A 57,671-nucleotide genomic window follows, 5' to 3' on the forward strand; every position below is an offset into this window, starting at 1 on the left:
ACCATGGCCGATAGCCGCAAGTCCATGGACAGGTCGCCCCCCATGCGGGGGCGTGGATTGAAACGCCGATTGATTCAAAATAACCAAAATCTTCCCAAGTCGCCCCCCATGCGGGGGCGTGGATTGAAACACAAAGGCCCTGGCCGCATTCCGGAAGCGGGCGCGTCGCCCCCCATGCGGGGGCGTGGATTGAAACTCACCCTTATCAGAAGAGATGTGGAAGGAACGGGTCGCCCCCCATGCGGGGGCGTGGATTGAAACTGGCCACTATATAAAAAGAAAAAAACATTTTTAATACCCCACCCGGAAATACAGAACATACATTATTGTAAACAGCCGCTTGATACTGTCAGAATAATCATCATAGAAAACTGCCAGACCCTTTTTTATACATTACCAGCCTGTTTTTTACGCGCTGCGCTTCAGGCCAGAATCCTCCTGCATCCCTCGTACAGCGGGTATATCCGCCCAGATCCATCTGTTTTCTGCCAGTACAATAAGATGTTTACGAACAAGGTCTTCCATGATGAAGGTGCAGAAGCCTTCTTCTTCCCCGGTCAAACGACTGATGGTCCTGCTTAAAAATGCAAGGGGATCTTCTTCCGAAGAAATACCGGCCTCTTCCAGCAGGTCTTTCGACAGAATGGCAAAGATCAGTTCCATGCGACGGTTGCCCAGCACCCGGAGCTTTTCCTCTTCCGTTCCTTCGCCCGCGGCAACCCTTTCCTGAATCACCTTCCATTCCGCATGAAGCGGGGCGTAACAGTCTTCCACAAAGGCCGTCATGCGTTCCGGAGAAACCCCCTCTGTGCGTACCACAGGGCTGTCCGCATCATAGAGACGCCAGTCGCTGGTAAGAATTTCCATGTCATATTCTTTAATATTTTCCCGAACCGTAGTGCCGGGAAAAGGGCAAAGGAAGTGATATCCGGATTCAATGCCAAGTTCATCCTGAAATTCTTGGGTACGCCTAAGGCTTTCCTCCGTTTCTCCGGGAAGCCCCACCATAAAGGAAGCGTGGGCGCGCATCCCGGTTTCCCGGCAGGCAGCCACGGCCTCACGGGCCTGATCCAGAGTGATGCCCTTTTTAACCCGTTTCAACATATCCGGACAGCCAGACTCAATACCAAAGCTGACGGACACACAGCCTGCTTCTTTCATGAGACGAAGAAGATGGGCGTTGATGGTATTGACCCGTGAAAAAACACTCCAGGAAAAGATAAGCCCCCGTTTCCGGATCTCCTCACAAAACACCTCCACCCGCCGGGCATTGGCAGTAAAAAGGTCGTCTGCAATATTAATATAGGAAAATCCCATGGCAAGAAGCCCCTCAATTTCATTTACCACAAGATCTGCGCTGCGATGCCGTACCTTTGCGCCCACCATCCTGCGGCCAAGGCAGAAAATACAACCATTGGGACAACCCCTGCTGGTGATGATGCTCACGGGAAAACCCAAAGCCTGATAGCGGGAAATGGGAAGAAGATGCCGGGAGGGCAGAGGCAGGGTATCAAGATCTTGGATCAGGGGGCGTTCGGGCGTAAAAACCACACCGTCCTTTCCCCGTAAGGCAAGACCGGCAATGTCCTGCCAGCATTCCGGATCTTGCAGTCGGGGTACCAGTTCCGCCAGGGTGGCCTCACCTTCACCAAGAACGATGAGATCCAGCTCCGGTGTATCGTTCAGGAGATTTTCTGCATCAAAGGTGGCGTGGGGACCCCCCATAAAACAGAGGGTATGGGGCCGGATTTTTCTGGCAACACGAATAATTTCAAGGGCTTCAGGGGCCGTCATGGTAACGGCGGTGATGCCGATGACATCCGGCGGAAAATCTTCAAACTCTTTGCGTAAAATTTCAGGACTCCAGGGAGACACGATAAAATCAAGAATTTTCACCTCCGCTTTTTGAGCAAGACAGGCAGCGGCCACGTAGCAAAGCCCCAGAGGGGGAGACGGGGCCTGCTGCAGGGGATAGGGGGGAGCAATCAGTATGATGCGCATGGAGTTCCTTATAGGGCGGCTACAGCTGAATGAAAAGTGGATGTGAGAATATCTGGCATTCTCATTGAAAACCCGCACCAGCGGTGCGAGCATACCGTTACCGTATCTGACGGGCCAGACGGATACATCTGTTTTAAAAAAACAAGAAAATTCCTGAAAAATCCCATCCGCAGCACCAGAATATCCACCGGTGCGTCACAGCCTGTTTCCATGGCCGTAATGTGGTTAATGGCAATTTTCCGCGGATCCTCAAAGACCATGGGTAAACCACCGGGACTTTCTTCCCCAAACATACGAACCAGAATCTTTTCGGTGAAGTCACCAACAGAGATGAAGCCAACCTGAGAGGTACTCATAAAAAACCCCTTTTTCTGCCAACGGCCATCACCGTGTTCCAACCGCCAAGCGGAAATTTTTCTGGTGGGGAGAAGAAACTGTCTGAAAAACTGTTCCGTATCTGTGTCCGCCAGGGTTCATTTGCGGTCAACCCTGCACTTTTTATACATTTTCATAGTATGTTTTTCATAAAAAACGTATAAAATTTAAAAATGGCCAAAACAATCAGGATCAACGGTTCTTCGTCCTTGCATGCAAGAACCGTATAGACAAGCATGTGGCTTTGAATGGAACAACAGGCTTTCTGTCTGTATAGCAAGGAAAGAAATCATAATGAAAACCGGTTTTTTACCATCGAATTTCCGATTGTCTGCATATCTGCTTGCCACCCTTTGGTTTGCCTTCATGGCCTGTACAGGTCCTGCTTCATCCGTTTCATCCCTCGACCCGTCAGCCGAAACCGCCCTGATCCGCCTGCAAGGAAAAACCGCAACCTTCGCTGGTGCACTAACAGAGGAAAACCTTAAAGCTTTTCTCAGGGCCGTTGACGGGAAAAACATTTCGAAACTGATTATTGCTTCGGCCGGGGGCGAGGTAAATGCAGGCATGACCATGGGTGAGTGGGTGTTTGTCAATCAGGTCGATGTTGCGGTTGAGCGCATGTGCATGTCCTCCTGCGCCAATTACATATTCACCGCCGGAGTCCAGAAAACCATACACAAGGATTCCATCGTAGGCTGGCATGGCAACGTTCATCAGACAATCAAAGAATCCGATACAAGCATACGCACGGCCATTATGGAAACCTATGAACAGCTTCCGAAAGAACAGAAGGACAGGATGGACATTACCCTGATAATCGAGCAGGAAATCCGACAGGCTCAGGAATACTTTACGCAGAGCCTCGAAAGGGAGAAGCGTTTTTTTACCAGCATCGGAGTCGATGAATATCTGTGCCGCATCGGAAACCAGGAGTACGGAGCCGAAGATTTCTTCCTGTTATCCATTCAGGACATGATGCGTTTCGGCGTAACCGGAGTCAAAGCCCCGGACGGTTATGAAACCACAGACCTTGCACCCTTTCGAAAGACCGGGAAAAGCGTTGAATTCATCCGGATTGATTAGCCAAAGGAAAACCTGAAACGAAAAAAGGATCTGACCCTTGCCGCAAGGCAAGAGTGAAACCAGACTGTAAAAAAATAATGACTGATTTTTCCGGTTTCGCCATAAAGTATCTTCATCATCCATATGCTCTCCGCCTTTCTCTTGCCCTTCTGCTGGCAAGCGGACTGGCAGGCTTAAGCCTTCCTTCCGGTCCTCTGATCTGGCTGCCCCTTGCAGCCCTTGTTCCCTTTTTTATGGCCCTTCGGGGATGTCAGCCTGCAAGAGGGTATGCTCTGGGATGGGCAGGCGGCAGCCTCTTCTGGCTGATTTCCACCTTCTGGATATATAGCGGTTGCCGTGAACTCATGGGCTGGTCTGTACCAGCCTCACTCACTGCCACCCTGCTCTTTGTTTTATATCAGGGCCTTCCCTACGGACTTGCGGGCCTTGTCTGCGGCATTGCCAACAGATATGGAAAAACAGCAGGCCCTTTTTTCACCGCAGGTATTTTCACCCTTTTCATTGCCATCTGGCCCGGACTCTGCCCCGGCAGTCCTGCCATAAGCCTTTATACATGGACCAGAATCATACAGATAGCAGACATCGGGGGAATGCATTTCGTACTCTTTTTCATGTTCCTCTCCAATGTCTTTCTGGCAGAAATCCTGAGTCCTTCCCCATTCAAAGAAAAAATACGATATTGCACGATTTTTATTCTTCTGCTTTGCCTTGTGCTGGGCTACGGCAGCCTTCGCCTTAATCAGCTAAAAACTTTGGCAACCTCCCATACTGAATCCCGCATAAGTGTCCGCACCATACAGCCCAATATCCCATTCAGGACAGACCCTTTAAACCAAAACCCGCTGAAAAGTAACCACCGGATCATGGGGCAGCTCACCGAAGAATCCTCTCAGCATCTGGCACCGCCGGATCTTATTCTCTGGCCGGAAGGCCCCGGTACTCCTGCCTGCGATAACCTGGATATGAAAGTCCTTGCCCGGTTAGAAAAAATCAGCGGCAGCCCCATTCTTTTTACCTGCACAGAATATATTTATCGTTTGAAAAAGCAGGAATCCCTAATAAACCCTGACGGATCGGAAAGGCTTCCGGTCATTCCCATGCGGGAACTCAAGGCCATGTATAACAGCATGGCCCTGCTGAAAAACGGACAGATCAAAGAATTTTATCGTAAAACAAGACTGGTTCCCTTTGGAGAAGCCACACCCTTTGGAGAACATTTGCCTATTTTAAGAAAGTTTATTGGAAAACCCTATGAATTCAATCGTGGACCCGGCCCGGCTCTCCTCTCTTTGCAAGATGATCTGCAAGTACAGCCCCTCATCTGCTTTGAAAGCGGTTTTCCGGACATCAGCCGCTCTGGGGCTGCTCTGGGGGCGGATGCCTTTGTCACGGTTGCCAATGACGGCTGGTTTGTGCATGAAAAAGCAGCAGAACTCCACCTTGGCCTGGCACTGTTCCGGGCTGTGGAGCAGCGCCGTCCCATGATCCGTGCCACCAACACGGGTATGGGCGCCCACATTGCTGCCACAGGCGAAATTATAGAAGGCACAAAAACTCCCATGGATCAGACTACTTTCCGTCAGGCCAGTCTCCATGTTCCAGATGTGCAGACACCTTATCAGCTCATGGGAAATATCTGGCTTTGGGTTTTAACACTCATTCTTATAATGACCCGATATTCATCCCTGAATAAAAAGACAGGATTCGTGTAACGAAATTTCACCGGGTAAACAGCCCGGTCCCCTCCTGTGCCACCCTACGGCAGGCATCAAGAAACTTTTCATTCACCTCATCACCATGCAGGGTCATACGAAGAAACCCCTGATTCTGAATACCTCTAAGACGATTCAGGTTAGCCGTAAGAAAGCCCTGCTCTGCCAGAAGGCCATGGAGGGCATCCGCTCCGAGATCTGTGTGACGGAACATAAACACAACAAACATACCAAGATGATTCCTACTTATCCATACGGGGCTTCAGGCCTGGAAGAATTAAACGTCACCTTGTTAACATCAACAAAACGGCCACATGCCAACAATCTTGCCATGGCAAGTTCTCCTGTTCCATCACAGCAGAATAAGAGGCAGGCCAATAAGCATGGCTGATTCAGGTCGTTTGTTTATCGTATATTCCTATGGCCTCGCTTGACCAGTTTTTATAATACGCCCTTGGAAAAATAATGATCACCAATGGCCATAAAAAATGAGCCCAACGGTAAGGCTGAGGCTGAAACGGGTACAGATCCAAAGTAGACTGGTTACTATAAGGAATTTTTAAACACAAAAAACCCGCTCCACTATGGGAACGGGCTTATATTACAAAAACAGGTTGCATTACAAAAAGGCAAAAATCACTGTCCGGCGCGAACAAGACGTACACGGAAGTTGTCGCTCTTGTGGCTGTTGCCAACAGCTCCGTATCTGAAATGGATGCCCAACGCATAGGTTCTGAGGCTGCCATTAGGCGTGGAAGACCAAAACTTATATGGACCAGGAAAAACATTCTGATCATAAGGTGCCAGAGTCTTCAACTCATCAATGTTCGGAACCCGAAATCCACCCGAAGCTGTCACTCTTACTGCATCATCCCAGGTTCCTTCCCAGGCTGTTCCGCTACAGCCTGAACCTGTCCAAGTCTGACCATAAGCACAGCGCTGCCATTCCAGGCCCGTACTCGTATCCCTGACTATGCCACCGTTGCTTCCAGCGACCTCTTGAAACCGGGAAGGATCGAACGGCTGCTGCGCTGCCTGTACAGCTCCTGTAACACCCCAAAGCACCATCATCCCCAAAAAAATTACCAGTTTTTTTCTGAAACGCCCCTTACTATGAACCTGTTTTTCTTTCATTGTTTTTTCCTTTTTAAAATGTTTCTTCAATACTTCACTTCGTCATCAAACCTTTTGATGCTGGCCTTTAAAGAAGAGTTTTATGAGCCATCAAGGCTGACCGAACAATTCATTTGTAATGGTAATTGCAACAAACATACCAAGATGATTCTTACTTGTCCATACGGGGCTGCTAGGCCTGGAAGAATTATAAACGACACCTCAGCCATTCGACATACTCCAGCGGATCTAATCCTCTGGCCTGAAGCCCCGGCATATCGGCCTGCGACTACCTGGATATCAAAGCCCGGTCCCCTCCTGTGCCACCCTGCGGCAGGCATCAAGAAACTTTTCATTCACCTCATCCCCATGCAGGGCCATACGAAGAAACCCTGATTCTGAATACCTCTAAGACGATTCAGGTTAGCCGTAAAAAAGCCCTGCTCTGCCAGAAAGCCATGGAGGGCATCCGCATGACCAAGGAAGCCATCAACGCCAACCTCGATGTGGGCGGACTGGAAACAGCCCTTCAGATGGAAGACCGCAACCAGATGATGATTGCCTATACCTACCGCATGACACCGCATCCTGAAAAGCTCCGGGGGTCCGCTTCTGCCATGGTTTAAGACGTATGAGCCATGACAGACCGGCTCTTTCTTCCCCTCCTCCATTCCGGTAAATTCACAAATCCGATTGCAGAGCACAAAACTGACGCCTCCTTCCAACGGGAAAGATCTGGAAAAAGAAGAAATTTTCATATAAGAAATCATTATTGTGGATCGGAAATATATGAATGCCGGATTCGGCACATCGCCATGGGGCAGGTCATGGAGTTCTGACAGTAAGGCAATCATTTTCAAGCAGGAAATATGACATGAAACCTGTCGGATATCTCGTTGGCGGCACAAGTCTTTTTTTTGCTGGCTTACATTTGCTCAGCTCTGGATTGTGCAGGATGACCGGACGGCGGTTCCTCTTGCATTTTGTCAAGTGGGTTGGCACCTATACCAAGGCAGGAATGGTGGGGTTTGTCACAGGCTTTTTGTCCCAGTCCATGTCCGCCCTGTCCTTCATTGTGAGCAGCCTTGTGGGCGCAGGGATGCTTCCTGTAAAACGGGACATGATGGTAATCTTTTGGGCCAACGCCGGTATTGGAATTATGATTCTTCTGGCCGTGCTGGACATCAAGGTCCTTGTTCTTTTCGTTCTGGGAGCTGCCGGAATCTGTTTCGCCTTTAAAAAACCACGGCATATGGAAAATATAGGCCAGACGCTGTTTGGCGGTGCCATGCTGCTTTACGGTCTGATCATGCTCCGCACCGGGGCAGAGCCCCTGGCCGCCATGCCCTGGTTTGAGGCTTTTCTTTTCTCCGGGGACAGTCATCCTATCTCATCTCATTTCTCATAGGGGTCCTGCTCACGGTTCTCTGCCAGTCTTCAACAGCGGTTTCCATTCTGGCCATTGCCCTGACCCAGGTGGTTCGCTTTTCCATGGAACAGACCATGATGATTATCTGCGGAACCAATATCGATTCAGGGGCCGTCAACTGAATACTTGCCACGACCATCCGGGGCGCCCAGAAACAACTGATCATGTCTCAGGTCTTTTTCAACATCGCCGCAGCACTGGTCTTCGTATCCCTGTTCTATCTGGAGATTATAACCGGTATCCCCCTTGTCATGGCTCTGGTACAAAGCTTCCCTACTCCCATGGAGCAGCAGGCAGCCCTTGTCTGTCTGATCTTCAACTGCGGGGGAGCCGTGGTTTTGTCAATGTTCCTGACCCCGTTTTACAAAATTGTCGCCCGTGGATGGTCAACCACAAGCCAAGAAGAATGGTCCAGAACCGCTTTTTTAGGCGACGAAATGGCGGATGCGCCGGAAGTCGCACGGACGCTCCTTACCAGAGAACAGGCCCGTTTGATGTGCTTTACTGTCCGCTACCCGGAGATTTTGCAAAAACCTATGGAAGATGAAGACGGCAAAGTCATGGAAGCCCTGCATGCTTCTTTTCAGACGGTTTCCAGAGAAATCGAATCGCACGCAGCAGAAATCATAAAACATCCCCTTGATCCCGAAGGGCTGGAAATTCTGCTCATCGCCCAGAACAAACAGAAACAGATGGAAAACCTGAATGATCTTCTGTACCAGTTCACACAGACATGCCCTAATCTGTCCGGCGGCTTGCAGGATATCTTTCAGCCGACCTTTCTTCAGGGGCTGGATTTTCTGCTGCAAACCGCCTGTGAGGCAGAAAACTCCCATGACCCTGCGGATTCGGAACATCTGTTACATCTGACCCACGACAAGGCAAAGGTTTTTCAATCCATCCGCAACTCGTATCTGCGCAGTGGAAATAAGCTGAGCTTGGAAGACCGCCGTGTCTTTCTGGACCTGACCGGCCTGTTCGAGCGCATCGGCTGGACCATGGACCGCATTGGCAAACTGCAGTATGCGCAAAAGCTTTTGGAACGTTCCGGAATTGCGGAGTGAACCTGTAAACCCCTTACTCTTCTTAAACATTCCGGAGAACCATCCATGTTTCTTTCCATTCTGCAAAGTGGTTTTGGCTTGCTGGCCTTTATGTTCATCGCCTGGCTTCTTTCCGAAAACCGAAAGGCCGTGAGCCCTCGACTGATCCTTTCCGGGCTTGGCCTGCAGTTTCTTCTGGCCCTGATTCTTCTGAAAGTTCCAGCTTTTGCAGATTTTTTCCTTTTTCTGAACAAGGCTGTGGAAGCCCTGGAAGCAGGAACAAGGGCGGGCACCACCTTTGTTTTCGGGTATCTGGGCGGTGGTCCCCTTCCCTTTGAAGAGCCATGGTCCGGTGCGGCTTACATCTTTGCCTTCCGGGCACTTCCCGTCATCGTCGTTACCGGTGCCCTCAGCACCCTTCTCTATCACTGGAAAATCATTCCTGTGCTGGTCCGGGGATTCTCCGCACTCCTCCAGCGGGTTATGGGCATTGGCGGTGCCTTGGGCGTGGGCTGTGCCGCCAACATTTTTGCCGGTATGGTGGAATCTCCTCTTTTTGTCAGACCCTATGTGAAATCCATGACACGCAGCGAACTCTTCACCCTCATGACCTGCGGCATGGCCACCATCGCAGGAACGGTTCTGGTGCTGTACGCAGGCATTATCGGCCAGATGGTTCCCGGTGCTCTGGGTCATATTCTGGCAGCATCCCTGATCAGCGCACCCGCATCCATTCTCATTGCAGGCATCATGATCCCGGAATCTTCACCGCCCACCCTTGGTGAAATCAGCCCTCCCGTTGAAAGCAGAAGCTCCATGGATGCCGTGGTCAAGGGCACCACCTTCGGCCTTCAGATGTATATACAGATCGTCGCCCTTCTGGTGGTGCTGGTCGCTCTGGTCAGCATGGTCAATCAGGCCCTGGGACTTCTGCCTGACATGGCAGGCGAAACCCTCACCCTCCAGAGTATTCTCGGGCAGATCATGCGGCCTCTGGTCTGGCTTGCTGGCATTCCATGGCATGAATCCCATGTGGCGGGCAGCCTCATGGGCACAAAGGTCATCCTCAACGAACTGCTGGCCTACCTCGACATGGCGGCCCTTCCTGAAGGCAGCCTTTCTCCCCGGAGCAGCCTCATCATGACCTATGCCCTCTGCGGTTTTGCCAACATCGGAAGCCTTGGAATTCTCGTCGGCGGGCTTTCCAGCATCGCACCGGAGAGGCTGGATGAAATTGTCACACTGGCCCCCCGATCCATTCTGGCAGGCGTACTGACCACACTGATGACAGGTGCCATGGTCAGCATATTCTACTGACTAAATAAAAATTTACTGAAAGGAAACCCATGCTGACCTTTGCCGAAGAAATCCTCCTTTTAGCTCTGGATGACCAGATGGAGGCCTTCATGCCCCTGCCTCCCCAGGTCCTGAAACTGGCCCTCTCCGGTGCCTTTCTTCTGGAACTGGCCATCTCCGGACATATTGATACGGATCTTGAAACCCTCAGGGTCATCCGCACCACACCCACTGGCAATCCGCTTCTGGATGAAGCACTGGTTCTTCTTCAGAAATCACAGGGTCTTCATTCCACAGGCTACTGGCTGAAAGAACTTGTCTGGAACATGCCACAGAAAAAGGAAAGGGTGCTGCAGGCCCTTGTGGAAAAGGGTGTCCTCAAGGTGGAAAACCATAAAATTCTGTGGGTTTTCACCATACGCCGGTATCCCATGATGGATGGCAAGGAGGTGCAGGAAGTGCGTTCACGGCTGCGGGATCTCATTACTGGTGATGCCATTCCCGATCCGAGGGACGCCGTTCTTGTGGGCCTTGTACATGCCTGCCATCTTTTTGAAAATCTTTTCACCAGAGAAGAGCGGCAACTCTATGCACCACGTATCGAGAATCTCGCCAGACTGGAACTCATCGGCAGGGAGGTGAATCGGGCCATTACAAATGCCTCCATCGCCTTTGCAGAATCCATGTCCGCATCCATTTCAGGAATGGTCTGAACAACTCAGCAGCCATCGTCTAAAAACGGTGGCTGCTGAGTTGTATGTTGGCATGATAATTTTCTACACATAAGAAAAGGTCAGCAGAGCCAAAAAGCCACCCGGCGAAACGACATGTTCAAGCTCCTGCATGCCCGATCATTGACATTGCCAGCTATGAACAAGGGTCACTTTATCGAAGATACCAAAAAATTCAGGTTCTTATGGTGTGAGAGTCGGGTTGACCTCACGGCTTCCTCACGGCTTCCTCACGGCTTCCTCATGGGTTGCTTATCCTTCTTGTTCTTATCCTTCTGCTCCTTCTGCGTTACCTTTTGTTTCTGCTCTTTGTTTTTATCCTTTTTTCCGCCTTTGTCTCCCACTGTGTGCTCCTTTCATTTACTTTATCGTTTCGCTGTAAGTAGTATCGCACCAAGCCACTTCTGCAATAAAAACGATCCTTACGGAGAATGCCAACGCCGTATTCCACAGGAAACTACGGCTGCCCAGCAAGCCTTAAAGCCACACAAGATTTGAAAACTATTTGACTTATATTAAAGAGGCATGTTTTTTATAATGACGCATTACTCATTCATAATCTTTATAAGCCTTTCATCCAGACAGGTGCGTAGAAAGGTATTCATCGGTTTCTGATTAGCAGTCCCATAAAAATCGAGCATCAATTAATTAAACTCCTGCTGCCTCTTTGCAGGAAGATTAATCGCAGGGTATCCGCAATTCAGCAAAAGCCCGTTCATAATAAAACGGCCCATACGCCTGTTCACATCATAAAAAAACTGGCACCGGGCCATTGTAAGAAAAAAATGGATAGCACGATCATAAATATCTGGTATATCATATGAATCAGAAACCATCTTTTCAAAAAGGGCAGGTAAGGAATCCGCCGGAGGCGGCATATACTCTGTCCCTGCGATGGTAACCCCACCAGACCTGAACTTCCCTCACTCCAATGCCTCGTCCTTACCCGCTATCAGATGCAGGGCACAAACTTGTTCACGGGTGATTTCAAACTGATTTTTCTCAATCAAAACAAACAAAGTACGCCAGGCATCAATTTGGTTCAGTGCTATTTGCTGGTCAGACAATCTATGTCCTCCAACCGTAATTCCATCCATTAATGTCTGAATTTCAGGTATGGTTAAGTTAATCCCTTCCAGATTTACTGCATCGCACACCAACTCAGCCAATTGGCGCTTAGCAAGCATTATTGCCTTTGCTTTGTCTGGTTTCATGCCCCACTGAGTTTCATTCATCTCATTCACCAGCTACATTAGTAAAAAGTTCAGAACCTGCTCAACATAATGTATATTGCTCATTATGAAAAAACAAGAACGTAGAAAACCCGCATATAAGATGCGGAACTGACCGGGGCTGGTCCAGGCTTAATCCATCAGGCCATACCGCAGGAACTGCGTCCGTTAATGCGGCAGATCAGCCGGGCCACCAGAGGCCCCGTCAGAACAACGGCAAAAAGCCGAAGGCTCTGGAGAGAAAGCACAAAAGCAAGATCACAGCCGCTGTCTGCGGCGATGATGGCCACGGAATCCAGACCGCCGGGACTGGTGGCGAGATAAGCCGTCAGCGGATCGACACCCGCCCAGACGGTCAGCATCCAGGCAGCCATACAGCAAAGTACCATCAAGGCAACAACAGCCAGAAGCAACTGAGGTAAAACCCGCAGGGTGTGCCGCAGGGTTTCCGGCGTGAACCTCAGGCCGATGTACCAGCCAAGACTTGCATAGGCAGCCCAGAGCAGCCATGGTGGCAGGGTAATATGTATAAAGCCAAGGCAATTGAGTACAGCCCCAAAGATCATGGGCATAAGAAGAGCTCCTGCGGGAATGCGGCCCATACGGCCTACAAGAACACCCACAGCCACCAGAGCGAGGGTCTGTATCAGGGGAATGAGGGGCGCATCAAAACCGGGCGACCATGTGCGAACGGGAAGATCCGCAGCAGGCCCTCCCAACAGCAGGCTGGATACGCCCGATGCGGTAAGAACCACCACAAATATCCGCAGATACTGCATAAAAGCCACCATGCGGATATCCGCGCCAAAGGATTCGGCCATGGCCACCATGGCAACGGCCCCTCCCGGCGAGGTTCCCCATGCCGCTGTGTTTCCCGGCAGTGACCCAAAGCGCATCAGCCCATGCCCCACCAGCGCTCCGAAAAGAATGACCAGGGCTATGGCAAAAAGAATGGCAGGCCAGCTTTGGAACAGTGTACTCAGGATGGCCGGACTCATGGTAAGGGCAACCATGCAGCCCACCACGGACTGCGCCCCGGTAAAGGCCCAGCGGGGTACAGTAAGTTTCACACCGCAGAAGGCAAAGACCATACCGGCCAGCATGGGCCCGAGCAGGGTGGCAGCCGGGAGTGAGACCCCTTGCCATACCACAGTCAAAAAAGCGGATACGAGGATAAGGGTGGCCAAGATAATAACCTTATGAATATACAGCATATTTATCTTCGGCAACCGGGGCCTACCTCTTTTCAGAAAGAATGATTTTACCAGATGAATATGCCAGTAAAGACTCTCTGCGCCGCTGATTCATTCTGCCAGCCAGCCTCATTTTCAAAAATAATCGTTTTGAACGATGAAGATTTAGGCAAAGCCCCTTCTGCGCCGCAGGTTCATCATGATTTTTCAAGGCCGGAGCTAAAAAAGCACCCCGAATGAATCGTAAGGACCTGCTGCAAAGGCAGCGGATTGGGTGCCCTTTTTCTGATCAATCTGGCTTAATGTTACAAGCCCCTTCCTTCAGGGATGGGTAAATGACGACGCCAGACAGTTTCCTTTCTCCTTACCAGCCATAGGTATGGAAGATCTCTTCCAGCCCTGCATGGATGGTTTTTCCATAGAACCGGAGAAGCACATCGGGCCTGTTGGTAAACATGCCATCCACTCCGTTTGCATTTGCTCTGACCATATCCACTGTTTCATCAAGGGTATAGGCATGGACCAGCATACCCATGTCATGGGCCACCCCATTAAACCATGGATCGATAAGGTCCATGTAGCTCTGATCTCCCTTTTCCGGATCATTGTATCCGGCCAGCCGGGTTCCGGGACCTACCGCTGAAGCACCGTTATCCTTTGCCCATTGCAGCCACATCCTGTAATTTTCTTTGGAAAGGATTTCCCATTTTGCACTGAACTGCGCATAGGTTTCCCCTTCTGCCTGATTCAGGGGTTCATCCTTTCTTAAAGGACCATAGGTTTTGGCAAGGTTAGCATCAGACGCAAACTGATCCACCTTCTCACTTCCCCAGTCCATGGCTTCCTGTTTTGTGTACAGCCAGAGCAGAAAGCACGTAGGAGTTTCCGGCATGTATTTGTTGAGCAGCGGCAGACTTTCCGGCTCAAAGGTCTGGAGGATGGTTCTGCCTCTGGTGAACTGGACGCCAACATTTTTGGCAGGGTCAAATCCGGCGGGAGCTTTTTTTTCGGAAGTGGCCAGCCAGCCCCTTTTTTTAAGAAGCTCATAAAGATCCTTTTCTATGCCGGGAAAAAAGGTGGAAACCTTTGTTTCGATGTAAAGTCCGGGCCTGTTACCATTATCATTGGGGTCCGGCTGACCATTGGCAAGCTTTCCCTCCGCTATGTTAATGACTTCCTCCAGGGTGGAAATTCTTGCGTTCACAAAGGAGCTTCTGGCTCTGTCAGGAAACTTGCCATTGAACCATGATCCTGCGTCCAGACTCTTCAGTTCTTCAAGGGTAAAATCGCTCATCCGGTTTTTGGCTCTATAGGGAAAGACCCTAGAAATATTAGATTTCTCAGAAAGATCATTGCAATGGGAAGCAATCAGAACGCCATCTTTCGTTCTCTGGAGATCAATCTCAAGATATTCGGCCCCCATCTGCCGTGCAAGAATATAGGCCTGTTCCGTAGATTCCGGAGCGTAATACGAAGCGCCTCTGTGGGCGATGACGGCCTTGTGCGGCACACCGGCATTGCTGCTGAGAAGCTCTCCCCTGCCTGCCTTTACCGTATTCTGAAATGTCTTTATGCCAGCGGCTTCCCTGCTTCCCACGCAGCCCGTCATCAAAACCGCTGCGGTGATAAAAAAGGACACGACCTGTGACAATCCCTTCATGGATAAACGCCTCCTTTTTTAATGGAATCAAACAGTTCACGAATGGGAAGAACGGAGTATTCTTCTCATCTCCTTCAGCGCAACAACCATGACAGCCAGCGCAAGCACCATCAGCAGGATATCGGTTACAATGAGGGGCATTTTTCCAGCTGGAATGTATTTGTCAAACAGCATCACCCACAAAGCCCATACCGTAGTGACCAGCATCAGGATGGCAGGAATAAGGGTAAAGAGTGTCGGCTTTTTCCGCCTGGCAAGCCAGACCGATACAGCAATCAGTCCAAGGGCTGCCAGAAGCTGATTTGCGGCTCCAAATATGGGCCAGATCAGTGTAAAGGCATTGGTCCAGCTCAGCCAGAGCATCAGGCCAGCCGATAGCGCTGCATTGAAAATATAAGAGCGAAGAATGGCCGGAACTTTTTTGAACAAAACCGACCATAGTTCTTCAAAGAGATAGCGGTTGAGCCGAACGGCGGTATCCAGCGTGGTCACCACAAAACCTTCGACCATGAGAATCCCGAAAATAGTTCCAAAAGCCACGGGGAATCCAAAGGCCATATGGAGAAGGGATCCCATGCTCAGGGCAAAGGCAAGTATGGGGTTGGACGCTCCCGATTCCGGCCAGACAATCTGCAGGTAGGTGTCAAAGGAAAGACCGGCAGCAAGGGTTAACAGGACGGCCATTGCAAAAACGCCCTCTAAAACCATTCCGCCGTACCCGATCTTTCGGGCATCCGATTCAAGACGGATCTGCTTGGAGACTGTCCCACCGGCCACCAGGGAATGAAAGCCAGAGATGGCACCACAGGCGACGGTAATGAAGAGAAAGGGCCAGATCATCCCGAGTTTCAGGTTGCCCTGAGCCACATTAAAGGCCGGAGCCTGAGTAACGGCTCCTTTCAGACCAGCCACAACAATACCAGCCAGCAACAAAAGAATACCAGCAAAGAGAATAAATGAATTCATGAAATCACGGGGCTGCAGGAGGGTCCAGACCGGAGCACCGCAGGCTATCACCACATACACCGTGAGAATAATCATCCAGGTATGCATGCCAACGGATACGGGAAAGAAGATGCCAAAAATTACGGACAGGGTCACGATGGTAACCGCAACAGGCGTGACAATGGCAGAACGAATATTTCTGCGATACAGCATCCAGCCGATCAGGGGGGCAAACAGCGTCAGAATAATCACGGATGTGGATGCAATGCCACCGATTTTAGCCCTCTCAATGCCATCGGCACCCACGATGGTCTGAAGAAAACCGGAGCCGCTTATCTTCATCTCAGCAACAGGAACCAGAGAGGTCAGGGCCGTTGCGCTGAGGCCCAGAAAGGCGGATGTGACGAGAAGGATCATCACCGTTGTAAAGGCAATGAAAAGAAAAAAACCGGCCTTTCCCAAAGTCGAGCGGGAGACTTCGGCCATGGAACGGCCTTTTTCCCGGACACTGGCAAAGAGACAGGTATAATCGTGGACGGCTCCAAAGAAAACCGTTCCCAGAAGAAGCCAGAGCCAGACAGGGATGATACCAAACAGCATGGCCACCGTGGGACCGACAATGGGTCCGGCACCGGCAATGGAAGCAAAATGGTGAGAAAATGCAATTCCTGTCCGGGCCGGAACATAATCCCGTCCGTCCTCCATGGCGATTGCCGGAGTGGGATTCTGGTCATTCTCATCAAAAATACGGGCAATCATCCTGCCGTAAAACAGATAGCCTGCACCCAGAAATACCAGACCAGCCAAAAGAAGCACAAGAATATTCACAGGTACCGCCTTTAACTAAAAAGAATCATTGATCCTAGCAACGGTCCACCCCGTAATGACCCGCGCCCCCTCGTCCAACAACACTGGCATGGCTAATGCAACAGCAATGCCAGAATAAAACCCCATCCTTACCGGAAAAAACATCAAAAACAGCCCTGCCAACCGCCAACAAAATTGGCCTGTGCCCATAAAGTGCTCCATGGCTGCACAAATAGAATCACAAAGTAAATATAGGTATATCCGGAGATATGGATCTGCGCCACATCCTTTGCCATTCTGGAAAAAATCAGAAGACCAACCCGATCCAGCTCCGCTTCCGTGGCATTGATGCCCGTAAAGGGACGCATACCCTGATCAGTCTCATGCACGGTTTCACCGATACTCACCTCCACAAAAAAACCTTCCCCCCAGAACCGGACAGAGAAACGACACTTCATGTCCGATGACCCGGCATATTCGACGAGGTGGAAAAACGTCTCTTCACAGCTAAGCATCAGGTACAGAAAAGTATTATCCCCCATCCGGAAACCGGCTTCCAGCTTCTTCAGCCTTTCGAAAAGTGTGTCCATGGCGTCGGATGTGGGATTACGGTGCAGGGCCATGCCCGGTTTCGGGAAAATAACAGACCATGAGAAAATCCCTCTTCATGGTCAGCAGCCAGCCCCATCGTCCTGACAAAACGGATAGGGCAAAGCAACAGGCACCTCCCTCTCCGCACGTTTTTCCAGCACTATCCCCATTTTTTTCATCCGGCTTCTCAGGGTGGATGGATGGATGGCAAGGAGCCGTGCAGCACCCTTAGGTCCGTCAATTCTCCCTCCACAGGCCTCCAGAGCGCTGAGAATATGACGGCCCATGGCTTCTTCCAGCGTCGAAAAACCTTTGCCTGCACCGGATATGGCCCCGTGCGCCGTATTGTCATGCCCCTCTCCTTCCGGCCTTCCCAGAATCTTTGACGCCTCACCTCCCAGATGGGAAAAGGAAAGCACCCTTCCCCTGCCCAGAATCAGCGCCCGTTCAATAATATTCTCAAGCTCCCGTATATTACCCGGCCAGGCATAGCGCAGCAGGGTTTTCAAGTTCTCCGCAGAAAGTTCCGGCGGCGGGTCAAAATTCATCTCCCTCGATTTTTTACGGATGAAATGAAGGGCCAGAGCCTCCATATCCTGAAGTCTCTCCCTGAGGGGCGGAATGCGGATGGGAAAGACATTCAGCCGGAACCAGAGATCCTCCCGGAAACGGCCCGCCTCCACCATGGCATACAGATCTCTGTGCGTGGCGGCAATGACCCGGGTATCCACAGCAATGGGCCGCTGACCGCCCACCCGGAAAAACTCCAGATCCTGCAGAACACGCAGAAGCTTCACCTGGGCGGCAAGGGGCAGCTCCCCGATCTCATCCAGAAAAAGGGTGCCGCCGTCGGCCTGCTCAAAATAGCCCCTTTTTCTCTCAACGGCTCCGGTAAAAGCTCCCTTTTCATGGCCAAACAGCTCCGAGTCCAGAAGGGTTTCCGCAATGGCACCACAATTGACCCGGATCATGGGGCCATCGGCCCTGCCCGAAGCCCTGTGAATGGCCGAAGCGGCCACCTCCTTGCCCGTACCCGTTTCCCCGAAAAGCAGCACCGGCACCCGCAAAGACGCCACCTGACGAATCATGGCCTGCACGGCCTGAAGAGCCGGAGAATGGCCCACCATGCCGCCGGGGTAGCCCAGCCTGTCCTGAAGCTGCTGCTTTTCAACGGCCAGACGCTCATTGTGGCAAACCACATCCCTGTGACGAAAAAGGTTCATAAGACCGGAAAGAAGGGGCTTTCGGATCTCTCCCAAAAGCACTTCATGGCCTTCGGAATAACTGTTCTTCCCACGGGCCACCATGCCAAAGGCCCCGATGAGCTCCCCGCCCATGCCGAACCCCAGCACCAGCACGGAATAATTGTTCCCCTTACGGATTTCAGGCCCCGCCACATGGCTGCGAAAACGCTGATACACCTCTTCCAGAAGCGGGCTTTCGCTGCGGTTCATCCGCCAGATAGGCGCATCCACACGCCTGCGGATATCTGCCATAGCTCTCTGGGAGACCTGCACCTTCTCATCCAGAAGAATACCCCGATTTTCCGTAGCTTCGGCCAGATAGCGGAGGGTATCACAGGTCAGATCCAGAGTGAGCAAGTGGATAAGATCCAGTGGAAAATACCGGGCAAGACAGGCAAAGGTACGGTGCAGGGCCGTTTCCATGTCAAGACTGCTGAAAAGATGGCCCGTGAGTTCGGTGATCAGCGCTGCGGCATCCTTCTCCATCAAAAACGCTCCCATAAAAATCTTGCTATTTCGTGGAATCTTATTTTTTCACGGATTTTTCTACGCCATTTCACGGTTTTTGGCGAGGCTTTTTAAAGCCATTTTATTTATTCTTATTAAAACAAGTGTTTTCATCAAAAATCCACTCTGGCCCGGAACGTGAAAAGACTTATGACCAGAAACTGTTCATCCCACACCCAAAGGAGGTTCCATGGCCGAACGATTTATCCATATGCAGCATCTCCGCTTTCTGCTCCGGGAAGTCTTTGCTGAAGAGAGTAAAAATCTGTTTTCCGAAAAAGATATGAAAAGCTGGGATCTGGTACTCAACGCCGCCTATGATTTCGCTAAAACAGCCCTTCATCCTCTTTTTTCAGAAATGGACAGGGAAACACCCCATCTTGAAAATGGAACCGTGAGGGTTCATCCGGCCATCGGCCCTTTGCTCCGGCAGATGGGAAAGGACGGATGGATCTCCGCAGGCCTTCCTCAGAAACAGGGTGGAGAAGGGCTTCCCTCCATGCTGCTCCATGCCTGCACGGCCATTTTCGCATCCGCCAATTACTCCGCCAGCGTCTACTCTGCCCTGTCCATGGGAGCCGCACGCCTCATCGCCACCTATGGCTGCGAAGCCCTGAAAGACTTCTATCTGCCGCCACTTCTTGCGGGCAGATGGCAGGGCACCATGGCCCTCACCGAGGCGGAAGCGGGCAGTTCCTTAGGCGACCTTTCCTGCGAGGCCATTCCAGCGGGCGAAGGGGTATACCGCATCCGGGGACGCAAGGTCTTCATCTCGGCAGCGGACCATGATGGCGTGGAAAATGTGGTGCATCTTATGCTGGCACGGATTGACGGAGCCCCTCCGGGAGTGAAGGGAATTTCCCTCTTTGTGGTTCCTAAGTTCAGACCGGAGCTGGGCGGCCTCAGGGATAACGACATCACCGTCACCCAGATTTTCCATAAAATGGGCTACAGGGGTGCTCCCATTGCCGAGCTTTCCATGGGCGAAAAAAACGATTGTCTGGGCTATCTTATCGGAATGGAAAACCGGGGCCTTTCCGCCATGTTCCAGATGATGAACGGTGCGCGCCTCGAGGTGGGTATGGGCGCTGCCGCCATCGCCACGGCGGCCTATCAGGCAGCTCTGGAATATACAAAATCCCGGAAACAGGGCCGCAGAATGGGGGCCTCTTCCATATCCGAACCTGTGGCCATCATTGAACATGCGGATGTGAAACGCATGCTGCTCGACCAGCGGGCCATCGCCGAAGGGGCCATGGCCCTGGTGCTGCAATGCGGACTCTACGAAGACGCTCTTCATACTTTGACAGGCGAGGCTGCCAGAGAACGCCACCTTCTTCTGGATCTCCTCACGCCCGTGGCCAAAAGCTATGCTGCAGAACAGGGAATTTTCAGTGTCAGCCAGAGCATACAGTGCTTTGGCGGATACGGCTACTGCGAGGATTTTCCCGTGGAACAGCATTTCCGGGATATGCGCATCCACGCCATCCATGAAGGCACCACAGGTATTCAGGCCATGGATCTTCTGGGCCGCAAAGTGATGATGGAAAAGGGCCTGCCCCTGCGTCTTCTGGCGAAAGAAATCCGAACAACTTTGCAAAAGGCGGAACAGGATGAAGCCCTTGCACCCATGGCAAAAAACCTGGAACAGGCCCTTCATACACTGGAAAAAACCACCGGAATCCTTGGGCTCTGGGCTCTGGAGGCGGGAGCGGAAGCCTTTCTTGCCGACGCAACCCTCTATCTGGAAGCTTTCGGACTTGTCACCGTAGGCTGGCAATGGCTGAAACAGGCCATTTTTGCCCGCAAAAACAGTGGGACAGCCAGGGGAGCGGCAGCTTCTTTCTATGAAGGAAAAACTAACGTATGCCGGTATTATTTTGCTTATCACCTTCCTAAACACGCTGCTTTGTGCCATCGTCTCATGACAAAAGAAGCACTCACCCTCAGCATCCAGACAGAACACTTCTCATAAAGGAGGAAATCTATGCCGGGAAGCCCTCAGGATCTCTTGTTCCATCCCCTCACCCTGCCCTGCGGCCGGGTGATAAAAAACCGTTTTTTCAAATCCGCCATGAGCGAAATTCTCGGAACCAAAGACAACCGCCCCAGTCAGGCACTGGTTCGCCTTTATGAAGGCTGGGGCAAAGGCGGGGCCGGGATTCTTGTGACGGGCAATGTCATGGTGGACAGAAATGCTCTGGGGGAACCCCGCAATGTGGTCATGGACTCCGAAGAAGATCTTCCCCTTCTCACCTCCTGGGCCGAGGCCGGTAAAAAACAAGGTTCTGAAATATGGGTACAACTGAATCATCCGGGAAAACAGAGCCCCAAAAACCTCTCGCCAAAGCCCGTGGCCCCTTCGGCCATCCCCCTTCATCCGGGTCTTCAGCGTTTTTTCGCCACGCCAATAGCCCTTGAAGAAGGAGACATCCATGGCATCATAGCCTCTTTTGGCCGATCCGCAGGGATAGCGAAAAAAGCGGGCTTCACCGGCGTGCAGATCCATGCGGCCCACGGCTACCTCGTTTCCCAGTTTCTTTCTCCTTTGCACAATCAGCGCAAAGATGCCTGGGGCGGCAACCTTGAAAACCGCATGCGTTTTCTCATGGAGGTGTACCGGGCCATACGCAAAGAAGTGGGACCGGATTTTCCCGTTGGAGCCAAACTCAATTCCGGGGATTTCCGCAAGGAAGGTTATCATCCGGAAGAGGCGGCCGAAGTGGCCGCCTCTCTGGCCGCAGAAGGTCTGGATCTGCTGGAAATCTCCGGCGGCAGCTATGAAAAGCCCGTCATGATGGCGGGTATGCCCGGCGGCAGTGAGGGCTATTTCCTGGAGTATGCCCGTAAGGTGCGCCAGACAACAGCCATCCCCCTTGTGGTAACCGGCGGATTCCGCACGGCTTCCGGCATGGTGGCAGCACTGGCTTCAAAAGACACGGACATGGTGGGACTGGGTCGTCCCATGGTTCTGGACCCCAGCCTGCCTCTGAACATTGCCGGGGACAATGGCATGGCATACAAAAGCCTTGTCACGCCGAAATCCACTGGGATAGCTGCTGTGGACAACATCGCCATGCTGGAGATCACATGGTATGAACGGCAGATGGGCTATCTTGCCAGAGGCCTGCAGCCAAGGCCCCATGAAAACGTCTGGACATCCATCATCAAGATGCTTCTGGTAGACGGAATTACCCGGTTCAGAAGGCGTCGGTCATAGGCCGGATACCATAGATATGCGGCAAAGGACGAAACGATTGTTCCATTATTATCGATACGGTATGACGCAGGATGGGCAAACCAAACTACTTGCGATCACCCTGCATAAATCAGCTGTTAAAAGGAGGCAGACATGAACACAATCACCTATCGTCAGGCAGGCCGCATCGGCTACCTCACCCTGAACCGGCCCGACAAATACAATGCCTTTGATCTGGAAATGGTGGATGAACTGGAAGCTTTTCTCCACGCACGGCGCTACGACAGTGAAACGGGTGTCATCATTCTCGATGGCGGAGATTCGAAGGGCTTTTGCGCAGGCCTTGATGTGGCAAGCTATGCGCCCGCCATCATGGCCATGAGTCCTGTGGATGCCTACAACGCCCAGGCCCGCATGAGCCGCCTGTTTCTCGCCATGCGCCGTATTCCCCAGCCTGTCATCTCCTGCGTACACGGCGCTGCGGCAGGTATCGGCTTTTCCCTTGCCATGGCTTCCGATATCCGCATCCTTGCCGATAACGCCAAATTCTCCGCCGCCTACATCAACATCGGCCTTGGCGGTGCCGACATGTCCTCCAGCTATTTCCTGCCCCGGCTCATCGGCACAGGCCGGGCCTATGAGTATCTTCTTACGGGCAACTGGATGGATGCGGACACAGCCATGGCTCTGGGCTTCGCCAGCCGGAAGGTGAGCCGTGAGGCCATGATCGAGACCGCCGAAGGCCTTGCCAAAACCATGATGGAAAAAAATCCCATGGGCATCCGCATGACCAAAGAAGCCATCAACGCCAACCTTGATGTGGGCGGACTGGAAGCAGCCCTTCAGATGGAAGACCGCAACCAGATGATGATTGCCTACACTTACCGCATGACACCCGCATCCTAAAGACTTTGGGAGTCTGGTTCTGCCATGGCTTAAGACGTATGAGCCATGGCAGACCGGCTCTTTCTTCCCCTCCCCGTTCCGGTAAAAATTCAAAAAACGCCACTTCTGATAGCCGATAAAACGGGTAATCTGACCTCCCCGTCTGACCTCCCATGACAACCCCGCCACCATGGCCAAGGCAACAAAAATGCAGTAACGGCATTTTTGTAAAACGCCATTTGACAAACCCCTCTCGTCTTTGTATTTTTGCAAAAATAATATTACAGCATATTGAAGGTGACGGAATGAAGATGACAATAAAACAACTGGCAAGCGTGCAGATGGGGTACTCCTTCCGATCCCGTCTCGAAGCCTCGGAAAACGGTATAGTTGCCGTTATCCAGATGAAGGATCTTCTGGATGACAACACAGTCAGCTGCGGTGATCTGGTAAAAATTGATATGGATGTCGTGAAAACGCATCACCTCGCACGGAAAGGGGATCTGATATTCAGGTCTCGCGGTCTTGTAACCACTTCAGCAATACTTCTTGAAGATCCGGACAAGGCCGTTGTTGCCGCTCCTTTATTAAGGATAAGGGTAAACAGACCGGAGAAGGTGCTGCCCGAATATCTGAACTGGTACATCAGCCAGCGGGATGCGCAGATTTTTCTGACCAGCAGGGCCAAGGGCACGGTTCAGAAAATGATCAGCAAGCAGGCCATTGAAGATCTGGAGGTGGCACTGCCAACTCTGGAAAAACAAAAAAACATTGTAGAGCTGGCCTGTCTCCTGGCAAGGGAACAAACCCTGCTTCACAGGCTGGCAGAAAAGCGTGAACAATACATTTCAAGATTATTAATGCAGTTTGCAAAAGCGCCCACAGAAAGACCAAATTAATGAAACCACAGAACACACTGAATACACAGAAAGATTTTTTATTCAAGAACGAGAGCTACCTAATTCGAGGGGCTGCTTTTGAAGTGTACCGTGCTCAGTTACACAACTATCTGAAAACAACCGGATTGCAGTTAGGATTTATCATCAACTTTGGCCATTATCCAAAAGCCACAATTGAGCGAATAGTCAAATGACCAATTCCATGTCTGTGTATTCTGTGTATTCTGTGGTTTAAATCAAGGAGAAATATCATGAATAAAATAGAACAGAAAGATATCAACAATGCAGCATGGGCGGCCTGTGACACCTTCCGGGGCGTTGTTGATCCGGCGCAGTACAAAGACTACATCCTTGTGATGCTGTTTTTGAAATACATCTCCGATGTATGGCAGGATCACTACGAAGAATACCGGAAACAGTATGGGGATGATGAGGTTCGTATCCAGCGGAAACTGGAGCGCGACCGTTTTGTTCTCCCCATGGTAAAACTCACCGAAAAAAATACGGAAACCGGCATAGAGACGGTTCTGGATGAATTTCCCGCCACCTATTACAGCCTCTATGATCGCCGGTCCGCCGCCAACATCGGTGAGCTGATCAATATTGTGCTCGACCATATTGAAGAGAACAACAAGAGCAAGCTCGAAGGGGTGTTCCGCAATATCGACTTTAACAGCGAGGCCAACCTCGGGCGGACAAAGGATCGCAATAAACGCCTGAAAACCCTGCTGGAAGATTTTAACAAGCCCCAGCTCAGCATGAAGCCCAGCCTCGTGTCCGAGGATGTGATCGGTAATACCTATATCTATCTGATTGAGCGCTTCGCCTCCGATTCCGGAAAAAAGGCAGGAGAGTTCTTTACCCCGCTGAAGGTGACCGAGCTGGTGGCCAGACTGGCAGGCCCCAAACCGGGCGACCGCATCTGTGACCCGGCCTGTGGATCGGGCGGCCTTCTGATTCAGGCGGCCAAAGAGGTGGCCCGTAATGCGGACAGCTCTCAGGAAAAACGCAACTTTGCCCTCTTCGGACAGGAGTCCAACGGCAGCACATGGGCGCTCTGCCGGATGAACATGTTCCTGCACAGCTTTGACAGTGCCCGGGTGGAATGGTGCGACACCCTGAACAGTCCGCTCTTAGTGGAAAATGACCGGCTCATGAAGTTCAACTGCGTGGTGGCCAATCCTCCGTTCTCACTGGACAAATGGGGTGCCGAAAATGCCGAGAGCGACCAGTACAACCGCTTCTGGCGTGGTGTTCCGCCCAAAAGCAAAGGTGACTGGGCCTTTATCAGCCACATGGTGGAAACCGCCCTTGAAAAGCAGGGCCGGGTTGCCGTGGTGGTTCCCCATGGCGTGCTGTTCCGGGGCGCAGCCGAAGGCCGTATCCGCCAGAAAATGATCGAGGAAAACCTGCTGGATGCCGTGATCGGCCTGCCGGGCAACCTCTTCCCCACCACCAACATTCCGGTGGCCATTCTGGTCTTTGACCGCTCCCGCGAAAAAGGCGGCGTTCGTGAACATTGTAAAAACGTCTTCTTTGTTGATGCCAGCCGGGAATTTGTTTCCGGGAAAAACATGAACACCCTCTCGGAAGCGCATATCGGCAAGATCATGGAGACCTACGCCGCCCGGGCCGAAGAAGAAAAATATGCCCATGTGGCCGAGTTTGCCGAGATCAAGGAAAACGACTTCAACCTCAATATCCCCCGGTACGTGGACACCTTTGAAGAGGAAGAGGAGATCGACATCGATGTGGTGCAGAAGGAAATTGATGATCTGGAAAAAGAGCTGGCAGCGGTGCGGGTAAAGATGGCTGAGAAGCTCAAGGAGATTCAGCGATGAAGCTACCTGTATCGTGGCAAATAAAGCGCCTTGAAAAACTGGTGCAATTTAGTTCTGGGGGAACGCCTTCAAAAGCAAAACCAGAGTATTGGCAGGGTGATATTCCATGGATTAGCGCTGCAACAATGCACCAACAAGAAATAGTAACATCCGAATTGCATATTTCAGAAGATGGCTTGAAGGCTGGCTCGAAACTGGCAAAAGAAAATGATCTACTTCTGCTTGTTAGAGGCAGCATGCTTTGGAAAAAGGTGCCTATCTGTATTTGCAAGCGTGACGTTGCCTTTAATCAAGATGTCAAAGCTTTGAGTATTAATGGGAAAATTACACCAACTTATCTGCTTTACTGGTTTTTGGCCCACCAACGATTTCTGCTGAACAAAGTTGTTGGCACTGGCATTGGCGCGGGAAAATTTGATTTAGATGAGTTGAAAGCTTTGGACATTCCGCTTCCCCCGCTGCCAGAGCAAAAAGCGATTGCCGATCTGTTGTCCACCTGGGATGAGGCCATCGAGAAAACCGAACGGCTGATTCAGGCAAAGGAAAAGGGGTTTAAGCGGCTGTTAAATGATCTAATCCATCAGGGACGTAGCAACCATACTTGGAAAGGTTACAACCTTAGTGACCTTTGCAGCTTGGTTTCTCGCAAGAATGGGGAAAACAATACCAATGTACTGACATCCTCTGCTCAGAACGGATTAGTCAGTCAGCTTGAGTATTACAATAAAAGCGTGTCGGCCGAAAATGTGACAGGTTACTACCTTCTGAACAAGGGTGAATTTGCTTACAATCGAAGTTCCGCCAAGGGATACCCCTATGGTGCTACAAAGCGTTTGGACAGATATGAAAAAGGCGTATTGTCGACCTTGTATCTCTGTTTTGCATTGAAACCGAATGCCCCTTGTGAATCCGATTTTCTTCTTCACCTCTTCGAGTCTGGTGCGGCAAACCGGGAATTGCGTGCAGTCTGTCAAGAGGGTGCGAGAAGTCACGGACTCTTGAACATTACGAAGTCTGATTTTTTCGGAATCAAACTCTTTCTTCCGGCCCAAGACCAACAGAAAAAGATTCAGTCTGCTCTGAATACCGCTCAAGAAGAAATCGACCTGCTAAAACAGCTCGCAAATAAATACAAAACCCAGAAGCGCGGCCTGATGCAGAAGATGCTCACCGGGGAATGGCGGGTAAAACCGGAAATCGTTAACCAATACATGGAGGCGTAATCATGGCTAAAGGTAAAAATCAACACGTTGTAAAACATCCCGATGGCTGGGCGGTTAAAGGCGAAGGTAACAGCAAGGCGACCAAAGTTACCCGCACACAGGCGCAGGCCATTGATATTGAACGAGAGCTGTAGACACAGGCCGCCGAGTTTCCAGAAATTAAAGAAAACGACTTCAACCTCAATATCCCCCGGTACGTGGACACCTTTGAAGAGGAAATCGACATCGATGCGGTGCAGAAGGAAATTGATACGCTGGAAAAAAAGCTGGTAGAAGTCCGAAAGATAATGGCGGAAAAGCTTCAACAAATTCAGAGATAACCACGAATCAAGTATGAAGAGAGAAGTTTGAAGGATGAAATGAAGAGCGTTTTGCTCGAAATGGTCGTTGAGGGAGGAAGTTATGCCAGGTAACAACAACGTACCGCCCAAGGGCGAGCTTTTGGTGTATCAGGGACAGGGGCTGGACAGCCCGGTTCAGGTGCGGTTGGAAGGGGAAAGCGTCTGGTTGAGTCAAAAGTTAATGGCAGAGCTGTACGGAGTTGCCATTCCAACCATAAATGAACATATAGCAAATATTTACGAGGACGAGGAGCTTCAGCCAGAGGCAACTATTCGGAAATTCCGAATAGTTCAAACGGAAGGAAACCGGCAGGTGGGACGCCTGATAGATCATTATAATCTGGAAATGATCATTGCTGTCGGCTTTCGTGTGCGATCCAGACGGGGAAGTCAGTTCCGAAAATGGGCCAATGAGCGGATTTCAGAATATTTGGTCAAGGGCTTCACCATGGATGACGAACGCCTCAAAGGGAACGCCGGAATCGTTGACTATTTTGACGAACTTCTGGCCCGCATCCGGGAAATCCGTGCCAGCGAAGCCCGTGTTTATCTGATGATCAAAAATATCTTTGCACTGGCCAGCGACTATCAGGAAGGCGAAAAACAAACCCAGCTCTTTTTTGCCACCATGCAAAATAAGATGCACTATGCCGCTACCGGTTTGACCGCAGCCGAAATTGTCAAACAACGCGCCAATGCCGAATTACCCAATATGGGACTCACCAGCTGGAAAGGCTCTCGGGTGCTGAAAACCGATATCGGCACCGCCAAAAATTATCTGGATAAAGAAGAGATTGACACCCTGAATCGAATCACGGTCATGTTTCTGGATCAGGCCGAATTCCGTGCAAAAAGACGACAGACTATCCAGATGGCAGACTGGGAAAACTTCCTCGATAAATTCCTTGCCGATGTCGAACTGCCAGTCCTTGAAAATGCCGGAAGTGTCAGCCGGGAAACTGCATTAGGCTTTGCTAATTTTCAATACGATCAATTTGCCGAAAAACGCAGGCAGGAAATACAACAAAAGGCAGATCAGCACTATATCGACGACCTGACTCAATCCGCCAAGACCTTAAAGCACGACAGACAAAAAATAAGAGGAAACCACGAATGAATACGGATTTACACCAATATTTTTTAGAACTACGAAAAGCACTAAAGGCACGAAAACTGTTTTTCATTTCGTGTAGTTCGTGTCTTTCGTGGTTAAAAAACAACTCAACACCGAGCAATCATAATTCAGAACTCGCCGCAGACGTAGAATCCAACCTTGATTTTGCCATCTTTCAAAACCATGGCTACAAGGGACTTTACGGCGGACTGGACGCCAAGGGCATCCATGCCCGCAAAGGACTGAAAAAAAATCAACAGATTCTCGACAACATGGGCAGCACCGAGCTGGCTGCCAACCTCTTCCGTGCCACACAGACCGAAGATAAGCTCCGCAGGGAAAATATTCAGGGCAAAACCAAAGCCAATGCAACCCATTTTGAAGTTGGAAAGAAAGTACGCCAGACCATCGAAGAGCTGGGCGGCACCATGCCGGAAGACCTTCCAACACCCATATCGTGATGATATCCGGCAAAGATGCGGTATGGGGAAGTAAATTTCTGGAACACCTTGCTTCTGACTTGAAAAAAGAATTTCCAGATATGCAGGGTTTTTCTGTTACCAATCTGAAGTACTGCCGCGTTTTTTTTGAGTATATCGAGATTCGTCCCCAGATCGGGGACGAAAACAAAGGCCGAATTATTCCCCAGATTACAAATCAATTGGCACCAAGTTCAAAGTCTGGCTTATCGTGGATAAAAGCAGGAGACCTGTAAAATGATACAGTTCAATAAATTAGACAAATTAAAACAAAAACTGGATGCCTTCCGGCCATTGCCCCCGGAGATTGTTTCCAATCTCCACGAAGATCTGGTGCTCCGCTGGACCTACCATTCCAATGCCATGGAAGGCAACACGCTGACGCTGAAAGAAACCAAGGTTGCTCTGGAAGGAATCACCATTGGCGGAAAAACCATGCGGGAGCATTTTGAAGTGATCAACCACAGGGAAGCCATTTTTTTTGTGGAAGATCTGGTCAGAAAAAATGAGACATTATCTGAATGGCAGATTACCTCCATTCACCAGCTGATCCTGAAAAATATCGATGACAGAAATGCGGGTACCTACCGAAAAACCAATGTCATCATTTCCGGTGCCGATCATATACCGCCAGATGCCGTACAGGTTCAAAGCGAAATGCAAGACTTCATTCACTGGTATCAGACCGGGGCCAAATCTCTTCATCCGGTAGAACGGGCCGCCCGTGTTCATGCTGATTTTGTAAAAATTCATCCCTTTGTGGACGGCAATGGCAGAACATCACGGCTGCTGATGAATCTGGAATTGATGAAAAGCGGATTCCCGCCGGTGATTCTTCCTGTGGAAAAACGTCTGGAATATTATGAGGCACTGGATACAGCCCACACGAAAAATAATTACGATCCGTTTTTGATCCTTATTGGAGATATTATGGAATCAGGATTCAGACCCTACTGGCACGCATTGGGAGTAAACCCATGAATACCTTTCCGATCAATGAAAAGCATCTTTCCCAAATCCCGGCTTTGCAGCTTTTGATCAGCCTTGGCTTTGAATTTTTGACACCGGCTGAAGCACTGCAGGAAAGACAAAACCGAACATCCAATGTTTTACTGGAAAATATTCTGCGCAGTCAGCTCAAGGCAATCAACCGTATTCGTTACAAAGGAGACGAGTACCTCTTCAGCGAAGAGAATGTGCAGTCGGCCATCCAGAAGCTGAAAAACATCAAATACGACGGACTGTTAAAGACCAACGAGGCCATTTACGACCTGATTACCCTCGGGACGGCCATGGAGCAGACCCTTGAGGGGGATTCGAAAAGCTTTAATATAAACTATATCGACTGGCCCAAATCTGGAAGTGGCCCCGGTCGTAACAGGTTTCATGTAACGGTGGAATACCGTGTTGAACGAACGCGTTCAACGGAAACCGTCCGTCCGGATATCGTTCTTTTTGTCAATGGCATTCCCTTTTGCGTGATTGAATGCAAGGCCCCCCATATTGAAGTGGAACAGGCCGTTTCCCAGTCCATCAGAAATCAGAATGATGAGCATATTCCCAAACTCTTCACCTACACCCAAATGGTGCTGGCTCTGAATAAAAACAACGCCATGTACGCCACAACGGGAACTGCTGCAAAATTCTGGGGAATATGGAAAGAGCCGGGCTTAACCACTAAAGATATAACCACAGAATACACAGAACACACGGAATCAGAAAAAGAGCACTTCAGAACAAAAAATATTGCGTACAAAAAGTTACATGAGCTTGTTCAGGATTCTCTTCGGCACGAAATAGATCCCAATAATTTTTCTGTGTATTCCGTGTGTTCCGTGGTTCCCAAAAATAGAATGGTGACGGAACAGGATATTGCGCTGTATGCCCTTTGCCGCCCGGAAAGGCTTCTGGAACTGGCGTGGAAGTTCACGGTATTTGACGGAGGCATCAAAAAAATTGCCCGGTATCAGCAGTATTTTGTCATCAAATCCACCCTGAACCGGGTAAAACACTTTGACAGCGCAGGTTCACGCAAAGGGGGGGTGATCTGGCACACGCAAGGGTCAGGAAAATCCCTGACCATGGTGATGCTGGCCCGGAACCTGGCCCTTGATCCCGAAATTTTGAACCCCCGCATTGTTCTTGTGACAGACCGTGATGACCTCGACAAACAGCTTGGAAACACCTTTGTCGCCTGTGGCCTTAATGCAAACCGGGCAACATCAGGCAGAAACCTGCTGGAACTGGTTGCTGAAAAAAAATCAGGAATTATCACAACCCTCATTCACAAATTCGACAAGGCGTATGCGGTAAAAAAATATCAGGATGCATCCCCCGACATTTTCATTCTGGTGGATGAAAGCCACCGTACCCAGTTCGGTTCCTTTTCTGCCCGGATGAGACAGATGTTTCCCCATGCCTGTTATTTAGGCTTTACAGGCACGCCGCTTTTGAAAAAAGAGAAGAACAACTTCATAAAGTTTGGTGAGCTTGTCGAACCCCATTATTCCATCACACAGGCCGTTGAAGACGGTGCTGTGGTTCCGCTTCTGTATGAGGGGCGGCATGTGGAGATGACCCAGAATAAAAAAGCTGTTGATCTGTGGTTTGAGCGGCACACGCAAGGGCTTTCCAAAGAACAGCAGGCGGATCTGAAACGCAAATATGCACGGGCGGAAATGCTGAACAAGGCCGATCAGGTCATTTACATGAGAGCCTTTGACATCAGCGAGCACTTTCGCTCCAACTGGCAGGGAACAGGATTCAAGGCACAGCTGGTGGCACCGAACAAAATATCCGCACTCAGGTACAACGCCTGCCTGAATGAAATTGGCATGGTCAGTTCCGAAGTTGTTATCTCACCGCCGGATATGCGTGAAGGCTATGAAGAGACCGATGATGAAACAAAGGATGAGGTCGTCAAATTCTGGCAAAAGATGATGAAACGCTATGGCAGTGAAGAAGAATACACCAAGCAGCTCATTAACCAGTTCAAACACGGCAGCGATCCTGAAATCCTCATTGTTGTTGATAAGCTGCTCACGGGTTTTGATGCCCCCAGAAACGCAGTCCTCTATTTATGCAGGATGCTGAGGGAGCACACACTGCTTCAGGCCATTGCCCGTGTCAACCGGCTGCATGAAAGCAAAGAATTTGGTTTTATCATAGACTATGCAAGCGTACTGGGTGAACTGGATAAGGCCCTTACCATGTACAGCGCATTTGAAGGCTTCGATGAATCCGATCTGGCTGGCACCCTGACATCCATTCACAGCGAGGCCGAAAAACTGCCCGGCCGGTATTCTGATCTTTGGGATCTGTTCAAACCGGTGAAGCATTCCTGTGATGAAGAGGCCTATGAAGTGCTTCTTGGTGATGAGAGCATAAGGGAAGAGTTTTACGGTCGCCTTTCAGAGTTCGGTAAAACACTGGCCATCGCACTCTCTTCCGAAAAATTTCTGACCCAAATCGACGATAAAACCTTATCCCGATACAAGGCAGACCTTCGGAAATTCCAGTCACTCAAGGCATCCGTCAAGCTCCGCTATGCAGAGGCCATTGATTACCGGGATTATGAGCCAAAAATCAAAAAACTGCTGGACACCCACATTCAGGCCAATGAGGTGGTTCAGCTGAATGAGCCGGTTAATATTTTTGATGATGCCGCCTTCATGATGGTAAAAGAAGAGCAGGAAGTCTTCGGCTCTAAAAAAACAACGGGCTCAAAAGCAGACACCATTGCCCATGCCACAAAGAAGGTCATTACGGAAAAGATGAATGAAGACCCTGCCTTTTATGAAAAATTCTCAAAACTGATCCAGCAGGCCATTGAAGATTTCAGGGCTAAAAGAATATCGGATCTGGATTACCTGAACAAAGTCGTGGATATCCGTAACAAGGTTGTCTTCAAGGTGCATGATGACGTCCCGGATAAGCTTTCCGGAAATGAAGATGCCATGGCTTATTTCGGTGTGCTGATACCATTTCTGGCGAGTGATGAATGCTCAGTGATAAAGGATGAATTGAAAAACAACTCAGAACAGAGCACTCCGAATTCAGCATTTGCTGAAGAGGCGGCAGCGGATGCGGCGTTAACTATTCAGGCCATACTGGAAAAACACAACAAAGTTCACTTCTGGGAGGATGAAGACGCCCAGAAACAGGTGATCAACGAAATTGATGATTATCTCTATGATGAGCTGAAAACAGAAAAGAGCATCGAATTGTCGCTGGATCAGATGGATGAGCTCATCGAGAAAGTTTTGCAGGTGGCAAAGCACAGGAATAATTGAGAATGGATAATTGACAATGGAGAATGGGAAGCAGGTCTCAGACAAAAAAATGCTGTCAGGGACAAATCATTTTTGTTTGCATTGCGGATTGTGAAATTATGCCGTTATCGTTAACACGGAAAAGAAAGAATTTGTATTAAGCAAGCAACTGCTTCGCTCTGGAACTGCGATTGGGGCTTTAGTGAGGGAAACTGAACAGGCGGAGAGTCAAGCCGATTTTATACACAAAATGGCTATTGCTCTGAAAGAAGCAAATGAAACGGACTACTGGATAGATCTGCTGCATGAGGCAGAAATTATTAATCATACAGAATTTAAATCCATTAATCCTGATATAACTGAATTACTGAAACTTTTAACAAGTATAATCAAATCCTCCAGATCAAAGACGGTACGTTGATGCAAAAAAGCAATCATTCTCCATTATCCATTATCCATTCTCAAATAAGATATGGGCAAAAGATCATATTTTACAGCCTGCTGTACTGTGACAGAAAAACCATGGAAATAGCCGTGCATCCTGATGGCACGGTTATGGTCAAAGCGCCGGTAGAGTCCGATATCACAGTGATAGAAAGGAAAATAATAAAACGGGCTCGCTGGATTCTTAAGACACTGAATTATTTTAAGCAGTTTAATCCAAAGACACCTGAGCGCTGCTACGTGACCGGAGAGACCCACCTGTATCTTGGAAAGCAATACCGACTGAAAGTGACCCAAGGACAGGAAAACTCCGTAAAACTGACCCGTGGTTTTTTTCATATCACCTGCCGGAACGAGCCAACTCCAGATACTGCAAGGAAACTTTTAAATCAGTGGTATTCAGAAAAGGCACAGCTCCAGTTTGCAGAAAGTATGCATCGCTGCTGGCAGAAGTTCCGTAGTCCGGGCATTGAGAAGCCAACGTTATCCATTAAGCGAATGCAAAAAAGATGGGGCAGCCTTTCGGACAAGGGCACAGTAACCCTCAATACAGATCTCATCAAAGCGTCTAAAGAATGCATAGACTATGTTGTTACCCATGAGCTGTGCCACCTGAAATGTCATGATCATGGACCTGAATTTTATAAGCTCCTCGACTCTCTCATTCCGGGCTGGGAAAAGATCAAACACAAACTCGAACGGAGTATGCTGTGACCATAAAATCCCATAAAATGACAAACCGCTCTATGATCGGTCAAGACCGCCATCTTTGAAGGGCACTGAAAAAAAACTCCGCGCCAAACAGATCACCGGGCATATGATGCAAAGTAATTCCTGATCAGGCAATGGGAACATGCCGCAACCTCTACCCCTTCCCATTCCTGTTCCCAATCAGGCCCATAACGGGCTTATCACTCTCATGGCACAGCCGGTCGTCGACCACGCTGCAATAAACATTCATCATCAGGTTACGGGTTGCTTTCTTTCCATGTTTTTTTGTGCTCTTCGTGCGTCCACAGGCCCTAACTCTTGGCAGGTATTCAAGAATAAAACAGGTCCAGTGCCATAGAAGACTGGTGATAAATCTGAAGCTTATGAGCAATGGCTTCCCTCTGGTTCTTCTTACTCTGTAAAAACTCTGCACGGTACGAGGCCTTGAGGGTCAAAATAATGCCACCGGCTACCCAGACCCTTGCTGCAAGCCCCATACAAAGAAGAGGAAAGGATATCACATGAAAAACCCGTCGCCAGCACTCTTGCCCTTTCTGGAGCAGATCCGTATGACCGCGGAGACCTTCCGAAAAAACGGCAGCCAGCCCACCTTTGCCAATGCAAGGGAGGGGCTTTCCACCCTTACCCGGACCTTTGTCACAAAACCCTGCCCTGTGGCCGCAGTGATGGATGCCCTCATTCCCGGCCCGAAATGGGAAGTACCCGTTCGTATCTATCACCCGGATCCGGAACAGACCCTGCCCCTCCTTCTGTTTATCCACGGAGGCGGTCACATGGCAGGCAGTATCCATGTGTACGACGGCATAGCACGGCGGCTTGCCCGGACATCCGGGCACATAACCATTTCCGTGGAATACCGCAGAGCACCGGAATGTCCCTATCCTGTTGGATTTACGGATGTGATCCATGCTGCCAGAGGCCTTTTTCCTCTCCTGGAAAAATTGAAGATCGCCCATACGGGAAGGCTTTCTGCTGCAGGAGACAGCGGTGGTGGCGCTCTCTGCGCCAGCCTCAGTCACAGAGCCTCCCATGAACCGGAAATCCGGCTCCACAGGCAGGTTCTCATTTATCCCAGCCTGGACTATACCCTCTCCTTCCCTTCGGTAAGCGAGAACGGGAAGGGCTTTTTTCTGGAAAAAGAAAAAATCCTCTGGTACTTTGCCAACTATTTTCAGCAGGGAGAAAACAGAAAAGAGGCATCTCCCCTCTTTATGAATGCGGAGGCTCCTTTTCCGGAAACCCTTGTGGTTACTGCCGGTTTTTGTCCCCTGCGGGATGAGGGAGCCGCCTATGCCAAACAACTTCGTGAACAGGGCATGATCGTCCGCCATCACGATTTCAGCGATATGATCCATGCCTTTTTAAATCTGGAGGATCTGGTACCCGATGCATGCCAGTCCTTCTATGCCATGACCGCCAATTTCCTGAACAGGTAAGAACTGACCGGGAGAACCGTTCTCCCGGGATCAGGGGCTTTGTTCATGGCTCCTCCAGAGCTTCGTAGACTTCGGGACGGAAACGGGGAGTACAGACAACCAGAAAAATCAAATCCTCCGTCGTTATATTGCAGATGCGCTGGGAGCATCCCGGAGGAACCAGCACCACATCATCTGGCCCCACTTCCACAGCTGGCTGAACCCCGAGCTCCATCCGCGCCCTGCCAGAAAGAATCAGATAACGTTCAGCCGTACCTTTCAGCCTGTGAAGCTCCGTGGTAACACCGGCAGCAACCCGGATGCGGGCAATGGAAAGCTCCGGATCCGACGCAGAATTGGAAAGCTCTTCCACCCAACAATGTTCTCTTGTATAAAAAGGATTCGTTTTTTTACCTGCTATCACTTTTTCTTCCATCTTATCAGTATCTTCTTTCCATAATAGGGATTAACATATATAGAGATTCCGCACCTGAAATACCACAAAGGACATCATGACGATTGAATACGGAACGTATATCGTTTATGTACTCTTCAGGGTCTTCTCACCAATCATGCTCACAGGAAATTCCCATCAATGAAAAAGAATCTCATCTCCTTCATTCTGCCGTGCTGTTTTCTTTTTCTTTTCACCCAGGCCGTTCCGGCCAAAGAAACAGGAACTGTGGTCAAGGAGCTGGCCCGAACCCAGCACAGCTGGGACGGAGCTTTGCTGCCTCCCTATCCCGAAGGACAGCCCGAAATCCGTATTCTCAGCATTACCATTCCTCCAGGCCAGAAACTGGCCGTTCACAAACATCCTGTCATCAATGCCGGTGTGCTCCTTTCCGGTCAGCTTCGGGTTCAGACCACTGACGGGCAGGTGCTGAATCTTGATGCCGGTGAAGCCATTGTGGAAGTCGTACAAACCTGGCACTGGGGTGAAAGCATCGGGAAAGACCCTGCCCACATCATCGTGTTTTATGCCGGGGAAGAAGACATTCCCGTAACCATCACCCAGCAGCCTTAAAAATCAGGGGTGGGACGCCGGATTCTGCACTATTATTCCGGTTTTCATATTCCATACCCCTTACCCTACCATTTCTGACAAAGGATTGTTCCATGGAAATCACCAGCATCAAAAAAGAGGGAGCTGTCATTGTTTCTGTTCAGGGAAGAATGGACGCCGTCACCTCCCCTGCCTATGAAAACGCCATGAAAGAACTGATTGAAAAAGAATCCCTTTTTATTCTTGACTGCAACGGTCTGGACTATATCAGCAGTGCCGGTCTCCGTGTTATTCTGGCAACAGCCAAGACCCTCAAGGGTAAATCCGGTAAAATTGTCATGGCCAATGTCAATGGAACGGTTCGGGAAGTATTCGACATCTCTGGCTTTGGTTCCATTTTTACCATGTACGACTCAACTGATGCTGCTCTTGCCGACTTGAAGTGAGGCCAGGACATGAAAACACTCCGGGTTATCGCCAGTCTTGACCATCTGGATGCCGTTGTGCAGTTCACGGAGCATCAGGCCGAAGAGCTTGGCCTTGACCCTGGAAAAGCCTCAAGGATTTCCCTTGTCCTTGAGGAAGCCTTCGTCAACATATGCTCCTATGCCTATCCGGGAAATACAGGTCATGCGGATATACGGTGCGGCAGAGATAACAACTTCTTCATGCTGGAAATCGGGGATGAAGGAGCTCCCTTCAATGTCCTCTCCCTGCCGGAGCCCGACACAACCCTGGGCATCGAAGAAAGGGAAATCGGTGGCCTGGGCGTCCATTTCATACGGAAACTGCCGGACAGAGTGGATTATCGCAGGGAAAACAACTGCAATCTCCTTCGCATGTTTTTTGCCCTTTGACATCCCAGTTCATCAGCAATAGATCCCAGAAAGAAATCCTTCATGAATCCGGTTTCAAAGGCCCCTTAACCGGTCAGGGTATTCCGAGGAAAAGGTGGTATGGTAATCAACTCCTTAAAAACCAAAATCTGTATTCTCGTTGTACTTACCCTGACCCTTGTGGCGGTGCCTGTTCTCTACTTCACCCACAAAGACGGCGTCCGTGCCATGTCTGAAGCGGAGCAGAGAAGCATCCACAACATTCTTGAACTTACGGAAATGAACATACGAAGCGGTTACCGCAACCTGCTTTACAGCCGTGTGGATGCGGTAATGGCCCATCGCAGGACCCTTGAAGGCATGGTACTGGTAGCCCGGATGGGACTGGATGAAATATTCAGCTCCGGCGATAATGCCGTAACCCGACAGCGGGCCCTCAACTGGGTGAGTCAGCTGGCCTCTGTCAACGGTACGGAATTTCTTGTTTTCGATGCCAGGGGGCACATGATGGCCCATCCGGACTCCGGTATCAGGGGAAAAAACGTGAACCTGATCAAAGACATCAAAGGCATTCCCCTCGGGGAGGCAATCCACGGAGAAGCCAAACGACTGGGACAGGCAAGCACAACATTTTTCTGGGCCTTTGATGAACAGAGTGAACCTTTAAAAAAATATGGATGGTTTGTACATTATCCGGCAATGGACTGGATTCTGGGTGCCACCGCCGACATCGGAGCACTGGAACTGGAAGGGAAAAGAAAGCAAACAGAACTGCTGAACAATCTCGAAGCCAACTTCAGAAACATCCATATAGGACAATCCGGTTCTGTCTTCCTCTTTGACAGGCAAGGTGATCTCCTCATCCCGCCGGCAAGGGAAAATCCGGATTTTTTGCACACAGCTCTTCAGGAACGGGACGCCACTCTTTTTCAAACACTGAAGGATCTGGCTTCATCCGGCAGGGGCGCTTCCCTCACCCTTGTATTACCCGATGAGAATCAGAGCCCTGGGAAACGGGAAATCCTGTGTACCTACTTTCCCGCCCTCGGCTGGTATCTTGCCGTTATGGCCCATACGGATGAAACCCATGCCCCTGCAAAAGCGCTTGTCACACGCCTGACCCTGATTATTGCCAGTCTTTTTTGCATCAGCCTATTTGTGGGCCTCTGGCTTTCCATACGCATGACCCGACCCCTCAACACTCTGGCATCCTTTGCCAAAGCCTTGCCGGATACGGATTTCACATCCAGTGAAACAGCCTGTGCGGTCATTGCCCACCTCCCTGACTGCCACAAGGATGAAGTGGGACGCCTGGCCCGAGCCATTATCTTTATGGAAAGCTCCCTGCGGGAAAATATCCGTTCCCTTGTGGCAACCACAGCCATCAATGAACGGATGGAAGGAGAACTCGGTGTGGCAAGGGAAATTCAGCTGGGACTTCTTCCCAAAACCTTTCCCCCCTTCCCCAATCATAGGGAATTTGATCTGCATGCCAGCCTGGAACCGGCACGGGAAGTGGGAGGCGATCTCTATGATTTTTTCTTTATGGATGACAGCCATTTCTGCTTTGCTGTGGGGGATGTGTCCGGTAAAGGGGTGCCTGCTTCGCTTTTCATGGCCATCACCCGAACCCTGCTCCGGGCAGCGGCCGCACGGGAAAAAGATCCTGCCAGAATGCTGGCTTCCATGAACAACGACCTCGCCTCCAGCAACCCGAACTCCATGTTCGTCACACTTTTCATCGGTATCCTCAATCTGGAAACCGGCCACCTTCTCTATGCCAATGGCGGGCACAACCCTCCGGTTCTGATGACTCCGGACGACAAAGCCATTTTCCTGACAGGACGCAGCGGTCCCCTGGTAGGAGCCATGGAAGATATGCCCTACCATGTTCTCGAAACAGCGCTTCATCCCGGAGATACCCTTTTTCTCTACACGGATGGCATAACAGAAGCCATGGATACGGAACAGAGGCTCTATACGGATCCCAGACTTCTCAACCTGCTTGATCGCCTGCAGGGTTTTTCTCCTGAAGCCATTCTGAAAGAAATAGATGCGGATGTGGCTCTGCATGTGGGGGAAGCCGAACCATCCGACGATATTACCATGCTCTGCCTGCGCTATACGGGACCTGTCTCCTGATCCTCCGTGCCTGATCTTTTTCAGTCCCTTTCCTTTGCGGGAAGCCATACACGGAGAGTTTCCGCAAGATCCTGCAGGGAAAGGGGTTTGATGAGCCTTGCGTTCATTCCTGCCTTAAGGCAACGGACATGATCTTCTCTGCTGGCACAGGCTGTCATGGCAATAATGGGAATATCCGCCGAAATCCCATTCAGAATACCACTGCGGATCATTCGGGTTGTTTCCACACCATCCATCTCCGGCATCTGTACATCCATGAGAACAAGATCCCAGCCGCCAGCATCCAGAAGATTCAGAGCCTTTTTCCCATTTCCCGCAAGATCAGCCCTCAGCCCCAGTCTGTTAAGAAACCCCAGCATCACCTGCTGGCTGGTTACATCATCTTCCACCACAAGAATTCGCGCCTTTTTCTGATCCGCCTGTAACATGGTTTCTGGCAGACTTACTTCTTTCCACGGTATCTCACTGCCATCCGGGCATTCCGGTTTCTGCAGGGTTACGGTGAACCAGAACTCAGCCCCTTCATCTTTTCTGCTTTCTACCCCCATGCCTCCCCCCATTTTTTCCGCAAGCTGCCTTGAAAGGGCCAGCCCCAGCCCCGTACCACCGTAGGTACGGGAAATGGACGGATCTGCCTGGAAAAAAGGCTTGAATAAAAAGGGTATGGTTTCCTTTTCAATGCCAATTCCCGTATCTTTTACAACAAAATACAGAATCAGCTCGCTGCCTTCCTCCCGGATCACGGAAACACGAATCCTCACACTGCCCGAATGGGTAAACTTCAGGGCATTCCCCGTGAGATTGCTCAGAATACGCAGGAGTTTGTCCGGATCACCCACCAGCTCCTCGGGCACATGGCGGTCCGTTTCCCAGGAAAAAACAAGCCCTTTTTCCCGGGCCATCAACTCCATGGGTAGAAAAAAATCTTCCAGAAGTTCCCGGATTTGAAATGTCACATTGTCCAGACAAAGCTGGCCTGCCTCAATTTTAGCCAGGTCCAGCAGGCTGTTCACAATTGTCAGAAGGGAAAGACAGCTGTTCTGAACGATACGTACATAATGATTTTGTTCATGATCCAGACCGGTCTGCATGAGAATGTCTGCCATGCCTAAAATACCATTCATGGGCGTGCGCAACTCATGACTCATGTGGGTAAGAAAAGCACTTTTGGCTTCACTGGCCGCCTCTGCCTTTTCTTTGGCCCGGGCCAGCTCAACCTGCATCTTCTTATGCAGATTCAGGGAAGCCTTCAGTTGTTTTTCCGTTACCTTTCGTTCCATGGCCCTGCCCGCAAAGGCCGCCGCCTGCATCATGATATCCAGAATCTGGGGGTCTTTTTCATCCGGCAAAACAGAAAAGAAAAAAGCGGTGGCCATTATATGAGGTCTGTCGGAAACCGGCAGAATGCACACCCGCCGAACAGATGCATGGGAACCCCAGCGAAAAAACATCTCCGCTCCATCAGGTGCACCGGCTGGGGCAAAGGACAAGGCTTTGTCTGCAAAAGAAAATTGTTCCAGATTACTTTGCAAGCAAAGAGCCTGAATCCAGCTCTCCCAGGCATTGTCCGGTGTATGTTTATAATAGCGGACCTCTCGTCTGCCATCGCCGTCCTCCTGCTGAATCCGGAAAAACCCCGCCTCCCATCCGGCATAATCACAACTCCTCTCCAGAAAAACCCGCGAAATGCCTTCAAGGTCATCGGCCTCCTGCGTAGCAATGGCAATTTCTCTCATAAGCTGAGTCAGTTCCGCTCTGGCACGAAAACGTACAGCCCGTTTTTCCATCTCCTTCTGCCTGGCAAGCTGCCTTTGAAGAATGAGGATCATAATTCCAAGGGACATGGCAGCAACAACAAAAAGTAGCAGTACAAGGCGCATCTCCCTGTGCCAGTTATCAAGGACCTTTTCCTTATTCAGAACAACACCCATGTGAAAAGGAAAGTCCGGCAACTGGCAGGTGGCTACCAGAAACTGCCTGTTCTCAAAGGAACGCATGCCCCCCGCCGTAAGTGCATCCAGCAAAAATCCTCGAAAATATGCAACATCCATTAAATCAAGCGCAGTCCTCCCATCATTCATACTCCCCAATGCCGGCCAGCCGGTCAGAATACGGCCATCGGAATTATACAGAACAATGGCATCCAGCCCTCCGGGTTCATATTCCCGGTAGCGCTCCCGAAAATAATCAAAATCCACCAGGCCCACCACAACACCCTGAAAATCTCCGAGGGAATTTTCCATTCTGCGGCTGAACCGGATATCAAGCCCTCCCGTCTCTTCCCTTTCCGCAACGCTGATATCAAAATCCATCATGGCATCCCTGTGGGTACGGAGAAAATAGTCCGTATCTGTACCATCATCTGCAGTGAAATCTCCCACGGGATAACGGAAAACAATGCCTCCATCCACACCCAGGATAAAAACCTTATTCATCTGATGCAGAAAAAGAATGTGCCTGCGGATCAGGTGTTCGGTTTCGGAATTCTGGGGGCCGGGCATCTCTTCAAGGGAGGTGAGGATAGACAAAAGGGAAATATCAATGGCACGAAAAAGGCCGGAGGCATGTTCTGCAAGGATACGTGCCTGAGTACGGGACTGAAGGGCTGCCACCTCAAGAAGAGTTGTCCGGCTTTCCAGTCTTGAAAAAAGCACAAACAACAGAAAACAGAGCAACAGCAGCAACATGGTTACGGCAAAGAGAAAGGAAGGCCTGGTAAGAAAGCGATACACTGAAAAGGGATAAGGCTTCATAGGGCTCCTCTTCATGCGGCAGTTCAGGCGAGAAAATTTATCCCTACGGGAAAAGGCCATCAGGGCGGACTTTCTGTAAGAAAAGACTCCCCATCCTGCCCCTCAAGCAGCCTGAGGGTGTCCGCATACAACTCAGGGTCCACATCCAATAGCGTAACCATAGCCTCCTGCCCCAGCATCAGCAGCTGCCTGTACCGTATCAAAAGAGCTTCTGAAGGACGGTGAATCCGCATGCCATGCTCCATAAGGAGTTTACGCGCCTCTTCCTGAGCAATGCCAGCTTCTTTCCGGGACATCTCCACATGACTCTCCCAGGTATCTTTCACCAGACGGCGCAGATCATCAGGAAGTCTTCTCCAGAAATTACGGCGGATTACTGGAATATACTGCGGAAAATACTGTCTGTCTTCAAAGGCATACAGCAAACCGAACTCCCAGAGCCTTGCACTTCTCATGGTTTCATGGGTGGTCAGAACCCCCTCGATATCTCCCTGCTGCAAACGGGCGGGCAGATCGGGCCACGGAACCACCAGCGGCCTTGCACCCATGGCCTCCAGCCGGATGGAGTTGGCAAGGCCTCCGGCAACACGTATTGTCAGACCGTCCATATCTTCCCTTGAAGTCACGGGACGGACCGCGTATATATGGGCGTGGCCGAGATCCAGCCACCTTCCCGGTACAACCACGGACAAACGTTCTTCAATCTTTCCGGTAACCCTTCTGCCCGTTTCGCCATCCACAATGGCATGCATGGCCTCCGCACTTCTCCCATAAAAAGACGGCAGCAGAAAGATCCCCACAGAAGGCTCATACCGATCAAAATGCCAGGTGCCGGGAACGGCCATTTCTACCCTGTCCGCCGCAAGGGCACCCAGAACCTGGCTGTCCCGATACAGCCGGGCACTGTCGTACAATTCCACCCGAAGACGACCGCGGGTACGGTCTGCAAGATCTTCTGCAAAACGACGAACCGCCCGTGTCTGGGTATGGGTAGCCGTATTTTCAATGGAAATCCGCATCACAGGAAGAAGCTTTGGGACATCAGCCCATCCTGCTCCCACCGGAAATAACCCCAGAAAACAAGCCAGCAGCAGGAACCGGCCAGCCCCTGTACACCGGCCGGACACCACCAGTGACAGCCCCATGATCGGCATCTGTTCCCCCCTTTTTTTGACAATACGGAAAGATCTGCCTAGTATACAAACCGGATCATTGCAGAGGCATGCTCCCACAAAAGGTTGAAAGCCCCCCCAAAAAAAAAACCCCTCACTGGAAACACTGCTTACCTGCGGAGTCGCAGAGTCACCCTTGCCCAGCTGACCGCACGTTCATACCGGGCTGTTGTCACTTTTCAACCCCATCTAAGGAAACGGATCCCATGCATCCTGAGATTATGCCCGCATTCAATCAAATCCGCAATGCCGTTCTGGGAAAAGAGAATGCCATTAAACGCTGCCTTACCTGCCTTCTGGCTGGCGGCCACCTCCTCATCGAAGACCTTCCGGGCATCGGAAAGACTACTCTGGCCAAGGCTACAGCCAGAACGCTGGGACTCTCTTTCCGGAGAATCCAGTGTACCAGTGACATGCTGCCCGGAGATATACTGGGTGTTTCAATTTTTGATGCCAAAGAACGCCTGTTCCGGTTTCATCCCGGCCCCGTATTCACTCAAATTCTTCTGAGCGATGAAATCAACCGCGCCGGCCCCAAAACCCAGAGCGCTCTTCTGGAGGCCATGGAAGAAAATCAGGTAAGCGTGGAAGGGGAAACCCACCCCCTTCCCCATCCATTTTTTCTCATGGCCACCCAGAATCCATGGGAGCAGGCCGGAGCCCATCCTTTGCCCGAATCCCAGCTGGATCGTTTCCTCATGCGTATTTCCATGGGATATCCGGACAGGGACGCGGAAAAACGTATTCTCATGGGCGAGTCCAGACAGTCCCTTCCAGGCCTGATACCCCTGCTGTCTGCGGAAAAAATTATCACGTTTCAGAAAAAAGTGCGGCAAATACGTATTTCCGGTGCCATGCTGGACTATATTCAGGATATTCTGGAGCATACCCGCAGCCACCCCCTTTTTCTTGCTGGGCTTTCCCCCAGGGCAGGCATGGCGCTGGTGCAGACAAGCCGGGCATGGGCCTTTCTCCACGACAGGGACTTCTGCCTTCCGGAAGATCTGCAGGCTGTTTTTCCATGGGTAGCCAGTCACAGGCTGCAAAAGGCCCGTGACTTTTCCGGATATACTCCGGAAGAAATGAAACAGATGCTCAAAGAAATACCTCTGCCATGAACAGAAAACCATCTTCACCGAAAAAAAACATCATCCTGCGGCCCACCGGTGCCGGTCTTTTCATGGGCCTGATCCTTCTTGTCACCCTGGTGGCATCCCTTAACGAAAACAATAATCTGGGACTGCTTCTTACCTTCTTTCTGTTCAGTATGGCCCTGTTATCCATGGCGGTCACCTACCGAAACCTGAAAGGTGCCACCATCATAAGCATGGAGTGCGACCCTGTCTTTGCAGGAGAGACCCTGTGTATCCATGCGAATATATCCAGTCCGGAAAGACCCCGTACCGGGCTGATGCTGGGCAGGGGCAAGGACATATCTCCTCCCCTTGGGGCAGGGCAAAACGACCGCATCCGCCTGAGCCTCTGCTTCCCAACGGGCCAGAGAGGAATTATGCAAATCAGCGGTTTTTCCCTGCGAACCCAAATCCCGTTTGGACTTTTTACGGCCTCCCTGCCCATCTCCATGAGTGTTCAGGCAATCGTCTATCCACAGCCCCTTGCCGCGCCCATGCCGGAACCAGCAACCGGACAATCCGGACAGCAAGGGGCCGCCACGGGCTTACGGCGAAACGGTAACGAAGATTTTACCGGACACAGGGCCTACACTCCGGGAGACCCGATCCGACGCATAGACTGGAAAATTTTTGCAAAAAACAGGGGACTTCACATCCGGGAGTTCAGTAACAGCGGCCATGCCATCATTCTGGATTATAATAACTTCCGGGATATGGACAAAGAAGAACGTCTTTCACGGCTCTGCCACGGAATCCTTCAGGCCGCAGCCTCCGGCAATCCCTTCGGCCTGCGCCTTCCGGACAGGGTGACAGCCCTTGCAGCCACCACGCAGCACCGGGATCACTGCCTCTGTCTTCTCAGTGGCTTTGAAAAAGAAGATCCCTTTCAAGAGTTCTTCTCCCTTATGCTGACGGCCATGGAAGAAGATGCGGGAACAAAATCTCTATGGCACAAGCTCTCCTGAGACAGGAAAGGTATGGCAAGGGATCCAGCCTGCGAACCTTTGTCTGCATCAACCCCTCATCACAATAAAAGGGAACCATGCCTCCAGCCCCCAGTTCGGCCTATCCCCTTCCGGAAGCAGATTCAGAAACCCCGGCCTCTGCATGGAAAAAACCAGAAACATTACCACTTCTCATCCTGGCTCTGGCCGTTGCCGCAGGCCCTCAGTTTCTTCATCAGCCCCTCTGGCTCTCCGCTGCCGTAGTACTGACCTGGGTGCTGTGCCTTGCCATGGCGAGGGGCAGGGTCGCCATGCCGGGTAAAAAAACACTGGCAGTCCTTACCTGGTCATGTTTCCTGATTATTCTTGGCGGGAGCAGCGGGTCTTTTGCTCAGGATGCCGGATCACGTCTGCTGCTCATCATGGCAGCCCTGAAAGTTCTGGAGGTAAAGACCCGGAGGGATGCCATGGCCCTTGTGTTCATTGCCCACCTCCTTGTACTGTCCAGTCTGCTCTATTCCGAATCCCTTGCCATGGCCCTTTATCTGGCTGCCGCCCTTATTCTGAACCACGGTGTTCTCGGCCTTCTTCATGACCCGGAAGCCGGGATCGGACAAAAAATCCGGAATGCATCCCTTCTTTTCATTCTGGCGGCTCCACTTGCCTTCACCCTGTTTATCATCTTTCCCAGACTGGCAAGTCCCCTGTGGGGAATACAGCAGCCATCCTCTGCCGCCGCAACAGGGTTTTCCGACCACCTCCAGCCCGGCCTTGTCACCAGTCTTGCAAGGGACCGGAGCCCGGCCTTCCGCGTTCATTTTGAAGGTGCGGTTCCTTCCTCTGAATCGCGCTATTTCAGGGGAATCATATTCCGGAATGCCACTGAAACCGCATGGCTCCCGGACAGAACACACCAGCCCGCCGCTCCTGCCGCAGCACTGTCTTCCCCATGGGTTCGCTATCACATCATACTGGAACCCCACCGCCAGCCATGGCTCTTTACTCTGGACTGGCCCATGGAAGGAACGCCGGACAGCCTTCTGACAGACACCGGACTGATGCATGGCAAAGAACCCGTCAGACAGCGTACGGGCTACACCCTCCGTGCTACCCGGACAAGTCACCATCTTGCCCCTCCTGAAGAAAGGGATCTCTATCTGCCTCCGGAAAGTAACCCACGGGCACAGGCACTGGGGAAAAGCATTCTGGCTACAGGCAGAACGGACCGTGAAAGATTGCAGGCTCTGACAGACTGGTTCATGGAAAAACCCTTTCACTACACCCTGAATCCCGGCATCCTTCCGGAAAAAAACGCCATGGATGTCTTTCTCTTTGAAACCAGAAAGGGATATTGTGAACACTATGCCATGGGCTTTGCCCTGCTGGCTCGGGCAGCGGGTATTCCCAGCCGTATTGTAGGGGGGTATCAGGGCGGGGAGGTGAATCCTGTGGGGTCCTATCTTCTGGTACGCCAGTCCCATGCCCATGCCTGGACAGAGGTATTCCTTGAAAAAGAAGGATGGCAGCGCTTTGACCCCACGGCCTTCATTGCACCGGACCGCCTGGAAGAAGGCGGCATGGAGGCCTCCCTTTCCGAAGAGGACAGGCGCGAGCTGGCACAGGCCAGAGACCGGGGCAGAATGGGAATACAGCTGCGCCCCTTTCTCCTTGTCTGGGACAGTGCCACCTGGTTCTGGCACAGACAGGTACTATCCTATACCCATGCCCGCCAGCAGCTCTTTTTTTCTGAAGCGGTCTCCTGGCTGGGAGACAGAAAACAGCCATTTTTCACCATTCTGGCACTCTGTCTGCTCTTCCTTTTTCTACGGTGTCTGACAAAGATGTTTCTCATGGGCTGGAACAAAGAGAAAAAAGAAAAGCTGCCCGTGGCCTGGCAGCTTTTCTGTCGCAGAATGGCAGATGCCGGACTGCCGAGGCATCCAGCGGAAGGGCCGGCGGATTACGGAGCAAGAATTTGTAGCCAGAGGCCGGATCTTTGCGCTGATACAGCCCCCCTGATAGAAACCTATATACGGCTCCGCTATGGCACTGAGCACCCGGACAGGGTGGATGTGGAACTTTTTCTCCAACAAATCAAAAAACGAAAAATCCCCTCTACAAGAACAGCTGAACGGAATCCCTTTCCCGGAAGACCGAAAACCGGCCCATGAAACAGGCCTGCGCCGGTACGGAATCCTTACGGCTGAACATCCGCCTTCGGTGGTATTTCTGCTCTTATGCAGATGAGCCCGCAACGGTTTCCAGATGCTGCATACGCCAATACAAACCCTTCTGACTCAGCAGTTCATCATGGGTTCCACTTTCCACAATGCGACCCCTGCGCAGCACAAGAATCCGGTCCGCGTGACGGGCCGTGGAAAGGCGGTGGGCAATGAGAAAGGTGGTTCGCCCCTTCATGAGCCGGGAAAGGGCCTCCTGTACCACCCCTTCTGACAAAGAATCCACATAACTGGTAGCCTCATCCAGAATGAGAATTTCAGGATCCCTCGCAAAAGCCCTTGCAATGGAAACCAGCTGGCGCTCACCGCTGGAAAGGGGTTTACCGTCTTCTTCCAGAAGGGTATCCAGCCCCATGGGCAGTCGGGAAAGGAGCAGGCCACATCCGGCATCCCGCAGAATTCCTTCCAGCTTTGCATCATGAAGGCCCTTTTCTTCCGACTGTATATTATCCCGCAGGGTACCGGCAAAGAGAAAGGGATCCTGCATCACCATGGCAATACGGCTCCGCCAGCTTTCCAGACAAAGTTCCCGGAGATCCACTCCGTTCACAAGAACCAACCCCTGAGCAGGGTCCCAAAAGCGTACCAGAAGGCTCACAAGGGAAGTTTTTCCCGCTCCGGTGGGGCCAACAATGGCAAGGGTCTCTCCCTTTCTGACCTCAAAATCCAAATCCTTCAGAATGGGCGTATCCGTTTCATAACCAAAGGAAAGGCGGGAAAAAGCAAGTTTCTCCACCGGTCCCGGATCCCTGCCTCCTTTTTTTCCTTCGGCCCCTTCCGGCTCATCAAGAATCTGAAAAAGACGCTCCGCACTGGAAAAGGCATTCTGCAGGGTGTTGTACTTTTCCGCAATATCTCTTACCGGTCTGAAAAACATACGGAGGTAGGAAATAAAAGCCACAAGTATCCCGAGGGAAATGCCGTCTGCCACCACACGAAGCCCACCATAATAAAGGATCAGAGCAAGCCCCACAGTACTCAGAATTTCCATGGCTGGCATGAACACGGCAAAAATTTTCACCTGCCTCATTCCGGCTTCGTAATGGCTGTAGCTCACCTTTTCAAAGACCCGCCCTGTTTCCTTCTGCCAGCCAAAAAGACGGATGACCGTCATGCCGCCGATGGTTTCGGAAAAACGGGAGTTGATTTCTGCTATGCGGACCCGCAGCTCCCGAAAAGCCTTTCGGGAGCTTTTAGCAAAAAAAACGGCAATCACCACAACCAGCGGCAGAATACTTACGGTCACCATTGCCAGGCGCACATCCAGCAGAAAAAGCATGATCACAATGCCGATGACCAGAAAAAAATCCTTGAACACAAAGGTGACAACGGAGGTGAACATTTCACTTACATTCTCCACATCTCCGGTCACCCTTGTAACCATACGCCCCAGGGGTGTTCCATGAAAATAGGAAAGGGGCAGTCTGCGCATGTGGGCAAAAATGGCCAGGCGGATATCATAAATGATCCGCTGGCCTCCGAGTTCCAGAAGAAGGGTATGGATAAAGGTGATACTGGCGTGTGCAAGGGCTATGGCCAGCAGCATAAAGGCAATAACCACCACACCCTTCCCGTCCGCTTCCCTGAGGGCCATACGGGTTTTCCCATCGGCCAGATCCAGGCTGTCCCGAAAAACAAACACCCCTTCTTTTTCCCCGTCCCTTGCCTCGGGAAAATTCTGCAGAAAGACCGCCACAAGGGGATTCTGCGGGTCCACCTCCACACTGTCTGCTCCAATGGATGAAACGGGAACAATGTAGCGATCCACCGCCTGTTTGGTCAGCCATGGAATGGCCAGATCCAGAGCCGTCAGTGCAAATACCAGCATGACAGCCAGCCCGAACACCAGCATGTGTGGACGCATGAAGGGAAAGAGACGGCGCACAAGGCCCATATCATCCATTCTCTTCAAGGCTTTTTCCTCAAAGGCCCTCATTCTCCGTCCTCCGAAAGCTCTGCTTCCATGGCCTGAATGCGCCAGGTTCTGGCGTAATAATCATCTTCTTTCATAAGCTCTTCATGGCTGCCTGCGGCGCGGATACGACCTTCTTCCATCACCACAATCATATCGGAGTGAGAAACGGCAGCAAAACGATGGGAAGCCAGAATCCGGGTCCTTCCTTCAAGGCTATCCAGCATTCGTATCATCCGACCTGCGGTCACCGTATCCACCTGGCTCACGGGATCATCGAGAAGCAGCACCTGCGCCGGAAGCAAAAGGGTACGGGCCAGAGCCACCCGCTGCTTCTGCCCTCCGGAAAGGGTTACCCCGCGCTCGCCCACCAGCGTATCCAGCCCCATGGGGAGGGATGCCAGCGTCTCCCTGAGCTGTGCCGCATCACAGGCTGCTTCCAGAACATGCTCATCCACAGGCATCAGACCTGAAATATTAGCCCTCAGTGTTCCGGAAAAAATCCATGGCTCCTGCGGCAGAAAATGAACGGCTTTGCGAAACTCATCAAAAGAGTAGTCCCTGACAGGGGTTCCGTCCAGAAGGATAGTTCCGGAATCCGGATCATACAGTCTGGCCAGAAGCTGCAGCAGGGTGCTTTTACCACTTCCCGGCGGACCCGTAATGCCTACCCGGGTTCCAGCCGGAATCTCCAGAGAAATATCCGCCAGCACAGGCACAAGACCGGATTCGAATGAAAAGCAGATATCTCGCAGGGAAAGACTGCCTTGAACCGGCCCGTGCTTCTGAGCACCATCGGGCTCCCGGACACTGGCCTCGCTTTCCATAACAAGGGCCAGTCGTTCCAGAGATGCCTTGCCCCGCTGGATGAGATTGGTTATCCAGCCAAGGGCCATCATGGGCCAGGTCAGCATACCCAGATAGGAGAGAAAAGCCACAAAGTCCCCTGTGCTGATCCGCCCATGAATCACCATCCATCCACCCGCTCCCACGACGATGGCCAGAGCCATATTGGTGAACAGCACCATTAATGGCATCATCAGGCCCGTAGTGCGGGCCAGTGCCATACGGCGGGACAGGTAATCCGCAGAATGGGCGGCAAGACGACGATCCATGAGCGAACCCATACCGAAAACCTTGACCACCCGGATACCGGAAAAGCCCTCCCGCACCATTTCAGTCATATCTCCCAGACCTTCCTGCACAGCGGTGTAGTTTGTGTGCATGCGCTTTCCCATCATCCGGGTGGTGAAAACGATAAAGGGCATGGGGATCAGGGCCAGCAGGGTAAGAGGACCACTGATCCAGAGCATGAAACCAACGGCAGCACCACCAAGGAGAAGGGCATCCGTTATGGCCACTATGCCCATGCCCGTGGCCATGCGCACATTCATGATGTCACTGGTGGCCCGGGACATGAGATCACCCGTACGGTTCCTGTCATAAAAAGAAGCATCCAGAGTCAGAAGATGGGTATAAAGCCTGTCCCTGAGACCCCGCTCGATCTTTCGGGAAGTACCGATGAGACAGTGCCGCCAGCCGTAACGAAAAAAACCGATCACTATGGCAAGACCGGCCACAATAAGACCATAGGTCAGAAGATCTCCGTGGGTGGCAGTTCTGTCCGAAAGACCGTCCACCACATGCTTGACCACCCTCGGAATCCAGAGCTGCAGACCGTCCACCAGAAGAAGACAGATAAAACCTGTCAGCAGCAGATAACGGTTTGCCACCAGATGGGGGTGCAGAAGACGATAGGGTTTCATACATTATCTCCGTTCCGTTATCCGGACGTTCCGTCCGGGCGTACGGGCACCATGCACCCGCCGGTCTTTTCGGTCAAGCCGAACTTTTTATAGGCACCCTTCTTGTATCCGGCCACAGGATGCCCTATATTTTATGACAATCCAAAGGGAAAAGTCCTTATTCCTTTTACAATCGCAACCTATATATCCGGATATTCCATGGCCCCCAGAGTCCGTCCCACACCGCAGCGTATCTTTGCCTCCCTCGAATCCGGGAATACTTCCGCCACGGACCTTCTTCGCCAGATTACGGACTGGCTGCGTCCTGAACCCGGAGAAAACATGGATACCGTATGCCGACGCATCGATCTGCTGGACAAGGCACAGGAAGAGAACCCCGATGCCAGCGAAAAAATAGCCACCATTCTTCAAGAATGGCTGGGACGCGCCAACTATTTTCTTGCCTTTGCCGTACTCGGACTTTTTTCCCGTCAAGGATTCATGCGGGAGCTGGGCAAACGCATCTATGAGCACATCAACCCCCTGCCTCTCAACGGTGACAGCCTTTCCGATGCCCTTTCCCTCATCTTCCATCATCCGGAAGATCCCCAGTGGGTTCAGGACCTTCCGGATGAAAGCTGGATGCATCTTTTCCGCATTTTATGGAATGCGGAAAGCGGAGATGCTCCCAGGCTTCTTGAAAAATCCATCAGTGAACTCCTCTATGCCATGGAAATGCTGTCCATATGGGTGGCTGGCGAAGAGCTGGAACCGGATCTGGTACGGCTGGAGCCAAGAATTGTATCCAGAGACTCTGCCTTTGTGGCTCTGCAGCGGGAGATTGCCCGCTACTGCCGGCATTATGAGGCATGGATACATGGTGAGATCAGAGAACTGGAAGACGATGCCCATGCACGGGTACTTCTGGATCAGTGCATGCAGGCGGTCACTGCTTTCCGAAAAAAATCCGTTACCAAAGGAACCAGCATTCCCCTTTCCTATCTGCTGGAACGGCTGGACCAAACCCTGAAACGCATTCAGGACATCCTTGATATTCTCACACCAATGAGACAAAAAGTTACCGAAAAAACAGCCATCCGTCTTTTTAAGGAACTGGTGACCGCCAGCCGTCAGCGCCGAAGTGTACGCGCCCTTTTTCAACGGAACATCCGGCTTCTTTCCCGCAGCATTACGGAGAATGCCAGTGATCACGGCGAACACTACATTACCCGCAGCCGCAAAGATTATTTCGCCATGCTCCGTTCCGGTGCTGGAGGAGGAATCATCATCGCCCTCATGGCCCTCATCAAAATCCGTATTATGGGCCTGGCCCTTGCCCCTCTGCCAGAAACCATCCTTGTCAGCCTGAACTACGGGTTTGGCTTCATGCTCATCCATATTCTCCATTTTACGGTGGCCACCAAACAGCCAGCCATGACCGCTGCCCGGCTGGCCGAAGCCATTCAGCAGGGCGAACACGGCGGTGCCAACCCCAAAAAGATTGCTGCCCTCCTTGTTCAGGTTGCCCGCTCCCAGTTCATTGCCATAGTGGGCAATGTGAGCGTTGCCCTTTCCCTGGCCTTTGCCATCGGATGGGTGTATGCCCTGCTTCGGGGCTTCCCCCTGCTCAGCCATGAAGCCTGTGAATATCAGATTTACGAACTTAAACCCTTTGCCAGCCTTGCCCTTCTCCATGCCTGCATTGCCGGTCTCTGGCTTTTTGTGGCCGGTCTTACGGCCGGTTTTTTTGATAACCGGGCAGCCTATATCGGCCTCAGAGACCGTTTAAAAAACCACCCCCTCCTCCGCCCCCTGCTGCCGGAAAAACAAAGAGCCGCCCTTGCCGACTATATCCATGAAAATTACGGAGCTCTTGTGGGAAACTTTTTTTTCGGCGTGCTGCTGGGGAGCACAGCCTACATAGGCATGCTTCTGGGACTCCCCCTGGGAATCCGGCACGTAGCCTTTGCATCGGGGAATCTCGGATATGCCATGGCCTTTGATTTCCCGGGTTTTTTCACTTTTCTGCTTTATTTCCTGTTTGTCAGCCTGATTTCCTTCTGTAATCTCTGGGTCAGCTTCAGCCTGGCCCTTTCCGTCGCACTCAGGTCAAGGAACACCCGTATACAAAGCTTTTCAAAGGTGATGTTTTTTTTCAAAGAACAGGTCAAGGCCGCCCCCCTTTCCCTTTTTTTCCCCCCTGCGGATACGGCAGCCGAAAAAAAAGATCAATCCTCCAGCAGCCATGGGCATCAAGATGATTCTGGTTAACTTTTATCACAAAAACAGTAAAACCCCACTTGTTTTTTCCCCATGGATGCCTTATGGTTAAATCAGGCTTTTTTACAAACCGTAAAAAAGCAGGATGCCCTTAGAACAATACAGAAAGGAGCAACCATGGAAAAAAGCACAAGACTGGCAGAACGCAGACATCACAAAGCCAGGGTAAGAAAAAAAAGAATGGATCTTGTAGCCCACTGGAAGGCACACAATCCAAGAGCACATGGTGTGGCAGTGGAAACCCCCACAGCGGTGGCACCATATAAGGAAAAAATGCCCAGTCTTCAGGTTCTCCGCTACAAAAACTGGCGCAAGGTAGCCAAGGAGGCCTGGGATATCAGTTTTGTACAGGGAAACCGACAAGTGATCTTCCACTGATATACATATGATACGTTGAGAACGGCTGGCAGAAAGTTATTTCTCCGGCCTTTCATCTTCCCTAAAAATTAAAAAGGAATCCCATTGCCGGGATTCCTTTTTAATTTTTAGGGTGTCTGGCAACCCGCCGGTGCTGTACTTCCGGCTGACAACTGGCAATGATTATCCAAAATCTGTCCTGACGGTCACAATCAGCTTCACTGGCTGACCCCCACCCTGCCCTGCAGCCTCGTTGTAAAAGGAATACGTTTCAAAGCTGGCAGACTGCTTGCCAGTTCACTCTCAAAAGACAGATGGTAATGCAGATCCACCCCATGCAGCAGTGTTTCATAAAGCGCAAAGCTTGACCGGCTGAAAGCAAAGCTCATAGGAAGCACAATTTCCTTTTCTTCTCCAGCTTCCCAAACAACCTTTTTGTTTACCTGACCATCGGCTGCGGACTTCCCGTTCAGGACGATCCCATAGGTGACATATTCCAGAGAAAGGGCAAAATCGTTGGCATTGTGCAGAAGAATACGCAGGCTCAGCTCCGCCCCTCCCATACTCAGCTCTTCCAGGGTCAGTCCTGCCACCCGGATTCCGGGCAACTGCGGCACAGGGATGCTCGACGCAGCGTTCAAAGGCAACCGCACCTTCCCCACCACAGGAACCTCAAAACCCATTCCGCCTGTAAAGGCAAGGTCAAGGGTCTTCATCTCCCGTCCGTGGACCAGCAATCCTGCGATCTCTCGAAACTCGACAACAAGCGGAAGGGTCAGTTTTCGGCTCTGACCCGCTGGCAGGCGGCCGGACTCTTCCATGCTCCCGGACAGAACCTTTACCTGCTGCAGTTCCAGAGCATAATCCAGCTCTCCCAGATGGATGTCATAGGGATTGGGATTAAACACCTCCACATCCACCAGCATACGGGCTTGCTCCATGGAAAGTTCAGACAAACGGATATCACTGACCCTGGCCTGGGGCTGCTGCCAGGCACCGGAGCCTTCCAGAAGGACGCAGCCACCGGAAGTCATCATGCAGAAATATACAAAAACGAAACAGATACCCATTTTATTTTTCAGCATATTCTTTTTATATCCCCCTGAATCGACTCTTCCCATACTACAGGATCTGTTGGTACCCATCTACAGAAACCCTTCCGGAAAAGATCCGCCGGGATGCCTGCCTGGTCTTTTTGGCCGCCGAACCATGCGCACCAGACCCGCAAACAGCATCTCCGGAAAAAGCGCCGTCAGAATGCCGGACATAAGGCCCGCAATGATGGCTGTGCCATTGAGCTTCAGCGAATAATCATAATGCTCCCACACAAAATCACGAACGTCTTTCACAGGACTTACGAAAACATGGAAAAAAGCGCGGAACCACCCTTTTTGAAACGCAGCCAGAGCTTCCTGCAACTCAAGATTCCGTTCATGAATATGGTGGATACTCTCTCCGCCATCACCAAAAACCGGATCTCCGCTTTCACGGTAATGATGAACCAGAGCCTTTATATCACCACTGAAATATCTGTCCGCATCCTGCTGAAAGCCTGCAAGACTTCGGGTGGATTCCAGAAGACGGGCTTCCAGGCTTTTCCCGTAGGCATCCATGAAGGAAGGAATCTGAATCCCCGCCATCACACCGCATAGAAAAAGCACCATGCGGACATAATCCATGACTCTGGCCATCACAAACCTCCACCGGATCCACTTCATGAATCATGCCGCACCGGAATAAAACCATCCCATACGAACAAAGCTTTGCCACCGATAGAGCAGGCTACCCGCAGAGCAGAAAACCCCGGCAGAGCCGAGGTTTTCTTCCGGTTGAACAGACCTCTGGGGACTATCCGCACGGCACATCTTTCCATCAGCCCAGGTTCTGCAGGGCGAATTCCCAATTAACAAGCTTATCCAGCACTGCCTGTACATAATCCGGCCTGCGGTTCTGGTAGTCAAGATAATAGGCATGTTCCCAGACATCAAGGGTCAGGACGGGTTGCAAACCGCTGGTCACAGGGGTCTCCGCATTACCCGTTTTCACTACCTTCAGCATCCCGCCATCCAGCACAAGCCAGGCCCATCCACTGCCAAACTGGGTAAGGGCAGCATCGGTCAGAGCCTTCTTGCATTCGTCCACACCGCCAAAAGCAGCTTCCATTTTCTCTTTCAGCACTACAGGCGGTTCACCGCCGCCCCCCGGTCTCAGACTGTTCCAATAAAAGGTATGATTCCATACCTGGGCAGCATTATTAAAAATGCCCGCCTTGTCTGCCTTGCCGGACACGGACCGTATGATTTCCTCCAGCGGCATGTCCGCATACTCCGTACCCGCAATGAGTCTGTTCAAATTATCCACATAGGCTTTATGATGTTTTCCGTAATGAAAGCTGATGGTGCTGGCCGTTATGACCGGATCCAAAGCGTTGTCAGCATAGGGTAGTGCGGGTAAGATGTGGGCAGATGTCTGCTGATTCATACGGGCCTCCTTTTGAATTGAATGACTTGAAAAACCAGGATCCATGAAACACTGATTACTAAGAAGAGTACGCTTTCTGCAACAGGACCGCAAGCCATCTTTCACCAATGGTTTCATAAAGAAAAATACGGATCGGAACTTTTTATACCACAAACACACAGCCCCTATCCTCCCTGTACAGGCATCCAAAAACATGGTAACCATATCAACTAATCGGTAAAACAACCTACAAAGAGACACAATGCATAGCCATTATTCTCCACAGGAAAGGAGCTCTCATGGGTGATACAACAGGCCTCATCATGGGCATAAGCCTTGCCATTCTGATTGCCCTTGTTCTTGGATGGCGTTCCCAAAAAAAAATGGCCCAAACCTGGCAGGGCAGGGTAACCAGAATCACAACCATTTCCGGAATACCTGCCGATGATGAGAACGGAAACTATACGGAAGATCAGATTATGGTCCAATACCTTACGGATGAAGGCAAAAAAGGAAAATTCCGTCTGGAAAAAAAATATTTCCTGCAGAACTATCCGGATCTCCAGATCAATGACCGGCTGGTGAAGGAAGCCGGCAAGGAACTCCCTAAGAAAGCCTGAATCCGGACGCGTTCACTTCAGGTGATACCTATCCACTTCCTCCATGCGAACACACTCCGTTTAACGAGGTTGCAAAGATCATTGATCCCTTGCCAACACCACGGCCAAACCCTCCGGCGCACAAAACGGCCACGGCTCATCCGCACAGCTCCGTTTACAACTGAATGTTCAGGTGAACGCAGAAAACAACTCTGACCCATCCAGCCGCTCCCGGCCCGTGCACACTCCCCGAAATCAAAAACAGGCCATTTCTCCATTCTGGC

The 57,671-nt window shown here is 51.1% G+C and carries 54 protein-coding genes and 1 pseudogene; 35 read left to right on the plus strand and 20 right to left on the minus strand.

Annotated elements, in window-relative coordinates; genetic code table 11:
• A partial coding sequence (locus OOT00_RS16560) for a hypothetical protein (protein WP_438266396.1) occupies positions 1-258 on the plus strand: 258 nt, incomplete at its 5' end.
• A 150-nt stretch (positions 259-408) separates the two neighbouring features.
• Here OOT00_RS16560 and OOT00_RS09495 read toward each other — a convergent pair.
• Together OOT00_RS09495 and OOT00_RS09500 are read right to left on the minus strand one after the other, a co-directional pair.
• A complete protein-coding gene (locus OOT00_RS09495) occupies positions 409-2,001 on the minus strand; it encodes a B12-binding domain-containing radical SAM protein (RefSeq protein ID WP_265425140.1) in 1,593 nt (530 codons plus the stop codon).
• An 8-nt stretch (positions 2,002-2,009) separates the two neighbouring features.
• Entirely contained in the window at positions 2,010-2,357 is a 348-nt protein-coding gene (locus OOT00_RS09500; RefSeq protein WP_265425141.1) for a hypothetical protein, read from the minus strand.
• 313 nt (positions 2,358-2,670) lie between these two features.
• Here OOT00_RS09500 and OOT00_RS09505 point away from each other — a divergent pair, with 313 nt between their 5' ends.
• Both OOT00_RS09505 and lnt read left to right on the plus strand, forming a co-directional pair.
• Complete coding sequence (locus tag OOT00_RS09505) at positions 2,671-3,462, plus strand: hypothetical protein (RefSeq protein WP_265425142.1); 792 nt, start codon at positions 2,671-2,673, stop codon at positions 3,460-3,462.
• Between the two features lie 77 nt (positions 3,463-3,539).
• Entirely contained in the window at positions 3,540-5,174 is a 1,635-nt protein-coding gene (gene lnt, locus OOT00_RS09510; RefSeq protein ID WP_265425143.1) for an apolipoprotein N-acyltransferase, read from the plus strand.
• 7 nt (positions 5,175-5,181) lie between these two features.
• On the opposite strand, the gene OOT00_RS09515 is transcribed toward lnt, so the two are convergent.
• Both OOT00_RS09515 and OOT00_RS09520 read right to left on the minus strand, forming a co-directional pair.
• Positions 5,182-5,403 (minus strand): hypothetical protein, encoded by a 222-nt coding sequence (locus OOT00_RS09515; RefSeq protein ID WP_265425144.1) that lies wholly within the window; start codon positions 5,401-5,403, stop codon positions 5,182-5,184.
• A gap of 407 nt (positions 5,404-5,810) precedes the next feature.
• Positions 5,811-6,308: an Lcl C-terminal domain-containing protein gene (locus OOT00_RS09520; RefSeq protein ID WP_265425145.1), complete on the minus strand. Its 498-nt coding sequence runs from the start codon at positions 6,306-6,308 to the stop codon at positions 5,811-5,813.
• Between the two features lie 452 nt (positions 6,309-6,760).
• On the opposite strand from OOT00_RS09520, the gene OOT00_RS09525 reads away from it, so the two are divergent.
• From OOT00_RS09525 to OOT00_RS09545, 6 genes are all read left to right on the plus strand, one after another.
• Positions 6,761-6,913, plus strand: a complete 153-nt coding sequence (locus OOT00_RS09525; protein WP_265425146.1) for a hypothetical protein — start codon at positions 6,761-6,763, stop codon at positions 6,911-6,913.
• Positions 6,914-7,161: 248 nt separating this feature from the next.
• Positions 7,162-7,695, plus strand: coding sequence for a Na/Pi symporter (locus tag OOT00_RS09530; protein WP_265425147.1), 534 nt, complete (start codon positions 7,162-7,164; stop codon positions 7,693-7,695).
• A 5-nt stretch (positions 7,696-7,700) separates the two neighbouring features.
• Entirely contained in the window at positions 7,701-7,838 is a 138-nt protein-coding gene (locus OOT00_RS16430) for a hypothetical protein (RefSeq protein ID WP_368407589.1), read from the plus strand.
• 42 nt (positions 7,839-7,880) lie between these two features.
• Entirely contained in the window at positions 7,881-8,780 is a 900-nt protein-coding gene (locus OOT00_RS09535) for a Na/Pi cotransporter family protein (protein WP_265425148.1), read from the plus strand.
• A 45-nt stretch (positions 8,781-8,825) separates the two neighbouring features.
• Positions 8,826-10,076: a NupC/NupG family nucleoside CNT transporter gene (locus OOT00_RS09540; protein ID WP_265425149.1), complete on the plus strand. Its 1,251-nt coding sequence runs from the start codon at positions 8,826-8,828 to the stop codon at positions 10,074-10,076.
• A gap of 29 nt (positions 10,077-10,105) precedes the next feature.
• Positions 10,106-10,768, plus strand: a complete 663-nt coding sequence (locus OOT00_RS09545) for a GOLPH3/VPS74 family protein (RefSeq protein ID WP_265425150.1) — start codon at positions 10,106-10,108, stop codon at positions 10,766-10,768.
• Between the two features lie 662 nt (positions 10,769-11,430).
• On the opposite strand, the pseudogene OOT00_RS09550 reads toward OOT00_RS09545, so the two are convergent.
• From OOT00_RS09550 to OOT00_RS09580, 7 genes and pseudogenes are all read right to left on the minus strand, one after another.
• Positions 11,431-11,697: pseudogene (locus OOT00_RS09550) on the minus strand (Fic family protein); the annotation flags it as partial.
• A gap of 12 nt (positions 11,698-11,709) precedes the next feature.
• Complete coding sequence (locus OOT00_RS09555; RefSeq protein ID WP_265425151.1) at positions 11,710-12,021, minus strand: hypothetical protein; 312 nt, start codon at positions 12,019-12,021, stop codon at positions 11,710-11,712.
• A 137-nt stretch (positions 12,022-12,158) separates the two neighbouring features.
• Complete coding sequence (locus OOT00_RS09560; RefSeq protein WP_265425152.1) at positions 12,159-13,205, minus strand: AbrB family transcriptional regulator; 1,047 nt, start codon at positions 13,203-13,205, stop codon at positions 12,159-12,161.
• A gap of 370 nt (positions 13,206-13,575) precedes the next feature.
• Positions 13,576-14,871, minus strand: coding sequence for a glycerophosphodiester phosphodiesterase family protein (locus OOT00_RS09565; protein ID WP_265425153.1), 1,296 nt, complete (start codon positions 14,869-14,871; stop codon positions 13,576-13,578).
• A gap of 36 nt (positions 14,872-14,907) precedes the next feature.
• Entirely contained in the window at positions 14,908-16,644 is a 1,737-nt protein-coding gene (locus OOT00_RS16435; protein ID WP_265425154.1) for a carbon starvation CstA family protein, read from the minus strand.
• Between the two features lie 143 nt (positions 16,645-16,787).
• Positions 16,788-17,246 (minus strand): hypothetical protein, encoded by a 459-nt coding sequence (locus OOT00_RS09575; protein WP_265425155.1) that lies wholly within the window; start codon positions 17,244-17,246, stop codon positions 16,788-16,790.
• Between the two features lie 48 nt (positions 17,247-17,294).
• On the minus strand, positions 17,295-18,959 hold the full coding sequence (locus OOT00_RS09580; protein WP_265425156.1) for a sigma-54 interaction domain-containing protein: 1,665 nt from the start codon (positions 18,957-18,959) through the stop codon (positions 17,295-17,297).
• A gap of 196 nt (positions 18,960-19,155) precedes the next feature.
• Between OOT00_RS09580 and OOT00_RS09585 the strand changes: the two genes are divergently transcribed.
• From OOT00_RS09585 to OOT00_RS09645, 15 genes are all read left to right on the plus strand, one after another.
• On the plus strand, positions 19,156-20,940 hold the full coding sequence (locus OOT00_RS09585; protein WP_265425157.1) for an acyl-CoA dehydrogenase family protein: 1,785 nt from the start codon (positions 19,156-19,158) through the stop codon (positions 20,938-20,940).
• A 12-nt stretch (positions 20,941-20,952) separates the two neighbouring features.
• Positions 20,953-22,185, plus strand: a complete 1,233-nt coding sequence (locus tag OOT00_RS09590) for an NADH:flavin oxidoreductase/NADH oxidase family protein (RefSeq protein WP_265425158.1) — start codon at positions 20,953-20,955, stop codon at positions 22,183-22,185.
• 132 nt (positions 22,186-22,317) lie between these two features.
• On the plus strand, positions 22,318-23,070 hold the full coding sequence (locus OOT00_RS09595) for an enoyl-CoA hydratase/isomerase family protein (RefSeq protein WP_265425159.1): 753 nt from the start codon (positions 22,318-22,320) through the stop codon (positions 23,068-23,070).
• Positions 23,071-23,360: 290 nt separating this feature from the next.
• Positions 23,361-23,948, plus strand: a complete 588-nt coding sequence (locus tag OOT00_RS09600) for a restriction endonuclease subunit S (protein ID WP_265425160.1) — start codon at positions 23,361-23,363, stop codon at positions 23,946-23,948.
• Entirely contained in the window at positions 23,948-24,142 is a 195-nt protein-coding gene (locus tag OOT00_RS16440; RefSeq protein WP_368407587.1) for a GxxExxY protein, read from the plus strand. The genes OOT00_RS09600 and OOT00_RS16440 overlap by 1 nt, the downstream gene beginning before the upstream one ends.
• A gap of 57 nt (positions 24,143-24,199) precedes the next feature.
• Positions 24,200-25,789 (plus strand): type I restriction-modification system subunit M, encoded by a 1,590-nt coding sequence (locus OOT00_RS09605; protein WP_265425161.1) that lies wholly within the window; start codon positions 24,200-24,202, stop codon positions 25,787-25,789.
• On the plus strand, positions 25,786-27,012 hold the full coding sequence (locus OOT00_RS09610) for a restriction endonuclease subunit S (protein ID WP_265425162.1): 1,227 nt from the start codon (positions 25,786-25,788) through the stop codon (positions 27,010-27,012). The genes OOT00_RS09605 and OOT00_RS09610 overlap by 4 nt, the downstream gene beginning before the upstream one ends.
• A 2-nt stretch (positions 27,013-27,014) precedes the next feature.
• Complete coding sequence (locus OOT00_RS09615) at positions 27,015-27,146, plus strand: DUF2188 domain-containing protein (protein WP_265425163.1); 132 nt, start codon at positions 27,015-27,017, stop codon at positions 27,144-27,146.
• Positions 27,147-27,414: 268 nt separating this feature from the next.
• Positions 27,415-28,470, plus strand: a complete 1,056-nt coding sequence (locus OOT00_RS09620; RefSeq protein ID WP_265425164.1) for a virulence RhuM family protein — start codon at positions 27,415-27,417, stop codon at positions 28,468-28,470.
• Positions 28,467-28,928, plus strand: a complete 462-nt coding sequence (locus OOT00_RS09625) for a hypothetical protein (RefSeq protein ID WP_265425165.1) — start codon at positions 28,467-28,469, stop codon at positions 28,926-28,928. The genes OOT00_RS09620 and OOT00_RS09625 overlap by 4 nt, the downstream gene beginning before the upstream one ends.
• On the plus strand, positions 28,928-29,182 hold the full coding sequence (locus tag OOT00_RS09630; protein ID WP_265425248.1) for a DUF1016 N-terminal domain-containing protein: 255 nt from the start codon (positions 28,928-28,930) through the stop codon (positions 29,180-29,182). The genes OOT00_RS09625 and OOT00_RS09630 overlap by 1 nt, the downstream gene beginning before the upstream one ends.
• A gap of 1 nt (position 29,183) precedes the next feature.
• Positions 29,184-29,927, plus strand: a complete 744-nt coding sequence (locus OOT00_RS09635) for a Fic family protein (RefSeq protein ID WP_265425166.1) — start codon at positions 29,184-29,186, stop codon at positions 29,925-29,927.
• Positions 29,924-33,238, plus strand: coding sequence for a type I restriction endonuclease subunit R (locus OOT00_RS09640; RefSeq protein ID WP_265425167.1), 3,315 nt, complete (start codon positions 29,924-29,926; stop codon positions 33,236-33,238). Before OOT00_RS09635 ends, OOT00_RS09640 begins: the two co-directional genes overlap by 4 nt.
• 169 nt (positions 33,239-33,407) lie before the next feature.
• A complete protein-coding gene (locus OOT00_RS16445; RefSeq protein WP_368407590.1) occupies positions 33,408-33,638 on the plus strand; it encodes a four helix bundle protein in 231 nt (76 codons plus the stop codon).
• Between the two features lie 101 nt (positions 33,639-33,739).
• Positions 33,740-34,375 (plus strand): M48 family metallopeptidase, encoded by a 636-nt coding sequence (locus tag OOT00_RS09645; protein ID WP_265425168.1) that lies wholly within the window; start codon positions 33,740-33,742, stop codon positions 34,373-34,375.
• Between the two features lie 326 nt (positions 34,376-34,701).
• On the opposite strand, the gene OOT00_RS09650 is transcribed toward OOT00_RS09645, so the two are convergent.
• Positions 34,702-34,893 (minus strand): hypothetical protein, encoded by a 192-nt coding sequence (locus tag OOT00_RS09650; protein WP_265425169.1) that lies wholly within the window; start codon positions 34,891-34,893, stop codon positions 34,702-34,704.
• Between OOT00_RS09650 and OOT00_RS09655 the strand changes: the two genes are divergently transcribed.
• On the plus strand, positions 34,894-35,829 hold the full coding sequence (locus OOT00_RS09655) for an alpha/beta hydrolase (RefSeq protein WP_265425170.1): 936 nt from the start codon (positions 34,894-34,896) through the stop codon (positions 35,827-35,829).
• 43 nt (positions 35,830-35,872) lie between these two features.
• On the opposite strand, the gene OOT00_RS09660 is transcribed toward OOT00_RS09655, so the two are convergent.
• Positions 35,873-36,244 (minus strand): cupin domain-containing protein, encoded by a 372-nt coding sequence (locus tag OOT00_RS09660; protein ID WP_265425171.1) that lies wholly within the window; start codon positions 36,242-36,244, stop codon positions 35,873-35,875.
• Positions 36,245-36,403: 159 nt separating this feature from the next.
• On the opposite strand from OOT00_RS09660, the gene OOT00_RS09665 reads away from it, so the two are divergent.
• The 4 genes from OOT00_RS09665 to OOT00_RS09680 all read left to right on the plus strand — a co-directional run bounded on the left by OOT00_RS09665 (position 36,404) and on the right by OOT00_RS09680 (position 39,792).
• The gene (locus OOT00_RS09665; RefSeq protein ID WP_265425172.1) at positions 36,404-36,835 is read left to right on the plus strand and encodes a cupin domain-containing protein; all 432 of its coding nucleotides are present in this window, start codon (positions 36,404-36,406) and stop codon (positions 36,833-36,835) included.
• 92 nt (positions 36,836-36,927) lie between these two features.
• Positions 36,928-37,260 (plus strand): STAS domain-containing protein, encoded by a 333-nt coding sequence (locus OOT00_RS09670; protein WP_265425173.1) that lies wholly within the window; start codon positions 36,928-36,930, stop codon positions 37,258-37,260.
• A 9-nt stretch (positions 37,261-37,269) separates the two neighbouring features.
• A complete protein-coding gene (locus OOT00_RS09675) occupies positions 37,270-37,671 on the plus strand; it encodes an ATP-binding protein (RefSeq protein WP_265425174.1) in 402 nt (133 codons plus the stop codon).
• 99 nt (positions 37,672-37,770) lie between these two features.
• Positions 37,771-39,792 carry a SpoIIE family protein phosphatase gene (locus OOT00_RS09680; RefSeq protein ID WP_265425175.1) on the plus strand — a complete coding sequence of 674 codons (2,022 nt, stop codon included), beginning with the start codon at positions 37,771-37,773 and terminating at the stop codon, positions 39,790-39,792.
• A gap of 20 nt (positions 39,793-39,812) precedes the next feature.
• Here OOT00_RS09680 and OOT00_RS09685 read toward each other — a convergent pair whose 3' ends face one another.
• A complete protein-coding gene (locus tag OOT00_RS09685) occupies positions 39,813-42,545 on the minus strand; it encodes a hybrid sensor histidine kinase/response regulator (protein ID WP_265425176.1) in 2,733 nt (910 codons plus the stop codon).
• A 59-nt stretch (positions 42,546-42,604) separates the two neighbouring features.
• Positions 42,605-43,699: a TRAP transporter substrate-binding protein DctP gene (gene dctP, locus OOT00_RS09690; protein ID WP_265425177.1), complete on the minus strand. Its 1,095-nt coding sequence runs from the start codon at positions 43,697-43,699 to the stop codon at positions 42,605-42,607.
• 224 nt (positions 43,700-43,923) lie between these two features.
• Between dctP and OOT00_RS09695 the strand changes: the two genes are divergently transcribed.
• The 3 genes from OOT00_RS09695 (at position 43,924) to OOT00_RS09705 (ending at position 47,965) form a co-directional block, all read left to right on the plus strand.
• Positions 43,924-44,835 carry an AAA family ATPase gene (locus tag OOT00_RS09695; RefSeq protein ID WP_265425178.1) on the plus strand — a complete coding sequence of 304 codons (912 nt, stop codon included), beginning with the start codon at positions 43,924-43,926 and terminating at the stop codon, positions 44,833-44,835.
• Positions 44,832-45,815, plus strand: a complete 984-nt coding sequence (locus OOT00_RS09700) for a DUF58 domain-containing protein (RefSeq protein ID WP_265425179.1) — start codon at positions 44,832-44,834, stop codon at positions 45,813-45,815. Before OOT00_RS09695 ends, OOT00_RS09700 begins: the two co-directional genes overlap by 4 nt.
• Before the next feature lie 77 nt (positions 45,816-45,892).
• Positions 45,893-47,965 carry a transglutaminase TgpA family protein gene (locus tag OOT00_RS09705; RefSeq protein ID WP_265425180.1) on the plus strand — a complete coding sequence of 691 codons (2,073 nt, stop codon included), beginning with the start codon at positions 45,893-45,895 and terminating at the stop codon, positions 47,963-47,965.
• Between the two features lie 64 nt (positions 47,966-48,029).
• Here OOT00_RS09705 and OOT00_RS09710 read toward each other — a convergent pair whose 3' ends face one another.
• Positions 48,030-49,937 carry an ABC transporter ATP-binding protein gene (locus OOT00_RS09710; RefSeq protein ID WP_265425249.1) on the minus strand — a complete coding sequence of 636 codons (1,908 nt, stop codon included), beginning with the start codon at positions 49,935-49,937 and terminating at the stop codon, positions 48,030-48,032.
• 29 nt (positions 49,938-49,966) lie between these two features.
• On the minus strand, positions 49,967-51,712 hold the full coding sequence (locus tag OOT00_RS09715; protein ID WP_265425181.1) for an ABC transporter ATP-binding protein: 1,746 nt from the start codon (positions 51,710-51,712) through the stop codon (positions 49,967-49,969).
• A 198-nt stretch (positions 51,713-51,910) separates the two neighbouring features.
• On the opposite strand from OOT00_RS09715, the gene OOT00_RS09720 reads away from it, so the two are divergent.
• Together OOT00_RS09720 and OOT00_RS09725 are read left to right on the plus strand one after the other, a co-directional pair.
• Positions 51,911-53,962: a site-specific recombinase gene (locus OOT00_RS09720; RefSeq protein ID WP_265425182.1), complete on the plus strand. Its 2,052-nt coding sequence runs from the start codon at positions 51,911-51,913 to the stop codon at positions 53,960-53,962.
• A 126-nt stretch (positions 53,963-54,088) separates the two neighbouring features.
• A complete protein-coding gene (locus OOT00_RS09725; RefSeq protein WP_265425183.1) occupies positions 54,089-54,349 on the plus strand; it encodes a hypothetical protein in 261 nt (86 codons plus the stop codon).
• A 197-nt stretch (positions 54,350-54,546) separates the two neighbouring features.
• On the opposite strand, the gene OOT00_RS09730 is transcribed toward OOT00_RS09725, so the two are convergent.
• From OOT00_RS09730 to OOT00_RS09740, 3 genes are all read right to left on the minus strand, one after another.
• The gene (locus tag OOT00_RS09730) at positions 54,547-55,413 is read right to left on the minus strand and encodes an LEA/WHy family protein (RefSeq protein WP_265425184.1); all 867 of its coding nucleotides are present in this window, start codon (positions 55,411-55,413) and stop codon (positions 54,547-54,549) included.
• A gap of 60 nt (positions 55,414-55,473) precedes the next feature.
• Positions 55,474-56,019 (minus strand): DUF2937 family protein, encoded by a 546-nt coding sequence (locus tag OOT00_RS09735; protein ID WP_265425185.1) that lies wholly within the window; start codon positions 56,017-56,019, stop codon positions 55,474-55,476.
• 181 nt (positions 56,020-56,200) lie between these two features.
• Positions 56,201-56,809, minus strand: a complete 609-nt coding sequence (locus OOT00_RS09740) for a superoxide dismutase (RefSeq protein ID WP_265425186.1) — start codon at positions 56,807-56,809, stop codon at positions 56,201-56,203.
• 278 nt (positions 56,810-57,087) lie between these two features.
• Here OOT00_RS09740 and OOT00_RS09745 point away from each other — a divergent pair, with 278 nt between their 5' ends.
• A complete protein-coding gene (locus OOT00_RS09745; RefSeq protein ID WP_265425187.1) occupies positions 57,088-57,408 on the plus strand; it encodes a hypothetical protein in 321 nt (106 codons plus the stop codon).
• The last annotated feature ends 263 nt before the right edge of the window (positions 57,409-57,671 follow it).

The organism is Desulfobotulus pelophilus, from assembly GCF_026155325.1.
Classification (GTDB): domain Bacteria; phylum Desulfobacterota; class Desulfobacteria; order Desulfobacterales; family ASO4-4; genus Desulfobotulus; species Desulfobotulus pelophilus.

Bases quoted from the DNA above. Each gene is read 5' to 3' on its own strand.
- OOT00_RS09620 (WP_265425164.1), top strand. From the start codon at position 27,415: ATGCCAGGTAACAACAACGTACCGCCCAAGGGCGAGCTTTTGGTGTAT.
- OOT00_RS09605 (WP_265425161.1), top strand. From the start codon at position 24,200: ATGAATAAAATAGAACAGAAAGATATCAACAATGCAGCATGGGCGGCC.
- OOT00_RS09580 (WP_265425156.1), bottom strand. From the start codon at position 18,959: ATGGGAGCGTTTTTGATGGAGAAGGATGCCGCAGCGCTGATCACCGAA.
- OOT00_RS09655 (WP_265425170.1), top strand. From the start codon at position 34,894: ATGAAAAACCCGTCGCCAGCACTCTTGCCCTTTCTGGAGCAGATCCGT.
- OOT00_RS09555 (WP_265425151.1), bottom strand. From the start codon at position 12,021: ATGAATGAAACTCAGTGGGGCATGAAACCAGACAAAGCAAAGGCAATA.
- OOT00_RS09640 (WP_265425167.1), top strand. From the start codon at position 29,924: ATGAATACCTTTCCGATCAATGAAAAGCATCTTTCCCAAATCCCGGCT.
- OOT00_RS09615 (WP_265425163.1), top strand. From the start codon at position 27,015: ATGGCTAAAGGTAAAAATCAACACGTTGTAAAACATCCCGATGGCTGG.
- OOT00_RS09520 (WP_265425145.1), bottom strand. From the start codon at position 6,308: ATGAAAGAAAAACAGGTTCATAGTAAGGGGCGTTTCAGAAAAAAACTG.
- OOT00_RS09525 (WP_265425146.1), top strand. From the start codon at position 6,761: ATGACCAAGGAAGCCATCAACGCCAACCTCGATGTGGGCGGACTGGAA.
- OOT00_RS09740 (WP_265425186.1), bottom strand. From the start codon at position 56,809: ATGAATCAGCAGACATCTGCCCACATCTTACCCGCACTACCCTATGCT.
- dctP (WP_265425177.1), bottom strand. From the start codon at position 43,699: ATGCCGATCATGGGGCTGTCACTGGTGGTGTCCGGCCGGTGTACAGGG.
- OOT00_RS09730 (WP_265425184.1), bottom strand. From the start codon at position 55,413: ATGCTGAAAAATAAAATGGGTATCTGTTTCGTTTTTGTATATTTCTGC.
- OOT00_RS09630 (WP_265425248.1), top strand. From the start codon at position 28,928: ATGATATCCGGCAAAGATGCGGTATGGGGAAGTAAATTTCTGGAACAC.
- OOT00_RS09695 (WP_265425178.1), top strand. From the start codon at position 43,924: ATGCATCCTGAGATTATGCCCGCATTCAATCAAATCCGCAATGCCGTT.
- OOT00_RS09590 (WP_265425158.1), top strand. From the start codon at position 20,953: ATGCCGGGAAGCCCTCAGGATCTCTTGTTCCATCCCCTCACCCTGCCC.
- lnt (WP_265425143.1), top strand. From the start codon at position 3,540: ATGACTGATTTTTCCGGTTTCGCCATAAAGTATCTTCATCATCCATAT.
- OOT00_RS09625 (WP_265425165.1), top strand. From the start codon at position 28,467: ATGAATACGGATTTACACCAATATTTTTTAGAACTACGAAAAGCACTA.
- OOT00_RS09645 (WP_265425168.1), top strand. From the start codon at position 33,740: ATGGAAATAGCCGTGCATCCTGATGGCACGGTTATGGTCAAAGCGCCG.
- OOT00_RS09495 (WP_265425140.1), bottom strand. From the start codon at position 2,001: ATGCGCATCATACTGATTGCTCCCCCCTATCCCCTGCAGCAGGCCCCG.
- OOT00_RS09540 (WP_265425149.1), top strand. From the start codon at position 8,826: ATGTTTCTTTCCATTCTGCAAAGTGGTTTTGGCTTGCTGGCCTTTATG.
- OOT00_RS09660 (WP_265425171.1), bottom strand. From the start codon at position 36,244: ATGGAAGAAAAAGTGATAGCAGGTAAAAAAACGAATCCTTTTTATACA.
- OOT00_RS09610 (WP_265425162.1), top strand. From the start codon at position 25,786: ATGAAGCTACCTGTATCGTGGCAAATAAAGCGCCTTGAAAAACTGGTG.
- OOT00_RS09585 (WP_265425157.1), top strand. From the start codon at position 19,156: ATGGCCGAACGATTTATCCATATGCAGCATCTCCGCTTTCTGCTCCGG.
- OOT00_RS09505 (WP_265425142.1), top strand. From the start codon at position 2,671: ATGAAAACCGGTTTTTTACCATCGAATTTCCGATTGTCTGCATATCTG.
- OOT00_RS09500 (WP_265425141.1), bottom strand. From the start codon at position 2,357: ATGAGTACCTCTCAGGTTGGCTTCATCTCTGTTGGTGACTTCACCGAA.
- OOT00_RS09745 (WP_265425187.1), top strand. From the start codon at position 57,088: ATGGGTGATACAACAGGCCTCATCATGGGCATAAGCCTTGCCATTCTG.
- OOT00_RS09735 (WP_265425185.1), bottom strand. From the start codon at position 56,019: ATGGCCAGAGTCATGGATTATGTCCGCATGGTGCTTTTTCTATGCGGT.
- OOT00_RS09600 (WP_265425160.1), top strand. From the start codon at position 23,361: ATGACAATAAAACAACTGGCAAGCGTGCAGATGGGGTACTCCTTCCGA.
- OOT00_RS09710 (WP_265425249.1), bottom strand. From the start codon at position 49,937: ATGGATGATATGGGCCTTGTGCGCCGTCTCTTTCCCTTCATGCGTCCA.
- OOT00_RS09685 (WP_265425176.1), bottom strand. From the start codon at position 42,545: ATGAAGCCTTATCCCTTTTCAGTGTATCGCTTTCTTACCAGGCCTTCC.
- OOT00_RS09725 (WP_265425183.1), top strand. From the start codon at position 54,089: ATGGAAAAAAGCACAAGACTGGCAGAACGCAGACATCACAAAGCCAGG.
- OOT00_RS09565 (WP_265425153.1), bottom strand. From the start codon at position 14,871: ATGAAGGGATTGTCACAGGTCGTGTCCTTTTTTATCACCGCAGCGGTT.
- OOT00_RS09635 (WP_265425166.1), top strand. From the start codon at position 29,184: ATGATACAGTTCAATAAATTAGACAAATTAAAACAAAAACTGGATGCC.
- OOT00_RS09595 (WP_265425159.1), top strand. From the start codon at position 22,318: ATGAACACAATCACCTATCGTCAGGCAGGCCGCATCGGCTACCTCACC.
- OOT00_RS09575 (WP_265425155.1), bottom strand. From the start codon at position 17,246: ATGGCCCTGCACCGTAATCCCACATCCGACGCCATGGACACACTTTTC.
- OOT00_RS09675 (WP_265425174.1), top strand. From the start codon at position 37,270: ATGAAAACACTCCGGGTTATCGCCAGTCTTGACCATCTGGATGCCGTT.
- OOT00_RS09700 (WP_265425179.1), top strand. From the start codon at position 44,832: ATGAACAGAAAACCATCTTCACCGAAAAAAAACATCATCCTGCGGCCC.
- OOT00_RS09680 (WP_265425175.1), top strand. From the start codon at position 37,771: ATGGTAATCAACTCCTTAAAAACCAAAATCTGTATTCTCGTTGTACTT.
- OOT00_RS09715 (WP_265425181.1), bottom strand. From the start codon at position 51,712: ATGAAACCCTATCGTCTTCTGCACCCCCATCTGGTGGCAAACCGTTAT.
- OOT00_RS09705 (WP_265425180.1), top strand. From the start codon at position 45,893: ATGCCTCCAGCCCCCAGTTCGGCCTATCCCCTTCCGGAAGCAGATTCA.
- OOT00_RS09665 (WP_265425172.1), top strand. From the start codon at position 36,404: ATGAAAAAGAATCTCATCTCCTTCATTCTGCCGTGCTGTTTTCTTTTT.
- OOT00_RS09535 (WP_265425148.1), top strand. From the start codon at position 7,881: ATGTCTCAGGTCTTTTTCAACATCGCCGCAGCACTGGTCTTCGTATCC.
- OOT00_RS09515 (WP_265425144.1), bottom strand. From the start codon at position 5,403: ATGTTTGTTGTGTTTATGTTCCGTCACACAGATCTCGGAGCGGATGCC.
- OOT00_RS09670 (WP_265425173.1), top strand. From the start codon at position 36,928: ATGGAAATCACCAGCATCAAAAAAGAGGGAGCTGTCATTGTTTCTGTT.
- OOT00_RS09720 (WP_265425182.1), top strand. From the start codon at position 51,911: ATGGCCCCCAGAGTCCGTCCCACACCGCAGCGTATCTTTGCCTCCCTC.
- OOT00_RS09545 (WP_265425150.1), top strand. From the start codon at position 10,106: ATGCTGACCTTTGCCGAAGAAATCCTCCTTTTAGCTCTGGATGACCAG.
- OOT00_RS16440 (WP_368407587.1), top strand. From the start codon at position 23,948: ATGAAACCACAGAACACACTGAATACACAGAAAGATTTTTTATTCAAG.
- OOT00_RS09530 (WP_265425147.1), top strand. From the start codon at position 7,162: ATGAAACCTGTCGGATATCTCGTTGGCGGCACAAGTCTTTTTTTTGCT.